We start from the raw sequence: 55,782 nt of genomic DNA on the forward strand, positions 1-55,782 counted from the left end.
GTTTATCTGGGCTTCCGCGAGGCCTGCCAGGGCCTGGCGATGAATCTGCTGCGCCGGGCGATGCCGGAGGAGCGCATCCGTCCGGATTGGGTGGCCAAGGGCATCATGGTGTTCACCGTTTTGCTGTCCTGGGGCGCCATCGTGCTGAACGCGCCGGTGCTGAGTTTCACCTCGATCTGTAGCCCGGTCTTCGGCCTGGTGGGCTGCTTGATCCCGGCCTACCTGGTCTACCAAGTGCCCTTCCTGCACAAATACAAGGGCGGCGCGCTCAAGATCATCATCGCCACCGGCCTGCTGTTGTGCGTGTCGCCCTTCCTGGCCTTCTCCTGAATTTCCGCCGCCGTTCCATTTTGCGGGCGGCGGCAAGATTTTGATTTAATTTGATTGGAAAGCGTAATCACCATGTGTACATCGACTCTCAACACCGATCTGTGGCCGAAGTTCGTCAAGGCGGCGCGCGCGGAAGTGGCGCCGGCGCTGGGTTGCACCGAGCCGATTTCATTGGCCCTGGCCTGTGCCATCGCCGCCAAGACGCTGGGCCGCGCGCCTGAGCGCATCGAGGCGCGGGTATCGCCCAATCTGATGAAGAACGGCATGGGCGTGACCGTGCCGGGCACCGGCGCCGTGGGCCTGCAGATCGCCGCCGCGGTGGGCGCGCTGGGCGGCGACCCGGACGGCAAGCTGGAGGTGCTCAAGGGTTTGAGCGGCGAAACGGTGGACGCGGCCAAGCGCATGCTCGCCGAGCATCGCGTGACGCTGAGCATCGCGGACGTGCCCAACATCCTCTATTCGGAAGCCCGGGTTTTCGCCGGCGAGGAGACGGCCCGCGTCTGCATCGCCGATTCGCACACCCATGTGGTGCTGATCGAACGCAATGGCGCGGCGTTGTTCCGCGCTGAACTCGAGACCTCCGGCCAGGCCGGCGCCGCGTACGACTTTTCCGACGCGACGGCGCGGGATGTCTACGACTTCGCCACCCAGGCGCCGTTGGAGACCATGGACTTCATCCACGAGGCGGCCACCTTGAACGAGGCGCTGTCGCGGGCGGGCATGGGAGGGCAGTTCGGCCTGCATATCGGCGCGACCTTGCACAAGCAGGTGAGCGCCGGCTTGCTGTCGGATAATCTGCTGACCCGCATTCTCACCCGCACCACGGCGGCGTCCGACGCCCGCATGGGCGGCGCCACCCTGCCGGCGATGAGCAATTCCGGTTCCGGCAACCAGGGCATCGCCGCCACCATGCCGGTGGTGGTGGTGGCCGAGCACGTCGGCGCCGACCGGGAAACCCTGACGCGGGCGCTGATGCTGTCTCACTTGATGGCGATTTACATCCACGCCCGCTTGCCCAAGCTGTCCGCGCTGTGCGCGGTCACCACCGCGTCCATGGGCGCGGCGGCGGGCATGGCCCATCTGTTGGGCGGCGGCTACGCGGTGGCCGGCATGGCCATTTCGAGCATGATAGGCGACCTGGCCGGCATGATCTGCGACGGCGCGTCCAATAGCTGCGCGATGAAGGTGTCCACCTCGGCCGGCTCTGCTTACAAGGCTGTGTTGATGGCCTTGGACGGCGTGTGCGTGGCCGGCAGCGACGGCATCGTCGAGTGCGAACTGGACGCCTCCATCGCCAACCTGGGCAAGCTGGCCAGCCAGGGCATGGTGCAGACCGATGTGCAGATTCTGAAAATCATGATGGACAAGCAGGCGGCCGCCGCGAACTGATGCGGCGGCGGGTTTGCGCGCGGCCGGCGTCCGGCTTGACGCCCTCGAAGCGGAACGGTTTCGGGGGCGTTTCTCATGGCGTGGCGTGTTTGTGTTTGCAGCGTCCAGCACGCGAATCGGGCAGGCGATGGCGCAAAACGACAGTGTCTTGCGGCGCGCGTGTGGTGATTCCGGACGCGGGAAATCGCCGCTGTGCGGGTTTTTAAGGGGAGGGCCGCGGCGCTGCGCCGCTAGGAGCTAAAACCAGGAGATGGTGCGAAAGGAGAGACTCGAACTCTCACGCCTTGCGGCGCTGGAACCTAAATCCAGTGCGTCTACCAATTCCGCCACTTTCGCTTTGATGCCGCTTGCAAATCCGGCCAGAAGCCCTAATTTGCAAGGGAGTGCAAGAATACCCGAAGCGCTTTCCCGGCGCAAGCCGGCCCGCCTGGAAACTTATTGCCACGGCGGCGGTCACTGTCGGTACAATTTGATAAAAATCCCTTTGGAGAAAGGCTTAATTATGCACCCGAACCTTGAGACGGCCTATCAGACGACCGGTATGGCCGAGGTACGCCATAAGGTTCTTCGCAATACTTATGGTTTGCTGGGCTTGTCGATGATCCCCACGGTGATGGGGGCCATCGTCGGCACCAATATGAATTTCGGCTTCCTGGCCGGCAGCCCCATCATCGGCATGCTGGCGATCCTGGCCGTGTTTTACGGCCTGGTGTTCGCCATCGAGAAAAACCGCTACAGCTCGGCCGGCGTGTTCCTGATGCTGGGCTTTACCTTCCTGATGGGCTTGCTGTTGGGGCCCTTGCTGCAACTTGCGTTCAAGTTTTCCAACGGCGGCCAGCTGATCATGACCGCGGGCGCGGCCACCGCGCTGGTGTTCTTCGTGATGGCGGGCATCGCCACCACCACCAAGCGCGATCTGAGCGGCCTGGGCAACTTCCTGACCGTGGGCGCCATCGTGCTGATGGTGGCGGTGGTGGCCAACATCTTCCTGCGCATGCCGGCCTTCCATCTGATGATCTCGGCGGCCTTCGCGCTGTTCAGCTCGCTGATGATTCTGTGGCAGGTCAAGGTGGTGGTGGACGGCGGCGAGGACAGCTATATTTCCGCCGCGCTGTCCATCTACATCAGCATCTACAATCTGTTCACCAGCTTGCTGCAACTGCTGCTGGCCTTCGCCGGCGAGCGCGACTAAAACCCGCGCCGGCATCGCCTTCCAATCAAAACGCCCCGTCTGGGGCGTTTTTTTGTTCCTTTTTTTTCCCTTCCCTAGCGCTTCTGTCTGACAAATCCTGACGCCCGCCCACTGGTCCGGCGGCGCTTTCGGCTGGCCGCTCGCGGCGTGGCTGGCGGTGGCTTGTCTAGTCCTTTCCCTGCTAAGCGGTTGATTTTGACAATGTTTTTCGGGCTTTGTTGCTTCGTATTGTCATATTTGCGAATGGGAATTATTGCATTTTGTATTATGAAGTTTTTATATACGATAAAAATAAATAGGACTTTGGCATTTTTGGTTTTGATGATTCACTGCTTAGGCAGGCGCCGCTTGGGCCGGCTGAACGCGGCGACGGACGCCGCCTCGGCGGCCCGGCGCGAGCGCCGACGCAGGTTCGCCGCATGGCGCCCGGAGCAGGGCGGCTAGTGTTCCGGGTTTGGGCGCCGGCGAAGAACCGAGGATTTCACCGCCGCTGGCAGGCGGCGGCGAATGGCCGGGAGCGATGGGGTGGCAGCCCCGGACTCGCGGCGGTTGTTCCCTATCGACAGCAGTTTCGACACTTAGGAGATGCAATGCGTATCCATATCACGGTGGGCGCGGTTTCGCTGGCCCTGGCGTCCCTGGCCGGTCAGGCCGCAACGCCCTTGCAAGCGGGAGATCCGCTGGTGTCCCAGCAATGGTTCCTGCAAAACACGGGGCAGAACGCGTTTTCGCAACGCGGCGGCGTGGCCGGCATCGATCTGAACCTGGCGCTCAGCCATTCGCGCAGCATCCAGGGCCGCGGCGTGACGGTGACCGTCATCGACGACGGCTTGGAAATCCGCCATCCGGACCTGGCGGGCAATGTGGTGCCCGGTTCCAAGAACCTGGCCAACAATAGCGACGATCCGACCCCCAGCTCGGCCACCGACAGCCATGGCACGGCCGTGGCCGGCATCGCCGCCGCGGTGGGTTTCAACAATCTGGGCGGCCGCGGCGTGGCGCCGGCGGCCAGCCTGAACGGCTTCAACTGGCTGAAGGCGCAAACCACCGCCGGTTGGATGTTGTCTCACGGCAAGTCGCCGAGCGACGGCGCCGGCCAGTCGTCCACCCTCTCCCGCGTGTTCAACCAGAGCTACGGCAGCTCGGCGATCCGCTCGATCCCGGGCAATCCGGACACCGATATGACGCTGCGGGTGCGCGACGAAGCGCACGAGGACGTCAGCCTGCGCAGCAACGGCGGCAAGGGCGCGGTCTTCGTCAAGTCGGCGGGCAACGCCTACGTCAGCTTCCAGTCCGGCTCTGACGACGACGGCAAGCCCACTTATGTCTTGGCCAAGGCCGGCAACGACGGCCTGCCGATCCAGGACTCCAACCTGACCACCGACAACAGCAATTACTGGAACGTGGTGGTGTCGGCCTTGAACGCCGACGGCGTGCGCTCGTCCTACTCCTCGGTGGGCGCCAACGTGCTCTTGACCTCGCCGGGCGGCGAGTACGGCACCGCCAGCCCGGCGATGGTGACCACCGATCTGGTGGGTTGCGACCGCGGCTCCAACTCCACGCTGCGTCCGTCCACCAATCAATTGCACGGCGGCACTGCGCTGGACCCGAATTGCGATTACCGCGGCACCATGAACGGCACCTCCGCCGCGGCGCCGGCCGCCTCCGGTTCGTTTGCGGTGCTGATGTCGGCGTATCCCAATCTGAGCGCGCGCGATGTGCGCGATCTGCTGATCAAATCGGCGCGCAAAGTGGACGCCAACCATGCCGGCGTGACCCTGGCGTTCAAGGACGCCAAGGGCGGCGCGCACAGCTACCAGGCTTTGCCGGGATGGCAGAACAACGCCGCCGGCCTCGCTTTCCACCCGTTCTACGGCTTCGGCCTGATCGATGTGGACAAGGCGGTGGAACTGGGCCGCAATCACAAGCCGCTGACGGCGCTGGAGAAGACGCGCTGGCAGACGGTGTCGGTGATGAAGGCGATTCCGGACGCCAGCGAAGCCGGCCTGGACAGCGCGTACACCCATGCCGAGGATTTGACGGTGGAAGCGGTGCAGGTGCTGGTGGACGCGAAACACGGCCGCGCCAACGACCTGGCGGTGGAGCTGATCTCGCCGGCCGGCACCCGCTCGGTATTGCTGTCGCCGCGCACCGGCCTGGTGAATGAGAGCTACGGCCTGAACCAGCAGCGCCTGTTGTCCAACCACTTCTACGGCGAATCGGCGCGCGGCCAATGGCGGCTGCGCGTGATCGACACCAACGGCGCCGAGTACTATTACGACTACCGCGACGCTCAGGGTCAGCGCACGCTGAGCCTGCCCAACGCCGCCGGCACCCTGCGGTCTTGGTCCATCCGCTTCATCGGCCACAAAGGAGCATAACGATGAAACATTCCCTGATTCTGGCCGGCCTGCTGGCCCTGGCCGCCGGCGCCCAAGCCGCCGACGTTCCGTCCTTCAAGCAGAAGCCGGGCGGTCAGCCGCTGGTGATCAACGGCAAGACTTATTACAAACAAGCGGCGCCGGCCGGCAAGCTGCCGCTGGGCGTCAGCGCCCGCTCGGCGGCGAGCGAAGGCGGCGCGACGCTGAAGCGCGGCGACGTGCTGCGTTCCGAAGGCGAACTGGCGCCGTCCAAGGTCAGCGGCGTGGTGATGGTGAAGCTGGCTTCGCCGCGCGACGAGGCCGCGCTGGCGCGCGATCACAGCCTGAGCGTGCGCTACCGCACCCAGAGCGTGGTGGTGTTCGACGCGCCGGCCCAGGCCGAGCTGCTGTCCTTGCAGCAGCGTCTGGCCGCGGACAAGCGGGTCAAGCAGGTGCAGTTGGAGGTGTTCAGCAATAGCGAGTTGCCGCAGTAAGGGCGTTCGCCAGTCCAAAGGACGACGCCGGCCCGGGGCCGGCGTTTTTCATGCCTCGGCGGTGTGCGGCTGCAGGTGGCGGGTGTTTTGGCCCAGTTCCACCAGCAAGCGATCCAGCCGCGCGATGGCGTCGGCGATGGCCTGGGTTTCGCCGGACAGGCTGCGCGTGGATTCGCCCACCGCGGTGATGTCGTGGGCGAACTGGGCGAAACCCTGGTTCTGATTGGCTTCCGCTTGAGACATCTGGCTGAGCAGGCTGGCCAGCTCGCCGGTTTCGCGGATGATGCCGGAGAGTTTTTGCTGGGCGTCCACCGAGTGGTCGCGGCCGGTCCGCATCTGCTGATTGCCGTCCCGCATCGCCACCAGCGCCTGATTGGTGCCGTCGACGATCAGCCGGATCTTCTGCTCAATGTCCAGGGTGGCGTTCTGGGTGCGCTCGGCCAGCTTGCGCACCTCGTCGGCCACCACGGCGAAGCCGCGGCCCAGCTCGCCGGCGCGCGCCGCCTCGATGGCGGCGTTGAGCGCCAGCAGATTGGTCTGGTCGGCGATGTCGCGGATCAGCTGCACGATGCCGCTGACCTCGGCGCTGCGTTCGCCCAATTGTTCCAGCCGGCCGGAGGCCAGCGCAATCACCTCGCCGGCCTTGCTCAACTGGCGCACCGCCTGGTCCATCGCCTCGCCGCCGCCCAAGGCCGCCTGGCCCGCGGTGTGCGCCAGCTGGGTGGCGGTCACCGATTGCTCGGCGTTCTGGCTGGTGACCACCGCCATCTGCTGGGCGATCACCACCATGTCCTCGGAGCGTTCGCGCTGGCTGGCCATGGTGTCGGCCATATTGCCGGTGCTGCCGGCGATGTCGCGGCTGGCGCTGGAAGCGGCCTGGATGGACTGGGTCAGCTGGGCCATCAGCTGCCGCATCGCCTGTTGCGCCTGTTCGGCCTCGCGCCGCGCGCTTTCCAGTTTCTCGAAGCTTTTGACCTTGGCCTTGTCGAAAGCCAGCGCCAGGGCCAGCACCACCAGGGACAGGCCGGCCAGAGACTTGGCTTGCAGCTTGGGGATTTCCGCGTGGGGAATCGGGTTGGCCGGCAGCAGGCCCCGGGCGCTCAGCCACAGGAAGAGGCCGATGGCGGCCGCGGTCAGCGCCAGCCAGACCATGCCGGAGACGCGGGTGGCGACGAAGACGGCGGTGAAGGGAATGGCGGCGAACCAGACAATGCTGGTGGATTGGATGCCGCCGTTGACGTAGACCATCCAGCACACCATCGCGTACATGCAGCTGGTGATGAATTCCGCGCTGAAGCGCACCGCGCCGCTGAGCTTGAGCAGCAGCGGCCCCAGCAGCAGGCCCAGGCCGCCCAGAGCGATGCCGGCGGCCATCGCGCGGTGGCCCAGTTGCAGGTATTCGACGGCGAACAGCGGCGCCACCAGGCCGGCCAGCAGGCCGACGCCGACGACGGTGCGGCCGCGGATCGCCTGTTCCGGGGATAGGCGGACGCGGTCCGGGATGAACCATTCGGTGATGGTTTGAATCGACATGGAGTGCCCCTCTGATGCGTTGTAGACGCGGCTGCGGACGCAGCTTGTTGTTGTGCGGCTCTTATGGCGCTCCAATGTAAAACAATTGTTTGAATTAACGCAATGGCATGACCGGACAGGGCGGCGAAGGGGAGGGGCGCTGTTGCGCGGAACGGCGAAACCGCCTGCCGGGCGGCAGGCGGTTGGGGGAGGGCGGCTTCAGTTCAAGCGGACTCGCCTTGCTCCGCCTGCAGCGCGGTCAGCGCGATGGTGTAGACGATGTCGTCCACCAGCGCGCCGCGCGACAGATCGTTGACCGGCTTGCGCAGGCCTTGCAGCATCGGGCCCACCGACACCACGTTGGCCGAGCGCTGCACCGCCTTATAGGTGGTGTTGCCGGTGTTGAGGTCCGGGAACACGAAGACGGTGGCGCGGCCGGCCACCGCGCTGTCCGGAGCCTTCTGGCGGCCTACCGATTCCACGCTGGCGGCGTCGTACTGCATCGGGCCGTCTATCAGCAGGTCCGGCCGCTTTTCCTTGGCGATGCGGGTGGCTTCGCGCACTTTTTCCACGTCCGAGCCGCTGCCGGAGGAACCGGTGGAGTAGGAGATCATCGCCACTCGCGGCGGAATGCCGAAGGCGGCGGCGGAGTCCGCCGACTGGATGGCGATGTCGGCCAATTGCTCGGCGTCCGGGTCCGGGTTCACCGCGCAGTCGCCGTAAACCAGCACCTGCTCCGGCATCAGCATGAAGAACACGCTGGAGACGATGCGGGCCCCCGGCGCGGTCTTGATCAGCTGCAAGGCCGGGCGGATGGTGTTGGCGGTGGTGTGCACCGCGCCGGACACCAGGCCGTCCACTTCGTCCAGCGCCAGCATCATGGTGCCCATCACCACATTGTCTTCCAGTTGCTGCTCGGCCATCGGCGCGTTCAGGCCCTTGCTCTTGCGCAGTTCCACCATCGGCGGCACGTAACGGCCGCGCACCTCGTTGGGATCGATGATTTCCACCGATTCCGGCAGGGTCACGCCCTGGGCTTCCGCCACTTGCAGGATTTCGGCGCGTTGGCCGATCAGCACGCAGCGGGCGATGCCCTTCTCGTGGCAGATGGCGGCGGCCTGGATGGTGCGCGGCTCGTTGCCTTCCGGCAGCACGATGCGCTTATTGGCCTTGCGCGCCTTTTCCATCAGCTGATAGCGGAAGGCCGGCGGCGGCAGGCGCAGTTCCTGCGGCGCGCCGATGTATTGCTTCAGCGGCGCCACGTTCAGGTGTTCGGCGACGAATTCGATCACGCGCTCCATGCGCTCGCGGTCGTCGGACGGCACTTGCAAGCTCATATTGTTGAGCGCGCTGCTGGTGTCGAAGGTATTGGATTCGCTGGCCATCACCGGCATGCCGCCGGTGAAGGCTTGCTGGCACAGCAGCATGATGCGCGGGTCCGGCATCGAGTCGCAGGTCAGCAGCAGGCCGGCCAGCGGCACCCCGTTCATCGCCGCCATCGCGGTGGCCAGCACGATGTCCTCGCGGTCGCCCGGGGTGATGATCAGCGCGCCGGGCTTGAGCAGGTGCACGATATTGGGCACGGTGCGGGCGGTCACCACCATGGTGCGCACGCGCCGGCTGGTCAGTTGGCCGGCGTGCAGCAGCCGCGCCTTCAGATGATTGGCCACGTCCAGCGTGCGCGGCGCCAGCAACTCGGGTTCGTGCGGGATGGCGCCCAGCAGCGGCAGTCTGACCTTCTTCATCAGGCTGCCGCTTTCCAGCACCTCGGTGGCGATGTCCTGGGCGTTCTGATCCTTGGGCACCCGGTTGAGGATGTAGCCGGCGACTTGTCCGCCCTGACCACCGCCAAAGGCCTGGATGCTCATTTCCAGTTGCTCGGCGATCTCATGGCTGGCCAGGTTGTCGGCGGCGCTGACCAGGATGGTCTGCGCCTGCAGATTGCGGGCGATCTTGGTGTTGAGGAAGGTGGAGAACACCTGCTTCTGGTCCGGCACCAGGCCTTCCACCAGCACCACGTCCACCTGATGGGCCGCCTGCTGATACAGGCTGACCACTTCCTCCATCAACTGATCCACCTGGCCCTTGGACAGCAGGTGTTCCACCCGCTCCATCGGAATCGGCTCCGGCGGATTGAGCCGGCAGATGGCGCGCGCGAAGTGGGTGGAGCGCTCCGGCTCCTTGGGGTCCGCGCCCTGGGCGATGGGCTTGACGAAGCCGACGCGCAGGCCGGCCTGTTCCAGGCTGTGGATGGCGCCCAGCGCCACCGAGGTCAGGCCGGCGTTGAAGCCGATGGGTGCGAGGAAAAAGGTTTGCATGGTTTCAGAGACTTTCCTGTGACGCGCGGCGGGAATGGGCGCGAATGGCGGTCCGGCACCGACCGAACGGTGTCGCAGGCTGCAGGCGCTTGGCGCGATGAGTCGTTAAATTCAGCATTTCGGCAAAAATCAGCGGTTTTGTCGCCATTGGACCCGAGCTCGCGGCCGCGGCGGCGGGCATGGATTCCCGCTGCGTCGGACGCGGCTTTCAATCGGTATAGCATTGCCGGAAGCCGGCGTCAGCGCCGCGGGGTCTCCGGCGAAAAGCATGGCTGCGCCTGCTTTTACGCGGCAGGCATTGTAACTGGCGGCATATCGGCTACAGTCCAGATGGGGTCAGGCTCCAGGGCCGGACGGCGGCGATGACGGCGATTATAACATCATGAATTAAGCGACTCTAATATTGCATTGCAGCGTGAATGCTAAAGCTTTGATTCCTATCAAAAATATTATTCTAAGTATGATTTGGGTATGGCAAGCTGATGTTTTTACGCCAAGAACCCGCTTCCAGCAGAGAGGAAAGGCTTGCCCCGGTGGGGGGGCGGGGGCATAATCCGCCCCTCGGCCGCAAGGTTCGGCCTTGTTTTTGTTGATTGTTTTTGATAGTCCCGCAAACTCGTTTTAAGCGAGATTCGGCTGGTCTTATATCTTCTACCACGGAGGTGTGGGAATAATGTCTGATCTGGCTTCCGCTCAGTTGCTTCAAGCTTCTGCTGCCCAGCTACCCGTCTATACCTATTTCGATCCTGCCTATTACGCTCAGGAACAGCGGCTGCTGTTTGGAGACGCGCCCCTCTACTATGGCCATGAGCTGATGACGCCGAACGCCGGCGATTATCAGACTCTGGAATGGATGGGCCACGGCAAGATGCTCAAGAACGTGGATGGACGGGTCAAGCTGATCTCCAATGTCTGCCGCCATCGCCAGGCGGTCATCTATAAAGGCCGCGGCAACGGCAATCATATCGTCTGCAATCTGCATGGCTGGACTTACGACGCCGAAGGCGCTTTGCTGGGCGCGCCGCATTTTCCGGAAACGCCGTGCCTGAAGTTGAACCAGACCGAGCTGACGCGTTGGAACGGCCTCTTGTTCGACGCGCGCCGCAATGTGGCGCGCGATCTGGAAAACCTGGGCGTTGCCAAGCACATGAGTTTTGACGGCTACGCCTACCATTCCAGCCATCTGAGCGAGTACGGCTTCAACTGGAAGACCTTCATCGAAGTGTATTCCGAGGATTACCACGTCGATCCCTTCCACCCCGGCCTGGGCAATTTCGTCGATTGCGGCGACCTGAAATGGGAGTGGGGCGCGCAATACCATGTGCAGACCGTGGGCGTGAAGAACCAGCTGGCCACTTCCGGTTCCCGCGCCTACGGCAAATGGCATGAGGAAGTCCGCCGGCGCTACGCCGATCAGCAGCCGGAGTTCGGCGCCATCTGGCTGACTTACTACCCCAACATCATGGTGGAGTGGTACCCGCACGTGCTGGTGGTCAGCGTGGTGATGCCGCGCGGGCCGGAGCAGTGCACGGTGTTGACCGAGTTCTACTACCCGGAGGACGTGGTGTGGTTCGAGCCGGAGTTCATCGAGGCGGAGCAGGCGGCCTACTTCGAAACCGCCAAGGAAGACGACGAAATCTGCTACCGCATGCACGAAGGCCGCCGCGCCTTGTGGCTGCGCGGCGAGAACGAGGTGGGGCCTTATCAATCTCCCACCGAGGAGGGCATGTTGCACTTCCACGAGTTCTACCGGCGCAAAATGGGCGCGGCGCTGGCTGGTTAAGCGGCAGCTTGCAGTGTCATAATGGAAAGGCGCGGACCACGTCCGCGCCTTTCTTATTCTGGTTTGCCCGATTCCATGCTCAAAACGCTTTTCCGCTGTTTGCCCTTGTCGCTGGCCTTGCTGGCTCCGCTGGCCCAGGCCGCCGTCTATACCGACGCCGCCAGCCGGGTGCGTTTCAATGTGCCGCCGGGCTGGAAGGTCCGCCCCAGCGTGGTGGACGGTCAGCGCGTGCTGCGCGTGGTGCCGCCCAAGGCGGACCAGCGCGAGCGCGCCGCCATCGATGTGCAGGTGTTCGCGCGCAAGCCGGGGCGCGGCGACACCCTGGCCCGGCTGGCGCAGAAATACCGCCGCGAGGGCGATAACCGCGAAGCCGCCAATTTCGCCCGCGGCAACAGCCGCAGCGGCCGGCTGGTCACCGAATACCGCGACGGCCGTTTCGTCTCTAACCGCTTGTGGATCGTCCGGCATAATCTGCACGTGTTCCAGCTGGGGGACAAAAAGCGCATGGCGGAGGCGCGCTGCGCCGCCAACGCGTCGGAGTTCAAGACCTACCGCCGGCAGATGGAGGCCATCTGTCTGTCGCTGGAATTGTTGAAGCGATGACGCCGGCGCTGAGCGAGGGCGCGAGAACCCTGGGGCTGCGCTTGCGCCAGGGACGTTTGGGCTCCGGCTGGATGGTGGTGGCGGCCCTGTGCTTCGCCTTGATGAGCATGTTCGTCAAGCTGGGCGCCGACGCCTTCGGCTCCACCGAGCTGCTGTTCTGGCGCACCGCCATCGGCGCGCTGACCTTGGGCGCGGCGATGGCCTGGAAGCGCCAGTCGCCGCGGACGCCGCATTGGCGCGGCCACATCAAGCGCAGCTTCGTTGGCTATATGTCCATGGTGGCGCTGTTCTACGCGCTGACCCGGCTGCCCTTGTCCACCGCGGTGACGCTGAACTACACCTCCTCGCTGTTCTTCGCCTTATTGTGCGTGGTCAAACTGAAGGAGCGCCTGACGCCGCGCACCGGCCTGGCCTTGTTGCTGGGCTTCGTCGGCATCGTCATCCTGCTGCGGCCCACTTTCAGTTCGGCGCAGTGGCTGGCCGGCCTGATCGGACTCTTGTCCGGCGTCAGCGCCGGCTACGCGGTGTTTCAGGTGAGGGAGCTGGGCCGGATGGGCGAACCGTCCTGGAAGGTGGTGTTCTGGTTCTTCTCCGTTTCCAGCCTGTTCGGCGGCGTCTGGCTGATCCTGGGGCCGGGCTTCAGCGCGGTGACGGCGGACAATGTCTTGCCGCTGCTGGGCGTCGGCGTTTGCGGCATGCTGGGCCAACTGGCGATGACTCGCGCCTACAAGGACGGGCGCAAATACCTGGTGGCCAGCTTTGCTTATCTGACCGTGCTGTTTTCCGTGCTGCTGGGCGTGGTGTTGTGGGGCGACCCGCTGAGCGGATGGTCGCTGGCGGCGATGGCCTTGATTGTGGGGTCCGGCCTGATGGCGGCCCTGCGTTGAAACAGAACTTGGATATTCAACAACAATGCATAAGGATAACGTGGTTTGACTAGCGGAAAGTGGCGCCTGGGTTCGGGCTGGATGGTGGTGGCGGCGGTGTTTTTCGGCCTGATGGGGGTGTTCGTCAAGCTGGGCGCCGAGTATTTCTCCTCCACCGAGCTGGTGTTCTGGCGCACGCTGATGGGCGTGGTCACCCTGGGCGCGGCGGCCTTGTGGCGGCGCGATCGCTTCGCCACCCCCTTGCTGCGCTATCACGTGCAGCGCGGCCTGATCGGCTACGTCTCGATGCTATTGTATTTCTACGCCATCGCCCATTTGCCGCTGTCCACGGCGGTCACGCTCAACTACACCTCGCCGATGTTCCTGGCGCTGTTGTCGGTGGTCCTGCTGCGCGAGCGCCTGCCCAAGCAGGCGCTGGCCGGCCTGGCGCTGGGCTTTGTCGGCGTGGTGCTGTTGCTGCGGCCCACCTTGTCCAGCGAGGCCTGGGTGGCCGGCCTGCTCGGCGTCGGCTCCGGCCTGCTGGCCGGCTGGTCTTATCTGCACGTGCGGGAACTGGGCCGCCAGGGCGAGCCGGAATGGAAGGTGGTGTTCTATTTCGCGCTGATCTCCACGCTGGGCGGCCTGCTGCTGATGTTGTTCGAAACCTGGCACCCGGTGACGCTGGAAAACGTCTGGCTGCTGCTGGGCCTGGGCGCCACCGCCACCATCGCCCAATTGGCGATGACCCGCGCGTATAAAGTGGGGCGCAAGCTCTTGGCCGCCAATCTGTCCTATCTGACCGTGGTGTTTTCCACCCTGTTGGGCGTGGGGCTGTGGGGCGACCCGCTCAGCGCCGCCGGCTTGGCGGCGATGGGTTTGATCATCGTCAGCGGCATGTTGGCCAGCCGGCGTTAAGCTGGAAGCGAAACCCGGCGCTGCGCCGGACCCGGCCTGGAGGGTGGGAGGATGGCGGTACCGGCGGACAAGGCGGCTTTGCTGGCGGCGATGAGAGACGAATACCGGCGCTTGCGCACGGTGTTGGCGCGGGTGCCGCCGGAGCGCGCCTTCGACCAGGAACTGGACGGCCACGCCAAGAACAGCCGGATGAGCGCGGCGGATCTGCTGGCCTATCTGCTGGGCTGGCAGGCGCTGGTGCTGAAGTGGCACCGGCTGGAGCGGGAAGGCCTGCCGATAGACTTTCCCGACGCCGGCTACCGCTGGAACCAACTGGGCCTGCTGGCGCAGAAGTTCTACCGCGATTACCAGGGGATAGGCGATTGGACGCGGCTATGCGCGATGCTGGACGACAGCCAGCGCCAGGTGGAGGCGCTGGTGGAAGGTTACTCCGACGAGGCGCTGTACGGCCGCGCCTGGTACGACAAATGGACGCGCGGGCGGATGATACAGTTCAACACCGCCTCGCCCTGCCGCAACGCCCGCGGGCGGCTCGTCGCCTGGCTCAAGACGCTGCCGGCCGCCTGAAAAAGCTTGCCGCGCCAGTGCGGCCAAGCCTTAAAATGAAAGCGACACCGCAAAGGAGAAGCACATGATCTCGATACGCGAACAACACTACGGCCTGGACGTGGCGCTGTACAACGAATTCACGCTGGCGGACTTCAAGCTGCTGGAAGAGGCCTTGCTCAAGCGCCAGTCCGAGTGCGCCAAGCCCGACCTGCTACTGGACCTGACCGAGTTGAAGGACTTCACGCTGGACATGGCGGTGGAAGAGGTCAAATTCATGCGCGCCCATGAAAACCACGTCGGCCGCGTGGCGCTGGTGGTCAGCGATGTCTGGATCAAGCTGGCCGCCCACATCGCCGGCCTGCTGTCCAATACCCGCACTCAGTATTTCGATACCGCGGAAGAGGCCCAGGCCTGGTTGGAAAGCCCGGTGGCGGCGGGCACCTGATTTGTCCGGTTGCGCTGATTTCGGGACGCCCTATGCGGCGTCCCTGTTGATTTTGTCGGCAATGGCGGTAGAGTAGCGGTTTTTGTTCAACTCGAAAGAATAAAAACCGATGTTGAAAAGCATTTCCCATCGTCTGGCGGCGGAACTCTCCGTCCGCGAGGCGCAAGTGGCCGCCACCATCGAACTGATAGACGGCGGCGCCACCGTTCCCTTCATCGCCCGTTACCGCAAGGAAGTCACCGGCGGTCTGGACGACACCCAGCTTCGCACCCTGGCCGAGCGCCTGGTGTATCTGCGCGAACTGGACGAGCGCCGCGTCAGCATCCTCGGCAGCATTTCCGAGCAAGGCAAGCTGAGCCCCGAACTGGAGGCCGCGCTCTACGCCGCCGACAACAAGACCACGCTGGAAGACCTTTACCTCCCTTACAAGCCCAAGCGCCGCACCAAGGCGCAGATCGCGCGCGAAGCCGGGCTGGAGCCCTTGGCCGACGGCCTGCTGTCCGACCCTAGCCAGGACCCCAACGCCGCCGCGGCCGCCTATGTCAACGCCGAAGCCGGCGTGGCCGACGCCAAGACGGCGCTGGACGGCGCGCGCGCCATCCTGATCGAGCGCTTCGCCGAGGACGCCGAACTCTTGGGGCGGTTGCGCGAAAAACTGTGGAGCGAGGGCGAGCTGGCCGGCCAGGTGGTAGCCGGCAAGGAGCACGAGGGCGCCAAGTTCTCTGATTATTTCCAGCACCGCGAAGCCATCCGCGCCACCCCCTCGCACCGCGCGCTGGCGCTATTGCGCGGCCGCAACGAGGGCGTGCTCAGCCTGACGCTGAAGTATCAGCCGGACGAGACGCCGATCACCGAGCGCTCCGCCTACGAGCAGTTGATCGCCGCGCGCTTCGGCGTGAGCGACGCCGGCCGCCCGGCCGACAAATGGCTGCTGGACGGCGTGCGCCTGTGCTGGCGCGCCAAGATCTTCCTGTCGCTGGAACTGGAGCTGGTGTCGCGGCTCAAGGACGCCGCCGACGCCGAGGCGATCAAGGTGTTCGCCGACAATCTGCACGACCTCTTGCTGGCGGCGCCGGCCCGCCCGCGCGCCACCCAGGGCCTGGACCCCGGCCAGCGCACCGGCTGCAAGGTAGCGGTGGTGGACGACACCGGCAAGCTCTTGGACACCGCCACCATCTATCCGCACGAGCCGCGCCGCGACTGGGACCGCTCGCTGGCGGTGCTGGGCGCCTTGTGCGCGCGTCACCGCGTGGATCTGATCGCCATCGGCAACGGCACCGCCAGCCGCGAAACCGACAAGCTGGCGCAGGAGCTGATCCGCGCCTATCCGCAGCTGGGCATGACCAAGATCGTGGTGTCCGAAGCCGGCGCCTCGGTGTACTCGGCCTCGGAACTGGCGGCGCGGGAATTCCCGGATCTGGACGTGTCGCTGCGCGGCGCGGTGTCCATCGCCCGCCGCTTGCAGGACCCGCTGGCGGAGCTGGTGAAGATCGATCCCAAGTCCATCGGCGTCGGCCAGTACCAGCACGACGTCAACCAGAGCCAGCTGGCGCGCGCGCTGGACGCGGTGGTGGAAGATTGCGTCAACGCCGTCGGCGTCGACGTCAACACCGCCTCGGCGCCGCTGTTGACCCGCATCTCCGGCCTCAACGCCACGCTGGCGGCCAATATCGTGTCCTACCGCGATCAGAACGGCGCTTTCCGCAACCGCAGGCAATTGCTGAAAGTGCCGCGGCTGGGCGACAAAACCTTCGAACAGGCGGCCGGCTTCCTGCGCATCCGCGACGGCGACAACCCGCTGGACGGCTCCGCCGTGCATCCGGAAGCCTATCCGGTGGTGGAGCGGATCGTGCTCAAAACCGGCCGCGAGATGAAGTCGCTGCTCGGCGATTCCGGTTTCCTGAAAACGGTGAAGGCGGTGGATTACACCGACGAACGCTTCGGCCTGCCCACGGTGATGGACATTCTGCGCGAATTGGACAAGCCGGGCCGCGACCCGCGTCCGGAGTTCAAGACCGCCACCTTCCAGGACGGCGTCGAGGACATCAAGGACTTGCAGCCGGGCATGGTCTTGGAGGGGGTGGTCACCAATGTCGCCAACTTCGGCGCTTTCGTCGACATCGGCGTGCACCAGGACGGCCTGGTTCACATCTCGGCCTTGTCCAACAAGTTCGTCGACGACCCGCGCAAAGTGGTCAAGGCCGGCGACGTGGTCAAGGTCAAGGTGATGGAAGTGGACGCGGCGCGCAAGCGCATCGCGCTGACCATGCGGCTGGACGACGCGCCGGGCGCCGGCAACAGCCGCGGCCCGCGCAACGACGGCCCGCGCGCTCAGGACCGGCGCGGCGGCGATCGTCAGCGCGGCCAGCAGCCGGCCGGCGACACCGCGATGGCGGCGGCGTTCGCCAAGCTCAAGCGCTGAGGGGGCTGAAGTCAAAAACGGCGGGGATATTCCCGCCGTTTTTCATTCCGGCACCGAGGACAGCGGCAGCTTCATCGTCTGTTTGATCGCGTTCAAGGCGATGGTGGATTTGACGCTGCGCACCAGCGACAGCCGCATCAGCCGGTTCATCACGAAGGTGGACAGCGAGGGCAGGTCCGGCACCACGATGCGCAGCAGATAGTCCGCCTCGCCGGCGGCGGCGTAGCATTCCAGCACTTCCGGCAGCTCGTTGATGGCCTGGGCGAATTCCTGCAAGGCGCTTTCGCTGTGGCGCTCCAGGCTGACGTGGGCGAAAGCCATCACCGACAAGCCCACCTGTTCCGGCTTCAGCGCCACCTGATAGCCCTGGATCACGCCGCTTTCCTCCATGCGCTGGATGCGGCGGCCGATCTGGGACGCGGACAAAGCCACTTGCTGCGCCAGTTTCTGATGGGTGACGCGGGCGTCGTGCTGCAACGCGTCCAGGATCTGGTAATCGAAGCGGTCCAATTCAATTTTGCGCATAGTGAGCATTTCATGGCGGTTATATGCGGCAAGTGTGCAAAAAAAATCGCATACAGGCAAATTTTGCGGTCTTCCCGCATCGCTCCGGGCCTAAACTAGAGTTATCCACCTAAATATCCGGACCCACCGCCATGAACGACCGAGCCGATTTCGTCGTGCCCGACATCACCACGCGCAAGAACGTCGGACTCAGCCACGACAGCGCGGACTTCACCCTGCCGCAACCGCTGGAGCGCTACACCGCCGCCGACCACGCCACCTGGGCCACGCTGTACCGCCGCCAGAGCGAGATGCTGCCGGGCCGCGCCTGCGACGAATTCCTGGAAGGCCTGGAGCGCCTGGGCGTGGACGCGGACCGGGTGCCGGACTTCGCCAAGCTGAATGAACAACTGATGGCCGCCACCGGCTGGCGGATCGTCGCGGTGCCGGGCCTGATTCCGGACGACGTGTTCTTCGAGCATCTGGCCAACCGCCGCTTCCCGGTCACCTGGTGGCTGCGCGAGCCGCATCAGCTGGATTATCTGCAAGAACCCGATGTGTTCCATGATTTGTTCGGCCATGTGCCGCTGTTGATCAATCCGGTGTTCGCCGACTACCTGGAGGCTTACGGCAAGGGCGGGATGAAGGCCAAGGCCTTGGGCGTCTTGCCGATGCTGGCGCGCTTGTACTGGTACACGGTGGAGTTCGGCCTGATCAACACGCCCAAGGGCATGCGCATCTACGGCGCGGGCATCGTGTCCAGCAAGGGCGAATCGGTGTACTGCCTGGACAGCGCCAGTCCCAACCGCGTCGGCTTCGATCTGGAACGCATCATGCGCACCCGCTACCGCATCGACACTTTCCAGAAAACCTATTTCGTCATCGACAGCTTCCAGCAGTTGTTCGACGCCACCGCGCCGGACTTCGCGCCCATCTACGCGCGGCTGGCGGCGGAACCGACGCTGGGCGCCGGCGACGTGGCCCCGGCCGACAAGGTGTTCAATATTGGCGACCGCAGCGGCTGGGGCGATTCCGAGGATGTGTGAAGCCTGGCCGTGATGGCTGGCAAGCTTGGGATAGACCCGCCGCGGCGGGTCTTTTTATTTGTTTCGATTAAAACGAAATCAGGGGTGTTTACTAGATTGATAAGCATTCTCATTTTTGTTAGAGTCCGTTTACGATCTTGCGAGCTAGAGCGAGACAAGGCGAAAACGGCTGAGAAAGCGGAATGTACACACGGTACATGAGCATTTCGAAGCCGTTTTCAACGCCGTATCGCCGCAGCGCAGCAGATCGTAAACAGGCTCTTAGATTGAGGCTCTGATTCCTATCGCTCAACCCAACAGGGGACACACCTTGAAAACGCACCTGATGCTTGCCGCCGTCCTGGCGGGTTTCGCCGGCCACGCCATGGCGGAAGACGTAGTGGTTTACAGCGCTCGCGCCGAGCAACTGCTCAAGCCCATCATCGAGGTTTACAAGAAGGAAACCGGCGTCAACATCAAGCTGGTGTCGGACAAGGAAGGTCCGCTGATGGAGCGCCTGCGCGCCGAGGGCAGCAACAGCCCGGCCGATCTGCTGCTGACCGTGGACGCCGGCAATCTGTGGCAGGCCGCCAAGATGGGTTTGTTCAAGCCGGTGAAGTCGCCCTTGCTGGACGCCAACATTCCGTCCTATCTGCGCGATCCGAGCCATGAGTGGTACGGCCTGTCCATCCGCGCGCGCACCATTTTCTACAACACCCAGAAAGTGAAGCCGGGCCAGCTGTCCAGCTACGCCGACCTGGCCGACCCCAAGTGGAAGGGCAAGTTGTGCCTGCGCACGTCCAAGAAGGTCTACAACCAGTCGCTGGTGGCGATGATGTTGTCCGATCTGGGCCCGGTGAAGACCGAGAAAGTGGTCAAGGGCTGGGTGGATAATCTGGCCACCCGCGAATTCCCGGACGACACCAAGATGCTGGAGGCCATCGCCGCCGGCCAGTGCGAAGTGGGCATCGCCAACACCTATTACTACGGCCGCCTGATGGAAAAGTCGCCCAATCTGCCGGTAGGCATCTTCTGGGCCGACCAGGCGGGCAAAGGCACCCATGTGAACGTTTCGGGCGCCGGCGTGGTCAAGTACGCCAAGAACGAAAAGGGCGCGCTGAAGTTCCTGGAGTGGCTGTCCAGCGCCAAGGCGCAGAATATGTTCGCCGACGTGAACATGGAGTTCCCGGTCAATCCCAAGGTCAAGCCTGACGCGCGCGTGGCCGCCTGGGGCGACTTCAAGCACAGCTACATCAATGTCGCCAACGCCGGTTCGCGCCAGGCGGAAGCGGTGAAGCTGATGGACCGCGTCGGCTACAAATAAGCCGCGGCGGGCAGCCAGTCCGCATTTATTTACAGCCTGTCGGGCACCAAAGCCCCGGCAGGCTGTCTTTGCTTGTTTCCCTGCGTTTTTGACATGGTTTCTCCGCCGATGATCCGTTCTCTGTCGCCTTGGCGCGGCCTGGCCTTTGGCGTCAGCCTGCTGACCGTCGCGCCCTTGCTGGTGATTTTATGGTCGCTGCTGGCGCCGGATTGGGAGGTGTGGCGGCATTTGTACGATTACACGCTGCCGGAGCTGCTGCTCAACACCGTGTATCTGATAGGCGGCGTCGGCGCCGGCGTGCTGCTGCTGGGCGTGCCGCTGGCCTGGCTGACCGCGGTGCACGATTTCCCCGGCCGCCGTTTCTTCCACTGGGCGCTGATGCTGCCGCTGGCGATGCCGGCCTATGTGCTGGCGTTTTCGCAATTGGGCCTGTTCGATTTCACCGGGCCTTTGCAGACCTGGCTGCGCGAGCGTTTCGGCGATTCGTCCTGGGTGCCCAATATCCGTTCCACGCCGGGCGTGATCCTGGTGATGTCGCTGGCCTTCTACCCCTATGTCTATCTGTTGGCGCGCAACGCTTTCGCCACCATGGGCCGGCGCGCGCTGGAGGTGGGGCAGTCGCTGGGCTTGTCGCGCTGGCAGGGTTTCCGCCGCGTGGCGCTGCCGATGGCGCGGCCGTGGATCGCCGGCGGCCTGATGCTGGCGCTGATGGAAACGCTGGCGGACTTCGGCACCGTGGCCATTTTCAATTTCGACGCCTTCACCTCGGCCATCTACAAGGCCTGGTTCAGCCTGTTCTCCTTGCCGGCGGCCAAGCAACTGGCGTCCTTGCTGGTGTTGATGGTGCTGCTGCTGCTGTGGCTGGAGCAGCGTTCGCGCGGCCGCCGCGCCTATACCCAGGCCGGCAAGGCGGCGCCGCAGCCGCGCTTGCGGCTGGAGGGCGCGGCCGGCTGGCTGGCCGCCGCCGCCTGCTCGCTGGTGCTGGCGCTGGCCTTCGTCTTGCCCTTCGGCCAGCTGCTGGTCTGGGCCGGCGCCCACCTGGCCGAGGACCTGGACGCGGATTTCCTCGGCCACGTGGCCAACTCGCTGCTGCTGGCCTCGCTGGCCGCGGTTCTGGTGGCCATGATCGCCTTATTGCTCAGTTACGCGGCGCGGCGCGATCCGACGCGCTGGACCCGTTTGTGGAGCCGGCTGGCGACCCTGGGCTACGCGGTGCCGGGCACGGTGCTGGCGGTGGGGGTGTTCGTGCCGGTGGCCTGGTTCGACAATCTGCTGCTGGCCTGGCTGCGCCCCTGGCTGGCGGCGGACGCCAGCGCGGTGATCAAGGGCACTTTGCTGGTGCTGATGCTGGCCTATGTGGCGCGCTTCCTAGCCGTGGGGCATTCCGCGGTGGACGCGGCCATGCACCGCATCAGCCGCAGCCAGGAGGAGGCGGCGCGCAATATGGGCTACAGCGGCTTGCGCCTGCTGGCGCGCCTGCATCTGCCGCTGCTGCGCGGCGGCCTGTTCACCGCGGCGCTGATGGTGTTCGTCGACGTGATGAAGGAGATGCCGATCACGCTGATGACCCGGCCTTACGGCTGGGACACGCTGGCGGTGAGAATTTTCAATTTGACCACCGAGGGCGAATGGGAGCGCGCGGCCTTGCCGGCGGTGGCCATCGTGCTGGCCGGCCTGTTGCCGGTATGGGTGCTGTCGCGGCAGAAGGATGCGGCCTGAGATGAAGCGTATGGATATGCAAGCTTTGCTGGAGTTCGACCTGGTCAGCCAGAAGTACGGCGAGACCCGCGTGGTCGACAATATGAGTTTCGAATTGCGGGCGGGCGAAATCGCCTGCCTGTTGGGCAGTTCCGGCTGCGGCAAAACCACGGTGCTGCGTTGCATTGCCGGTTTCGAGGGCCTGCTGGGCGGCGAGATCCGCCTCAACGGCCAGGTGATCAGCTCCATCCGCGAGCAGGTGCCGGCACATCAACGCCGCATCGGCATGGTGTTTCAGGACTACGCCTTGTTCCCGCATCTGACCGTGGCCGGCAACGTCGGCTTCGGCCTGGACGCCTTGCCCAAGGCCCAGCGCGCGGCGCGGGTGCTGGAGGTGCTGGAGGTGGTGGGCCTGGCGGAGTGGGCGCGGCGTTACCCGCACGAGCTGTCCGGCGGCCAGCAGCAGCGGGTGGCGCTGGCGCGGGCTCTGGCGCCGAGGCCCAGCCTGCTGCTGCTGGACGAGCCCTTTTCCAATCTGGACGTGGACCTGCGCGAGCGCTTGTCGCGCGAGGTGCGCGACATCCTGAAAAGCCAGGGCGCCACCGCCATCATGGTGACCCATGATCAGCACGAGGCCTTCGCCATCGCCGACCGCGTCGGGGTGATGCAGCAGGGCCGGCTATTGCAGTGGGACACGCCGTACCGGCTGTACCACGAGCCGGCCACCCGCTACGTCGCCGACTTCATCGGCCAGGGCGTGTTCCTGGCCGGCAAGGTGACCGGGCCGCGTTGCGTGGCGTTGGAGATAGGCGAGTTCTGCGGCATCGTGCCCTTGCAGTTCGAGACCGGGGACGAGGTGGACGTGCTGGTGCGGCCCGACGATGTGCAGCACGACGACGCCAGTCCGACGCGGGCCTTGGTCTGCGCCAAGGTGTTCCGCGGCGCGGAGTTCCATTACACGCTGGCGCTGCCTTCCGGCCAGCGGGTGCTGGCCCAGGTGCCCAGCCATCACGACCACGCGGTGGGGGAGGCGATAGGCATCCGGCTGGAACTGGATCATTTGATCGCCTTTCCGCGCGAGGGCTAAGAACCTGTTTACGATCAGCTGCGCGTCGGTAGAGACATTGTGCGATGAGTGCCCGCTTCGAAATGCTCATGTACCGTGTGTACATTCCGCTTTCTCAGCCGTTTTCGCCTTGTCTCGCCTTGTCTCGCGAGATCGTGAACACGCTCTTAGCGTTCCAGTATCGCCTTGCGATGGCGGCGGAACACCCATTTCTCCCACAGCAGGCGAGTGGTTTCGTCGAAGGCGCCGGCGATGTCGGCGCGGATCAGGTAATTGCCGTTTTCACCCGGCGTCACCGTGTTGATGCGGGCGGCGAGGAAGAGCAGCAGCGCGGAATCGGGATTGGGGCATAGCGCCACCAGCACCGGCTCGCTGCCGTGGTTGGCGTGCTCGGAGATCCAGGCGATGCTGTCCAGGCCCAGCCGGCACGGCGTCAGCGGCGGGCGCTCCGGATGGCGGGACAGCAGCGACACTTCCAGCGCCAGGTCCAGCTTGGCCTCCAGCCTGACCAGCATCGGATCGGCCTCGGGCAGGGTTTCGGTGGGCGCGGCCAGCACCCGCAGCGCCAGCCGGGTTTCGCGTTCCTGGCGCGCCGGGCAGATCCCGCCCGGCAAGGGCTGGACCGAGAACGGCAGTTCGGCGTCGAAACTGGCGCTGCCCAGTTCGGGAAATAAGCTCATCGGTCGGCTCCCGCGGCGTGGCCGTTCAGTGATACAGGTTCAGGATGCGGTCCAGGCCGCCGTGGTTGACGGCGATGTCGGCCTGGGCGCGCACCACCGGCTTGGCGTGCACGGCGATGCCGACGCCGGCTTCGGCCAGCATCTGCAAGTCGTTGGCGCCGTCGCCCATCGCCAGCACCTGCTCTGGCTTCAGGCCCAGCGCCTCGCGCTGCTGGATCAGCAAGCGCTTCTTGGCGGCGGCGTCGACGATGGGGCCGCGCACCCGGCCGGTCAAGGCGCCGTTTTCCACTTCCAACTGATTGGCGAAGGCGAAGTCCAGGCCCAGCTCGGCTTTCAGTCTGTCGGTGAAGAAGGTGAAGCCGCCGGACACCAGCATGAATTTGACGCCGTGGCGTTTGCAGGCGGCCAGCAAGGCCTCGGCGCCCGGCATCAGCCTGACTCTTTCACGATAGACCTGTTCCAGCGCGCTTTCCGGCAGCCCGCGCAGCAGCGCCACCCGCTCCGTCAGCGAGGCGGCGAAGTCCAGTTCGCCATGCATCGAGCGCTCGGTGATGGCCGCCACCTGAGGCTTGAGGCCGTTCATGTCCGCGATTTCGTCTATGCATTCGATGGTGATCAGCGTGGAGTCCATATCCGACACCAGCAGGCCGAAATCGGCGAAGCTGCGGCCGGCTTCGACATAGGCGCCGTCGTAGCCCCATTGCTCGCACAAGGCCAGCGCCGCGGTCCGTTGCGCCGGCGCTGCGCCGCGCAGGCGCGCCACGTTTGGACTGGGATGGTCCATATGGGTGGCCTCGGCGAGGTGGGCCAGTTCATGCAGATGATGCGGGTCCAGCGCGTCGGCTTGGATCACCAGGGTGTAGGCGAGGCTCATGGCGTGGCGGGTCAATGCGTGTCGGAACGGGCATTATGCCACGCCGCGCCGGCCGCCGGTTCAGTCCCGCGCCGCATGGCACCGGCTCCAGCGCCGCAGCGGCGCGTCCAGGGACAGCAGGCCGGGGCCGAAGGCGAACACGGCGGCGATCAGCATGCCCCAGTAGTAATGGAATTCGCGGGTGGCCTCGGTCAGCCCCGGATAACTGATCACCGCCACCGCGTTGAGGATGAACAGGCCGGCGGCGGCGAAGCGCGCGCCCAGGCCCAGCGCCAGCAGCGCGGACAGGCCCAGTTCGCCGGCCGTGGCCAAGGCCGCGGCGACGGCGGGCGGCAGCAGCGGCACGTGGTATTCCTCGGTGAACAGCAGGAGGGTGGTGTCCCAGTCGTCTATCTTGGTCAGGCCGGATTTGAAGAACGCATTGGCGATCCACAGCCGGAACAGCAGCAAGAGCAGCGGTTGCAGCAGATCGCCACCGCGGATCAGCCAGCGGTAGGGCGCGTTGAGGCGGGAGCAGGTCAAGGGGTTCATGGCGGGTGTCTCCTGTGTGTTGAGTATGGTTCAGCGGCGGCGGATGGCAAACCGCGGGCGTGCGTTCCCCGTCCATGCCCGCAAGCTTGGATGAGATTCGGCGAACCTGTTTACGATCTGCTGCGCTGCGGCGATACGGCGTTGAAAACACCTTCGAAATGCTCATGTACCACTCGTACATTCCGCTTTCTCAGCCGTTTTCGCCTTGTCTCGCTCTTGCTCGCGAGATCGTGAACAGGCTCTTAGGGTTTAAGTGTGTTTACAGCGTAACGTCTTGGATCAGACGCTGCTGGAACAGCCGCAGCAGGCCGGCTTGCAGGTCGAAGTCCGCTTCGGCGGCCAGCGCCTGTTCCACCGCGGTTTCCAGCGTCGTGCCGTCGAGGAAGGCTTGCAGCAGCGCGGCCAGGCCGGGGCCGACGATGTCGACCTGAACCCGGCCCTGGAGGCGGTAGACCAGCGTCGCCTCCGGCTGCCGGTGCAGATCCACGTCCAGCGCCACCGGTTGGCGTTGATGGGCCAGCCAGATCGACGCGGCCGGCCAGGGGCTGAGCAGGGCGGCGACGTCGGGCAGCGGCCGCAGCCTGAGTTCGCCCCAGCGTTGCTGCGGGAAGGCGGCCAGCGCGGCGCTGTCGGCCGGCGCGGCGTCGGCGGCGTAGTAGGCGCGGTGGACCCGCCATTCCAGCCGCGCGACGTCCGCCAGATAGGGAAGCGCGCGGGCGTGTTCGAAGCCGGCGATGAAGTCGCCGAAACCGGCGCCGTACAGATGCAGATTGCCGCTATGCGAGGGATGGCCGCCGATGAAGACGCGGGCCAGGCCGGTGAAGAAGTCCTCGCCCACCAGCTGGCGGCAGACCGGGTAGATGAAGGCCAGGGTGTCGATCAGCCCCACCCGGTAATTGTTGCGGTAGACCGCGAGGCCGGCCGGGTTCAGCGCCAGCGCCGCTTCCGCCGCGCGGGCCGGATCGGCGATCTGTTCCAGCAGTTCCGCCTGCCAATCAAACCCGTTCATACGCGGCCTCCAGGATGGCCTGGGCCTTGGCGGCCTCGCCGCGCAAGGTGGCCAGCGGCGGAATCTCCAGATCCCATTCGATCAAGGTGGGCCGCGGGCCCAGCCGGGCGATGGCTTCGCGGTACAGCTGCCAGACGCCGTCGTGCACCGGCTGGCTGTGGGTGTCCACCAGCATGCCCTCGCGTTCGCTGTAGCCGGCCAGGTGGATCTCGCCTATCGCCTCCGGCGGCAGCGCGTCCAGCACCGCGTCGGTGTCCACGCCCAGATTGACGCGGTTGACGTAGAGATTATTGATGTCCAGCAGGATGCCGCAGCCGGTGCGGCGCACCAGTTCGGCCAGGAACTCGCCCTCGTGCATCTCGTTGCCGGGGAACTCCAGATAGCTGGACAGGTTTTCCAGCAGGATGACTCGGCCCAGCGCGTCCTGGGTTTCCGCGACGTGGCCGGCGATCACCGCCAGCGATTCGCGGGTATAGGGAATGGGCAGCAGATCGTTGACGAAACGACGTTCGGAATGGTTGAAGGACAGGTGTTCCGACACCGCGGCCGGCTGTACGGCGTCCACCAGCCGCTTGAGCGAGGCCAGATGGGCCGGGTCCGGGCGCGCGGCCGAGCCCAGGCCCAGGCCGACGCCGTGCAGCGACAGCGGCCAACAGGCGGCCACTTCGCGCAGCATGCTCCAGGGCATGCCGCCGTCGAAGAAGTTCTCGCTGTGCACTTCCACCCAGCCCAGGTCCGGGCGGCTGTCCAGCGCTTCGCGGTAATGCGGGGCGCGCAGGCCGACGCCGCACACCGCGGGAAGCTTGGTTTCCATCATCATTCACCTCGGGTCGCCCGTCCGGGCGGGCCCGGCGGCGCGATTAGGATTGCTTCGGCGGCGGCGTGGTGCGGCCGCCCAGGCCCTCGCATGTGCCCTTGGGCACGTTGTGCCACTCGTTGGGATCGTTGTCCACCTTGGCTTCGCCGGCGCAGTAGTGGGCGCCGTCGGCGGACGCGCAGTCGTTCTTGCCGGCCGGGGTGACGCCGTAGCATTTTTCCTTGGGCTGAGGCGCGTCTTCGGCCTGAGCCGAGGCGGCGACGCCCAGCGCGATGACGGCGCCGACGGCGGAAGCGAGCAGTTTGCGAGCGGTGTTCATGTCAGTCTCCTGTGAGGTGGGTGCGGGCCGGTTTGTGAGCGGACTCCAAGACCGGCGTTTGGCAAACCTCGCTGAGACTACATGGATTTGAAATTCGTTCTTTCAGATTTCGTTCAGATTCCGGCCGGCGCGCGACAAGGGCCGCGCTCCGGCCGGGTCCGGCTTACTTCTTGGGAGCGGTGCTGCCGCCCATTTTCTCGCAGCTGCCCTTGGCCACGTATTTCCAGTCGCCCGGGTCTTTGTCCGTCTTGGCCTGGCCGGCGCAGGAGTGGGCGCCGGTGGCGGACGCGCAGTCGTTCTTGCCTGCCTGGGCGATGCCGTAGCACTTTTCCTTGTCGGCGGCGGCCGCCGGAGCGGATGCCAGCGCGCCGATGGCGACGACGGCGCCGAGAGCGGATGCGATCAGGGTTTTGCTGGTACTCATGGTGGTTCTCCTGTTTAACGGCCTGTGGCCGAAACTTGATGGTGCGGATTATAAACGAGCCCGCGTTTCCCGCCCTTGCTTTCACCGGGTCGGACATGGATTGAGTCGGGGGCCTTGCCGGCTTCTTACACTGTAGATGCGATTTTTTGATTCACCGCGCCGCCTGGCCGCCCTTCTTGCCGGTAAGTCGGCGTCAAGGCGGTTCCATTACGGCGGAACGCGATTTTTTTTGCGGGGGGAGCGAGGGGGCGAGGGAGGCGGATAAGGATTGGGCCCCGAAGGGCCCGGCAAGTTCAGCGGATATTGGTAACTTTATGTGTCTGCACCGACAGCCGCCAGCGCGGATGGGCCATGCAGTAGGCGATGGCGGCGCGGGTGTTGGCGGCGAGGTTCGGGCCGTCCATCGGTTGCAGATAGAAGGTGTCGAAGTCCAGCTGTTCGACGCTTTCCGGCGTCTGCGTCGCCTGCGGATAGACCAGCTTCAGTTCGTCGCCGCTTTGCAGCAGCAGTTCCGCGCCGGCCTTGGGGCTGACGCAGATCCAGTCCAGCCCCGGCGGCGCGGCCACGGTGCCGTTGGTTTCCACCGCCACCTCGAAGCCGAGCCGGTGCAGTTCGGCGATCAGCTCGGCGTCCAGTTGCAGCAAGGGCTCGCCGCCGGTGCACACCACATAGGGCGCGCCGCCGGCGCCGGCCGGCCATTCCGCGGCGATGCGCTCGGCCAGCGCCGCCGCGCTCTTGAATTTGCCGCCGTCCGGGCCGACGCCGACGAAGTCGGTGTCGCAGAATTGGCAGACCGCCTTGGCGCGGTCCTCCTCGCGGCCGGACCATAGATTGCAGCCGGAGAAGCGGCAGAACACCGCGGCGCGGCCGGCCTGCCGGCCTTCGCCTTGCAGCGTGTAGAAGATTTCCTTGACCGTGTAAGTCGTCACAGCGCGTTCTCTAAATGTAATGAAGGGACAGGCTTAGAACGTGTTTACGATCTTGCGAGCTAAGGCGAGCTAAGGCGAAAACGAGCGAAAAAGCGGAATGTACATGTGGTACATGAGCACTGAGCTTGGTTTCAACGCCCATTTCTATCCATCCCGCCGACGCGCAGCAGATCGTAAACAGGTTCTTACAGCAGCGGCCAGCGCATATCGTCGCGGAACATCAGCGACACGCCGCGCAGCTCCTGCTCCATCAGATCGATGCGCGCCAGTTCCGGCACCAGCGGCGACAGATGGGCGTGCACCCACTCCGCCACCGAGGCGCTGTCGCCGCCGCGCACGCCGCTGAGCCGGTCCAGCGGATTGTGGTCCAGCTGGCGGTAGATGGGCTTGAAGCGGTCCTTGACGTCGCCGAAGTCCAGCAGCCAGCCCATGGCCTGGTCCAGCTCGCCGCTGAGCATCAGCCGGACCAGATAGCTGTGGCCGGTGTAGGCGCCCTGATCGTTGAAGGGCCGGGCGCTTTCAAAGCGCTGTTCCTTCCAGATGCGGAAGCGCCGGCCGTCGAACTGGCTGCCGGCGCTATGGGTTTCGCGCACCTCCACCCAGGCCAGGCCCGGCAGCGTGTCGGCCAGCCGCTGATGCAGCCATTGCGCCAGCACTTCGCTGGTGGGGTTGTCCAGGCCGGCGATGTCGTTGAGGTAGCGGTGATTGAGTTCCAGGAACAAGGGCCGCCAGGCGGCCTCCAGCCGCGGATGGCCGCTGAGCCTGGCGTCGGCGGCGAGACGCACGCCGAAACCGTGGCCGTGCAGACGGCCGCATTTATGGCCAGCCGGCACATGGGGCAGTTGATGGGCGGCCTCGAACTGAACCTGTATCCAGTTGAGCGCGAGGTCGCCGTCCAGCGTCACGCCGCGCTGCGGCGAGCTTTGCAGGCTCAGCGCCGCCGGGCAGGGCAGGGCGGCGGCGAGGTGGGCGGCCAGCGCCAGATCGTCGCATTGGCTCAGTTGGCGGTTCAGATCGGCGTAGTCCAGCGGCGCGACGGCGGCGTCCAGCGCCGCCTGCAGCCGCTCGTGGGCCGGGTATTGGGCGTCGGCGCGGGCGATGACGCGAAAGCTGTGGCCATGCGGGCGCGCGGTGAGGTCGGACGCGCCGCTCACCTGCCGGGCGGCTTCGAAGCGGGCGCCGGCGATCAGGCTGGAGGTGTGCATCTCAGTCCTCCTGGCGGGTTTGGCAGCGGACGATCAACGGGTCGGGCACGCCGGCTTCGGCGAAACCCTTGGCGCGCAACTCGCAAGACGCGCAATGGCCGCAGGGCGGCACCTGTCCGTTATAACAGGTGTGGCTCCAGGATAATGCGTCCATCGCGCCGACTTGTTGCGCCAAAGCCACGGTTTCCGCCTTGGACAGATACATCAGCGGCGCGTGCAGCTCCACTCGGCTGTCCATGCCCAGCCGCAGCGCCACTTCCAGCGCCTTGAGGGTGTTTTCGCGGCAATCGGGATAGCCGGAATAGTCGGTCTGGGCGACGCCGGCGACCAGGTGGCGCGCGCCGCGGGTATAGGCCAGCGCGGCGGCGAAGGTCAGGAAGATCAGGTTGCGGCCGGGCACGAAGGTGTTGGGCAGCGCGTCGTCGTCGCGGGCGCCGTCTTCCGGCGCGATGTCGGCGTCGGTCAGCGCGTTGCCGCCGATGGCGGCGAAGGTGTCGATGGGCAGCACGGTCTGGCGCACGCCGGCGAGCGCGGCGATCTTGCGCGCGCAGTCCAGCTCCACGCGGTGGCGCTGGCCGTAGTCGAAGGTGACGGCTTCGACATTGTCGCGGCCGAAGGTCTGTAAGGCCCAATACAGGCAGGTGGTGGAGTCCTGGCCGCCGGAAAGGACGACCAGAGCCTTTTCAGGTGTCTGATTCATTGTGTTCGCCATTCGATAAACAGTCGAAGGTTGAGATGCGGAGCCGGGCGCGGCGCGGGCCTGCCGGCATGTCGCCTGCCTGGATCGGTCTCACCAAGCAGGGCAACCCGCTACTTTAACCTAGAACAGGCTGTTTTATGAAGCGTGCCAAAAATCAGACAGCCGCCGATTTCGTGTCGGCAAGGCCGCTTTTCTTGATTGAAATCATGTCTTCGTCATGTAATTAATGACTTTCGCATTCGAAATATGTTTGCGATCCATTTTAATAAACACGTGATGACAAAGGGGTTGGAAGGGCTGGCAACGCGCTGTCGGGCCACAAGCGCGGCAGAGGGGCCGGTGTTTCCGCCAGGAGAAGATCAATGAAAAAAGTGTTGCCGATTGCCTTGTTCGTGATGGCTTTGGGGGGCGGCTTCGCCCAGGCGCATGATCTGCAAGTGAGCGTGGCCAAGCAGCAGGCCGCGGTGGCGGCGGATCAGGACGTCGAGGTGGTGTTGAATTACCGCAATACCGGCAAGGAAACCTTGCATATCTACAAATGGTACGTGCCGGGGCAGGATTTGCAGGAACAGATTTTCGAGGTCAGCCGCGACGGCAAGCCGGTCAGCTATCTGGGGCCGCGCTACAAGCGGGCGGTGCCCACCATCAAGGATACCGTGGCGCTGGCGCCGGGCGCTTCGCTGAGCGTCAAGGTCAAGGTGTCCGACTACTACGATATGTCGAAAAGCGGCCGTTTCGACGTGCGCTTCCAGGCGGCCAGCTCCCGCGTGCTGAACCGCGCCGCGCCGCAGCTGAACGCCAAGATCGCCTCCGGCGCGGACGCCGCCGTCGCCGCCGACGAGGTGCTGAGCTCCAATACCGCCAGCGTGTCGGTGGCCGGCCGCAGCAGCAAGCTGTTGAAGCAGTCGCTGGACGCGCAACGCGAATGGTCCATCCTCAGCCGCAAGGCGGCCGCGTCCAGCGTCACTTACGCGGCCAATTGCTCGGTGACCCAGCAAAGCCAGACCAACGGCGGCGTCAGCGCGGCCATCAATATGGCCAACGATTCGGTCAGCTATCTGTCCGGTTCTCCGTCCGGCACCCCGCGCTACACCACGTGGTTCGGCAAGTACGCGCTGGCCAACTGGAACACCGCCAAGTCCCATTACGTCAGCATCAAGGACGCGCTGGACACCAAGCCGATCAGCATCGATTGCGGTTGCACCCAGGCCGGCACTTACGCCTACGTCTATCCTGCGCAGCCGTACAAGATCTATCTGTGCGGCGCCTTCTGGAACGCGCCGACCAGCGGCACCGACTCCAAGGGCGGCACCCTGGTGCATGAGTTGTCCCACTTCACCGTGGTGGCGGGCACCGACGACCACGTTTATGGCCAGGCGGGCGCCAAGAACCTGGCGAAGACCAATCCGACCCAGGCCTTGAACAACGCCGACAACCACGAATACTTCGCCGAGAACACCCCGGCCCAGCAATAAGCTTTCCCTTGCGCCATGAGAAACGGCCGCCTGAGGGCGGCCGTTTTCTCTTCGGCGGGAACCGGGTTTGGCGGCGCTTCAAACGCCTTATTGCTGAAGCGCTGCAGATCGGAAACGGGTTCTCAGAGCCTGTTCAAAGTCTCGCGAGCTAGGGCGAGACAAGGCGTTGCGGCTAAGGGAGCGGAATGCACATACGGTACATGAGCATTTCGGAGCTGTTTTCAATGCGCTTCTTACATCCATCCTGCCGACGCGCAGCAGACATTGAACGGGCTCTCAGGCCGGCACCAGCGCCAGCGTGCCCAACACCACAATCACCAGGCCGACGATCACCGGCACCGAGGTGCGCTTGACGATCTCGAACGGCGACACCTGGCCCATGCCGGCGCAGGCCACCACCACGCCGGACACTGGCGACACGGTGCGGCCCAGATTGGACGCCTGCAGCATGGGGATGGCGAGGAAGGCCGGGTTGATGCCGGCTTCGGCCGCCAGTTTGGGGATCAGTTCCACGAAGGCGTAGAAGGGCGCGTTGCCGGAGCCGGTGGTCAGCGCCGCCAGCGTGGTGATCGCCACCAGCACCAGCATCAAGACCATGGCGCCGGAGCCGAAGGACTGCGCCAGGCCGATCAACTGATTGATGAAGCCCAGCGCGGACAGGCCGTGGGCGAACACGCCGGCGGCCACGATCAGCATCACCACGCTGCTGAAGGCGTCGCCCATGCCCTTGTAAGCCACTTCCAGGCCGGCGAACACCGGCGCGGCGCGGCGATGGCGCAGGAATTCCACCAGCGCGGCCAGCGCGATGCACAGGATCAGCACGGTGACGATGTGCAGCTCCGGCGCCAGCTTGCCGTTGAACACCAGCACGCCGGCGATGGGCGTGAACGGCAGCAGGCAGTACAGCGCCGGCGCGTCGGTGACGATCTCGTGCACGTCCTGGCGCGTCAGCGGCAGGTTTTCCTTGCGGTCCAGATAGCGTTGCCAGAAGAAGTGGGCGCAGCCTATGCCGGCGATGGCCAGCAGCGAGATGGGCAGCGTGGTCTTGAAGGCGAAATCGATCAGCGGCATACCCGAGGCCTGGGCGGCGATCACCACGTCGCCGGAGGTGGGCGACAAGATCAGCGCCGCCGGCGACGCGCAGATGGCCGCCGCCGCGCCGCGGCTGATGCCCATGTTCACCATCAGCGGGAACAAGGTGGCCATCAGCAGCACGCCCAGGCCGGTGGCGGACGACACCGCCAGCGACAGCAGGCAGGCGACGAAGTAGGCCGCCACCATCAGCACGTACGGCGACTTGATGCGGCTGAGCGGCTTGGAGGCCAGCTTGACCACCATGTCGTTGGCGCCGATATGGGTCATATAGCCGGCGAAGCCGCACAGCGCCATCACCATCAGGCCCAGGTCCGCGGCGCGGCTGCTGAGCAGGGATTTGACGAACTCGGCGATGTCCGTGGCGGCGTGGCCGGTGGCGGCCACGTTTTTGGGCAGCACCGGCATGCCTTGCAAGGCGGTGGCGATCAACAGCGCCAGACCGCCCAGCATCAGCACGCCGGTGGCGGAGTAGCCTTTGAAGATAGCCCGGCCCACCAGCAGCGTGACTATCGTGCCTATCAGTAATTCCATATCCAGCTCAATGTAAATAACAAAATTATAATTTACTAAAAAATACGAATGAGCATATTTCTAGATGAATCAAAATTGATATGGGGCAAGAACGCGGCGCTCGGCCGCGCTTAGGGGAGGGCAGGGAGAGAGGGACAGGCGCCTGAGGCGCGTTCCGCGCTAGAGCCGGAATCGTTGCCTAGACCGGCGGCTGGCCGAAGTTGATCAGCGCCACCGTCACTTGCTCCTTGGCCGAGACCAGATCGTGGTAGGCGAGGTGCAGCATATTCATGTTTTCCAGCACCTGATGGGTTTCATTGAAGCCGCAGTCCAGGCTCTGCCGCGCGACGGCCAGGAAGATGAACAGCTGCTGCATCGGCGATTGCTTGGGGTGTTGCTGCCGGTAGAGGGCGTACAGCTGGTAGAAGTCGCGGACGATCCGTTCCGCCGCGTAGCCGGGATTGTGTTCCAGGCCCAGGCCGCTCAGCAGGTCCTTGCCCATCAGCGGCAGATCCAGCGCGCAGCTGAGCGGGTCCATCACCGCGTGGTGAAATAAATCCAGGAATTGCTTGTCGGCGGAAAAGCGGCTGTCGGCGCCGGGCTTGGCCGCGGCGGCGGCGGGCTCGCGCTGGCGGCCGTGTTTGCCGCCATGCTCTTGTTGCGAGAGCTGGTGTCCGGCGGCGCGGCCGGCATGGGTCAGGGTAATGGGCAGGATGGGCATGACGGTCTCCTTGCGAGCATGCCGCCGGTCTGGCTGGCGGCGTTCGGTCGGAAACGCGGTGCGGATCTGTTTCGCTTCCCCGGCCATGACCTATTTTCGGCATGGTCGGGGAAAACTTTATTTTTAATTTAACGCTGCATTCAGTTTTAACCGTCAGCTTGTTGCCGCGGCGGTGTCGCTCTGGGTCTTGGGCTTCATGCTGGCGACGAAGTCGTCAAAGCCCTTGTTGACCAGATCGCGGGTTTTCTTGATCTCGTCGGCGATATTGCCGTTGAACACCTTGAGGCCGTTGAGGACGTCCACGGCCTCGGCATAGCCTTTCTCGAAGCCGCCGCGCACGATGTCGACGAAGTTCTTGGCCTGCTCTTCCTGGCTCAGTTCCGGATGTTGCTTGGCGTAGGTGCTGAAGAAGCTGAGCGCGCCGGACAGGATGCGCTGGGACGTGCCTTCCGGCGAATTGTCCTCGCTCATCTTCTGTTGCAGGATGTTGGGCGTTTGCTGCGCGCCCTGGGCGCTTTGGCCGTCGGACGCGGCCTGGGCGTCGCCGCCGCCGTTCAGCTGATCGGCCAGGATCTGGTTGATGCTGTCGATGGCGGTGCGGTAGAGCAGGGACAGCGATTTGCCGTCGGCGTTGGTGGAAACGTCCAGATTGGCCACCAGCCGCGCGTTCAATTGATTGCGCGCGGTGACGGTGCTGCTGACGTTCTGGCCGCTGCTGCTGGTCTGGCTCTGCTGGACGCTGGCGCTGAGCTGACTGCCGACGGACGGGTTGTTCACGGAATTGACGGACATAGTGCGCTCCTAAGCGGAAAGGGCGGTTGTGATCGACGGCCGGAAGCGGCGCGACGCCTTCATGCCCAAGGCGCTGTTGGTGTTGGTCGACCTGGTCTGAATCTGCTGTGTTGTTGGGGGCTTGCGCAGCGGGCGCAAGGACACCGAGGGCTGCCTTACCTCAGTATGGCCATATTTTCGGCCGGGCCCGCGGAAACTTGAGGCTTAATTTCGGTGGGCGCGTGCATGCGGCAGGCAGAGCCCAGGCTGGCTTTGGGCCGGCCCGGCTCTGGCGTTGACAGCCGGCGGCTGCCGGCTTCGGAACGCGCGCTTAGGGCCGCTAACAAAAGCTCGCAGAGAACCTGAGCCAAGGCGCGCCGACGCAGGCAGTACGAGTAGTACGACAAGGAGGCGCAACGCAGGATCAGGGGTTTTGTTAGCGGCTCTTAGCGGTGCTGTTTCTGGCGGCGCAGGAAATCCACCGCCAGGTCCGGGAAGTCGCTGAAGGCGCCGTCCACCTGGGCGCGGTTGTACACCGCGTCCAGCAGCTGGTCCATATTCTTGGCGTAAGCCGGCAGCGCGTCCTTGCGCAGGGTGTAGGGATGGATCACCAGGCCGTTGGCGTGCGCGGCGCGGCCCATGCCGGTGAGCTTGATCTTGCCCGGGGCGGAGGCCTTGTCTATCAGCATCGGGTATTGCGGGCCGATGCCGTCGGCGTACTTGGCGATTTCCTTCATGCCTTCCGGACGGAACATCCAGTCGTAGTTGTAGTTCACCCACTGACCGGCGGCGTTCTGTTCGAAGGTTTCCTGCCAGTCGGTGTAAGCGATCAGCTGCACCAGCTTGAGGTCCATGCCGGCCTTGGGCATCAGCTCGGTCTTGATGCGCTTCAGCTCGTTGAAGTCGAAGCACTGCAGGTAGACCTTGTCGTTCTTGCCGGTGTAGCCGTAGCGCTTGAGCACCTCCAGCGCCTTCACCGTGATGTCCTTGCCTTCCTGGCGATGGAACCACGGCGCCTTGATCTCCGGATAGATGCCGATATTGCGGCCGGTGGAGTGGTTCAGGCCCTGGATGAACTCGATTTCCTCTTCAAAAGTGTGGATGCGGAAATCGGACTTGCCCATGGGGAAGCGGCCGGGATAGCTCTGACGCTTGACGCCCTTGTCGATGTCGAAGCCTTCGGTGAAGCGCAGCGATTTGATTTCGGCCAGGGTGAAGTCGATCGCGTAATAGCGTCCGTCCTTGCGCGCGCGCTCGGGAAAGCGTTCGGCCACGTCGGTGACGCGGTCCAGGTAATGGTCATGCAGCACGACCAGCCTGTCGTCCTTGGTCATCACCAGGTCCTGCTCCAGATAGTCGGCGCCCTGGGCGTAGGCCAGCGCCTTGGACGGCAGCGTGTGTTCCGGCAGGTAGCCGCTGGCGCCGCGGTGGGCGATGACGATTTTGTCCGCGGCCTGGGCGGACGCGGCCAGACCGATGGCCAGCGCGACGGCGGCGAGCAGGGGTTTGCAAGCGAATGACATGGCTTCTCCTTATATAGGGTGGTTCGCAATGGGCGTTGGCGCGACGCCATGATCGGATGCGCGGATGTCGGCGTGATGAAACCCGGCCAGTCCATCGGCATCGTCATGGTTTTGTTTTGGCTGAAAGGAGTAGGACGATAGGGTATCGCCGCGCCGGCGGCAAGCCCCCCGGCGCGGTAGTTTTGAAGGTGCTTACGCCTTTGCGGCGACCGCGAGGCAAGCCGTTTTCACGTCTTTCTTCCTTGCTCCCGCCGGCGCGCGGCAGAGCGTAAACAGGTTCTACAACTCCACCGCCTGCCGGGTCCTCAAGGCCTCTGCGATGGCCAGGCCGATGCGGGTGGCTTCGCGGGCATCGGCCAGGCTCAAGGCCAGCGGCAGGTCCAGGCGCGCGGCGTCGACGAAGTGCTGCAGTTCCAGCGTGAAGGCTTCGGCGAAGCGCTGATAGAAATCCGTCACGCATTCATTGCGCACGCCGTGGCGGTCGCTGATCTCCACGCGGTTGGCGCGCGGGTTGGCGCCCACGCTCAGCCGGCCCTGGGTGGCGAAGATCTCGGTCAGCGTTTCATGGCCGTGGGCCTGAGTGCGCGAGGCGTAGAAGCAGGCCAGCTTGCCGTCCTCGAACTCGCACATCGCCACGCCGTTGTCCACGTCGCCGTATTGCGCCAGCGCGCCGTGCACCGCGTTGACGCCGCTGGCCCATACCCGCAACGGACGCGGCGCGCCCAGCAGCCAGCGCGCCAGGTCGATGTCGTGGATGCTGCAATCCATGAAGATGCCGCCGCTGGCGGGGGCGAATTGCACGAAGAAGCCGCTGTCGTCGTTGAGATCGCAGGTTTGCGAGCGCACCAGATAGGGCCGGCCCACCAGGCCCTGCGCCAGCTTGGCGGCGGCGTCCTGGTAGCTGGGGTCGAAGCGGCGCACGAAACCCACCATGGCCTTGAGTTCCGGGCGGCGGGCGGCGGCGCGCTCCACTCGCAGGCAGTCCTCCAGATTCAGCGCCAGCGGCTTTTCGCAGAACACGTGTTTGCCCGCGTCCAGGCAGGCGATGATCTGCTCGGCGTGCAGCGCGGTGGGGGTGGCCAGCAAGACCGCGTCCAGCCCCGGTTCGGCCAGCAGGCCCTCCAGCGCGGCGTGGCCGGCGGCGTCGGGCAGTTCCCGGCTCGCCCAGTCCAGTTCTTCCGGCAGCGGCGAGCAGACGGCGATCACGCGCGCGCCGACGATGCGCTCGCGCAGATTGAGCGCGTGGCGGCGGCCCAGCCGGCCCAGGCCGGCGACGCCGAGGTTTAATGTAGACATGACAAGCCTCCCTGTTGAGTTGGAACCTGTTCACGATCTGCTGCGCTGCGGCGATACCGCGTTGAAAACCGCTTCGAAATGCTCATGTACCATTTGTACATTCCGCTTTCTCAGCCGCAACGCCTTGTCTCGCTCTTGCTCGCGAGATTGTGAACAGGCTCTTAGACCTGATCCAATTCGACGACCTGACCCGAGCGCCAGGAGCGGGTGGCGGCGTCGGCCAGTTCCAGCGCGCGCACGCCGTCCTCCACCGTGGTGCGCGGCGCGGCGCCGTCGCGGATCACCTCCAGAAAGTGCGCCATCTCGGCGGCGTAGGCCTGGCGGTAGCGCTCCAGGAAGAAGGGCTCCGGCAGGTCGGCGGCCACGGCGCGCTCGCCGTAGGCGATCACCTCGGTGGGCCGGTGGTTGCCGGCCTGCAGCATGCCGCGGCTGCCCAGCACTTCGAAGCGCTGATCGTAGCCGTAGGCGGCGCGGCGGCTGGTGTTGATCTGGCACAGCCGGCCCTGGCGGGTGCGCAGCGTCACCGCCGCGCTGTCGGCGTCGCCGGCGGCGGCGATGGCCGGGTCGCTCAGCGCGCTGGCGTTGGCGTGCACGCTGAGGACTTCGTCGTCCAGAATCCAGCGGCAGATGTCGAAGTCGTGGATCAACATGTCCTTGAAGATGCCGCCGGAGCGGCGGATATAGTCCAGCGGCGGCGCGCCGGGGTCGCGGCTGGTGACGATCAGCATTTCCGGCGAGCCGATCTCGCCGGCGGCCAGCCTGGCCTTGAGCGCGGCGAAGGTGGGGTCGTAGCGGCGCTGGAAGCCGATCAGGCAGGGCACGCCGGCCGCGGCCACCGCCTGGGCGCACTGGCGCGCGCGCTCCAGCTCCAGGTCCACCGGTTTTTCGCAGAAGATGGCTTTGCCGCGTGCGGCGGCGGCCAGGATCAGCTCGGCGTGGGTGTCGGTGCTGGCGGCGATGATGACGGCGCGCACCGCGGGATCGTCCAACGCTTGTTCCGCGGCGCAGGCCTCGGCGCCGTGGGCGGCGGCCAGCTCCCGCGCCGCCGGCGCGTGGCTGTCCACCACGTATTTGAGCCGCATGCCCGGCAGGCGGGCAAGGTTGGCGGCGTGGATCTTGCCGATGCGGCCGGCTCCGAACAGCGCTGCGTCAATCATCATATCCTCCAGTCTCCTTGGTTTCTTCTATGTTCAGCTCCAGCCGGCAGGCCAGCGCGATGAACAGCGCCTGGCACAGGCAGATGGTGCTGGTCAGCGAACGGAAGGAGAAGGCCGAGCCTTCCCTGACCGTCAATACCGCGTCGGCCCCGCGCGCCAGCGGGCTGAGCTGGCTGTCGGTGATCACCAATTGCCGGGCCTTGTGCTGCGCCGCCACCCGCGCGCAATAGCGGCTTTCCTTGCCGTAGGGCTGGAAGCTGATGGCGATCAGCACGTCTTGTTCGCCAATGCTGCGGATTTGCTGCGGAAACATGCCGCCCAGGCCGGACAGCAGATGCACTTTCTTGGCGGTGTGCTGCAAGGCGTAGGCGATGTAGGAGGCGATGGGAAACATGCGCCGCACCCCGGTCACGTAGATGTTGTCGGCGTTCAGCAGCAGTTCCACCGCCGCCTCCAGCTGCGCCTCGTCCAGCGCGGCGTCCAGTTCCTGCAGTCCTTGCTGGCAGGCGGCGATGAAGTCCCGGGTCATGCCGGCGGCGGAGCGCTGCTCGTCGCGGCTGGCGATCAGGCTCTGGATGCGCTGGCGGTAATTGGGCTGCGGCGCGCCCTGTGGCGTAAATGCGTCACGGAACACGGCCTGCATATCGGAAAAGCCGGCAAAGCCGAAGCGCTGGGCGAAGCGGACGATGGCCGAAGGCTGCACCTCGCAAGCCTGGGCGATGTCGGTAATGCGTTGCAGCATCAGCGTGCCCCGGTGCTGCTCCACGTAGCCGGCAATCACTTTCAGCTGCTTGCTCAGCGTGTCGTATTCGGCGGCGATGCGCTGCATCAATTCCTCGGCGGGGACGGTGTTGGCCATGGGCGGGTTTTCCTAAGGTTTTGACCAGTATACGTTTTGTCCTTGTGTTCGAAAATAATTTTCTATTGAAAAACATATTTGGAAAATTATTTGCAGAATAGAGCGAAAGCTCTTAAGGTGATTTCACGCCCGACGCCAGACAGCGGCCGCGGCCGACACCATAGCGGGCCCCACGATGGGCCGGCGGAGAAGAAGGAGGAGAGAGATGCAGCAGCGATCCTGGAAGTGTAAGTGGAGGCGGGCACTGCCCGCGGCGGCGCTGGCGCTCTGCGCGCTGGCTCAGCCGGCCTTGGCGGCCGACGCCCGTTTCGTGCTGGTCAGCCACGCGCCGGATTCCGACGCCTGGTGGAACACCATCAAGAACGCGATCAAGCAGGCCGGCGAGGATTTCAACGTGCAGGTGGATTACCGCAATCCGCCCAACGGCGACCTGGCCGACATGGCGCGCTTGATCGAACAGGCGGCGGCGCGCAATTACGACGGCGTGATCGCCAGCATCGCCGATTACGATGTGCTGAAGCGGCCGCTGGGCCAGGTGGTGGCCAAGAAGATTCCGCTGGTCACCATCAATTCCGGCACCGTCAAGCAAAGCGAAAACCTGGGCGCCTTGCTGCACGTGGGCCAGCCGGAATACGACGCCGGCTTCGATTCCGGCAAGCAGGCCAAGGCCGCCGGGATCAAGAGCTTTCTCTGCGTCAACCACTACGCCACCAATCCGGCCTCCTTCGAGCGCTGCAAGGGCTTCGCCGACGCCATCGGCGCCGATGTGCGCAAATCCACGCTGGACGCCGGCGACGACCCCACCGGCATCGAAAGCAAGGTCAGCGCCTATCTGCGCAACAATCCCGGCACCCAGGCGCTGCTGACGCTGGGGCCGACCTCGGCCAGCCCGGCGATCAAGGCGGTGAAGAAGATGGGCCTGGCCGGCAAGCTCTACTTCGCCACCTTCGACCTGTCCGAGGACATTTCCAAGGCGATCAAGGACGGCACCGTCAAGTTCGCCATCGACCAGCAACCCTATCTGCAGGGCTATATCCCGGTGGCGGCGCTGGCCATCATGAAACGCGACAAGACCGCGGACCCGGTCAAGGTGGAAGCGGCGCTCAAGGCCAGTCCCAAATTCCAGGCCCGGCTGAGGGAGTACGGGCTGGCCCCCCTCTACAAGGGCCGCCACATCAACTCCGGCCCCGGCTTCGTCACCAAGGACAATATCGCCAAGGTGGAGAAGTACGCCGGGCAGTTCCGCTGACCGCCGTTTCCCGATGGATCTGACGCCCGGCGCCGCGACGGCTGCGGGGCGAGGAGCATAGCTATGAGCATGAGCAAGGCCAGCCCGGGCAAGGCCGCGGGCATCCGCATGGCGCCGCCCGGCGATGATGAAAGAGTGCGGCGGCTGTCGCTGTTCGACCGGCTGATGGGGCGGCCGGAATTCGCCGCCGTCGCCGGCGCGGTGCTGGTGTTCGCGGTGTTCGGCGTCGGCGCCGGCGGTTCCGGCATGTTCGCCGTGGACGGCATCGTCAACTGGTCGCAGGTGGCGGCCTATCTCGGCATCATCGCCATCGGCGCCTGCCTGCTGATGATAGCCGGCGAGTTCGATCTGAGCCTGGGCTCGATGATAGGCTTCGCCGGCATGATGGTGGCGATCCCGCCGCTGTACTTCGGCTGGCCGTTCTGGCTGGCCGTCCTGTTCGCCTTCGCCGGTTCGCTGGCGGTGGGCTGGCTCAACGGCTATCTGGTGCTCAAGACCCGGCTGCCGTCCTTCATCGTCACCCTGGCTTTTCTGTTCATCCTGCGCGGCCTGACGCTGGCGCTGTCCATTCTGTTCGCCAACCGCACCATCGTCAGCGGCGTCGGCGACCTGGCGGCGGCGGACCCGCTGGCGCAATGGCTGTTCGTCGGCCATGTCGGCGCCGGCCTGTTCCACTGGCTGGCCGGCATCGGCGCCATCGCTTCCTTGCCGGACGGCGGCGCGGCGGCGGCCGGTGTGCCCAAGGTGCTGCTGTGGTGGCTGGCGCTGGCGGCGATCGCGGCCTTCGTGCTGGCGCGCACCCGGATCGGCAACTGGATCTTCGCCGCCGGCGGCGACGCCAACGCCGCCAAGAACGTGGGGGTGCCGGTCAAGCAGGTGAAGATAGGCCTGTTCATGTTCACCGCCTTCTGCGCCTGCCTGTTCGCGGTGCTGCAAGTGTGCGACGTCGGTTCCGCCGCCGCGGACCGCGGCCTGCAAAAGGAGTTCGAGGCCATCATCGCCGCGGTGATAGGCGGCTGTCTGCTCACCGGCGGCTACGGCTCGGTGGTGGGCGCCTGCTTCGGCGCGCTGATCTTCGGCGTGGTGCAGATCGGCATCACCTACACCAATATCAATTCCGACTGGTTCCGCGTTTTCCTCGGCCTGATGCTGCTGATGGCGGTGTTGTTCAATCACTATGTCCGACGCCGCGTGACGGAGGCCAAATGATGGTCACGACCGGCAAAATCCCTGCGGCCGCGTTGCGCCTCCTTGCCGTACTCAATGTACTGTCCGCGTCGGCGCGCCTTGCCGCAGCCGCTGCGCTGAATTTTTCCGATCGTGACGGACCGAGGTCGAGCCGGCAAAACGATGTGGCGGCCTTGCGCTTCCTTGCCGTACTCAATGCACTGCCCGCGTCGGCGCGCCTTGCCGCAGCCGCTGCGCCGAACAATCCTGGCCGCGGGCCGCAAGGAGTCGAAGATGAAACCGTGTGACGACTACATCCTGGAGCTGGACCAGGTCAGCAAGACCTTCGGTTCGGTGATCGCCTTGCAGCAGGTGGATCTGCAGCTGCGCCGCGGCGAGGTGCATTGCCTGTTGGGCGACAACGGCGCCGGCAAGTCCACGCTGATCAAGACCCTGGCCGGGGTGCACCGGCCCAGCGGCGGCGAATACCGGGTGGACGGACAGCCGGTGCGCTTCGACTCGCCGCGCCAGGCGCTGGACCAGGGCATCGCCACCGTTTACCAGGACCTGGCCCTGGTGCCGCTGATGTCGGTGGCGCGCAATTTCTTCCTGGGCCGCGAGCCGATGAAGAAATGGCTGGGTCTGCTGCCGGTGCTGGATCTGGAACTGGCCGGCGAGGTGGCGCGCGACAAGCTGGCGGAAATGGGCATCCATATCCGCGACCCGCATCAGGCGATAGGCACCCTGTCCGGCGGCGAAAAGCAATGTCTGGCCATCGCCCGCGCCATTTACTTCGGCGCGCGGGTGCTGATCCTGGACGAGCCCACCGCCGCGCTGGGCGTCAAGCAGAGCGTCAATGTGCTCAAGCTGATTTCCAAGGCGCGAGACAAGGGCATCTCGGTGATCTTCATCACCCACAACGTCAACCACGCTTACCCGATAGGCGACCGCTTCACCCTGCTCAACCGCGGCCGCTCGCTCGGCACTTACGCCAAGGACGCGGTCAGCAAGGAGGAGGTGCTGGACATGATGGCCGGCGGCGCGGAAATGCAGAAACTGATGGCCGAGCTGGACGGCGTCCATATCTAACAACGGTATCGCCACGAAATCCACGAAACCATTTTTAGCCACGGAAACACACGGAAGGACACGGAAAAAGACAGCGTGGATACAAACGTGGCTTGCGTGCTGTCTCGTGGGTTTCGTGGTTGGCGTTTTGGATTTTGAGCCACGGAAATACACGGAAGCACACGGAAAAAAGCGGAAAACGAATAGCGCCAACTACGACCCCCAAGTTAAAGAACCCCCAAGGTTTTGTTGGGTTTGTCAGTGTATTTCCGTGTGTTTCCGTGGCTAAAAATGCCTGCTGATGTCTCTTTATGTATTCCGTGGCCAATCAAGCTTTCGAAGGAGGATGAATGCAAAACACCACCCGTTTCGCCAGCGGCCGCGACCGCGACCTGGTCTGCCTGGGCCGGCTGGCGGTGGACCTGTACGCGCAGCAGCTGGGCGCGCCGCTGGAAGACGCGGCCAGCTTCGCCAAATACCTGGGCGGCTCCTCCGCCAACATCGCCTTCGGCGCGGCCCGGCTGGGTTTGAAATCGGCAATGTTGTCCCGCGTCGGCGACGAGCAGATGGGGCGCTTCCTGCTCAAGACCCTGAGCGCCGAAGGCTGCGACGTCAGCCAGGTGAGGGTGGACCCGGAGCGGCTGACCGCCCTGACCCTGCTGGGCATCAAGGACCGCGACACCTTTCCTCTGCTGTTCTACCGCGAAAACTGCGCCGACATGGCGCTCGGCGTCGAGGACATCGACGAGGACTTCATCGCCGGCAGCCAGGCCTTGCTGATCACCGGCACCCATCTGTCGCGGCCCGGGGTGGAGGCGGCCAGCCGCCGCGCGCTGCAATACGCGCGCCGCCACGACGCGCGCACGGTACTGGACATCGATTACCGGCCGGTGCTGTGGGGCCTGGCCGGCCGCGGCGACGGCGAAACCCGCTACATCGCCAGCGAGGAGGTCAGCGCTCATTTGCAGAAGCTACTCCCCGAGTTCGACCTCATCGTCGGCACCGAGGAGGAGTTCCTGATCGCCGGCGGCGTGGCCGAGCTGATGCCGGCCTTGGCCCGGGTGCGCGCGCTGAGCCGGGCGGTGCTGGTGGTCAAGCTGGGGCCCTTGGGCTGCGCGGTGATTCCCGACGCGGTGCCGGCGCGCATCGAGGACGCCTTCAGCGTGGCCGGCGCGCCAGTGGAGGTGATGAATGTGCTGGGCGCCGGCGACGCCTTCCTGGCCGGCTTCCTGTCCGCCTGGCTGCGCGGCGGCGACTACGCCGAATGCTGCCGCCGCGCCAACGCCTGCGGCGCGCTGGTGGTGTCGCGCCACGGCTGCGCGCCGGCGATGCCGACCCCGGCCGAGCTGGAGCGCTTTCTCGCCGCGCCGATGCGGCGGCCGGGCGAGGACGCGGCCTTGAGCCGGCTGCATCGGGTCAGCGCGGCGCGGCCGCGCTGGGACGAATTGTGCGTGTTCGCCTTCGACCACCGCAGCCAGTTCTTCGAACTGGCGCGCGCGGCGGGCGCGGACGAGGCGCGGCTGCCGCGTTTGAAGCAACTGCTGGTGCAAGCGGTGGCCGACGTCGAGCAGCGGCTGAATCTGCACGGGCGGGTGGGGGTGTTGATCGACGAGCGCTACGGCGCCGACGCGCTGTCCGCCGCCACCGGCCGCGGCTGGTGGGTGGGCCGGCCGGTGGAGCTGCCCGGCTCCAATCCGCTGGTGTTCGAGCAAGGCCGCGCGATGGCCGGCGCCTTGAACGCCTGGCCGCGCGAGCAGGTGATCAAATGCCTGGTCCAGTACCACCCGGACGATGAGCTGGACAACCGGCTGGAGCAGGAGGCGCAGGTCCGCGCGCTCTACGACGCCGCCCAGGCCAGCGGCCACGAATTGCTGCTGGAAATCATCCCGTCCAAGGATTTGCCGCGCGCCGACGACACCGTCTACCGCGCGCTCAAGCGCCTGTACAACCTGGGCGTTTATCCAGACTGGTGGAAACTGGAGCCGCCCGCCGCCGCGCAATGGCCGGTGCTGGACGCACTGATCGCCGAGCGCGATCCCTATTGCCGCGGCGTGGTGCTGCTGGGGCTGAACGCGCCCTTGGACGCGCTGCGCCAGGGCTTCGCCGCCGCGCGCGCCAGCCGCAGCTGCCGCGGCTTCATGGTGGGGCGCAGCTTGTTTCAGCGGCCGGCCGAACGCTGGCTGGCCGGCGAGATCGACGATGCCGGCCTGGTGGCCGAGGCCGGCGCGCGTTTCGCCGAGCTGGTGGCGGTGTGGCGCGAGGAGCGCGGCGAAGCCGGCCGCGCGCTCAGCCAGGAGGGTGCGCGATGAGCACGATGCGTTTGACCATGGCCCAGGCGCTGGTGCGCTATCTGGCCGCGCAGCGGGTGGAACTGGACGGCGAGGAGCTGCCGCTGTTCGCCGGTGTGTGGGCCATCTTCGGCCACGGCAATGTCGCCGGTCTGGGGGAGGCGCTGCAGCAGGCCGGCGACAGCCTACCCACTTGGCGCGCCCACAATGAGCAGGGCATGGCCCACGCCGCCATCGCCTACGCCAAAGCCCATTTCCGCCGCCGGATGATGGCGGTGAGCAGCTCCATCGGCCCCGGCGCCACCAATCTGGTCACCGCCGCGGCGCTGGCCCACGTCAACCGGCTGCCCTTGCTGCTCTTGCCCGGCGACGTGTTCGTGTCGCGCGCGCCGGACCCGGTGCTGCAGCAACTGGAAGCGCCGCAGGACGGCACGCTGTCGGTCAACGACTGCCTGCGGCCGGTGTCGCGCTATTTCGACCGCATCGTCCACCCGGCGCAGCTGCTCAGCGCCTTGCCACGCGCGCTGGCGGTGCTGACTGATCCGGCGCAATGCGGGCCGGCCACGCTGGCGTTGCCGCAGGACGTGCAGACCATGGCCTGGGACTATCCGGCCGACTGGTTCCGGCCGCGGCTATGGCGCATCGCCGCGCCGCCGCCGGAACCGGACGCGCTGGAGCGGGCGGCGCGGGCGCTGGCCGCCGCGCGGCGGCCACTGATCGTGGCCGGCGGCGGCGTGCTCTACAGCGCCGGCGGCGCGGCGGCCTTGCGCGCCTTCGCCGAGCGCCACGGCGCGCCGGTGGCCGAGACCCAGGCCGGCAAGAGCGCCTTGTCCTGGGACCACCCGCTGCAATTGGGCGCGATCGGCGTCACCGGCTCGCCGGCCGCCAACCGGCTGGCGGAACGGGCCGACCTGGTGCTGGCGCTGGGCAGCCGTTTGCAGGACTTCAGCACCGGCTCCGGGCAGCTGTTCCACCAGGCGCGGCTGCTCAGCGTCAACGTCAACGCGCTGGACGGGATCAAGGCCGACGCCGTGGCCCTGAGCGGCGACGCCGCGCTATGCCTGGACGCGCTGTCGGCGCGGCTGGACGGCTGGAGCGCCGACGCCGGCTGGAGCGCAGAGGCGCGCGCGCTGGCCGAGGACTGGCGCGCGGAGACGGCGCGCGTCACCGGCCAGCGCCAGCCGCACGGCCTGCCTTACGATGGGGAGGTGATCGGCGCGGTGCAGCGCCACCCCGGCTCCGAGCGCGACGACATCGTGGTCTGCGCCGCCGGCACCCTGCCGGCCGAGCTGCACAAGCTGTGGCGCGCGGCGACGCCGGGCGGCTACCACCTGGAATACGGCTATTCCTGCATGGGCTATGAAATCGCCGGCGGCCTGGGCGTGAAGATGGCGCGGCCGGAGCGCGAAGTCATCGTGATGGTGGGCGACGGCAGCTATCTGATGATGAACAGCGAGTTGGCCACCTCGGTGATGCTGGACCAGAAACTGATCGTGGTGCTGTTGGACAACCGTGGCTACGGCTGCATCAACCGCTTGCAGCAGGCCTGCGGCGGCGCGCCGTTCAACAATCTGCTGGACGACTGCCGCCAGGGCCGCCACGGCGCGCCGCGGGTGGATTTCGCCGCCCATGCCCGCGCGCTGGGCGCCGAGGCCGAGCACGTGGCCGACATCGCCGGCCTGGAGGCGGCGCTGGTCCGCGCCCGCGCCGCGGAACGCAGTTATCTGATCGTGATCGACACCGACCCGGCGCGCACCACCGAGGCCGGCGGCTGCTGGTGGGAAGTGGCGGTGCCGGAGGTATCGGAACGGGCCGAGGTGCGCGCCGCGCGCCAGGCGTACGAAGACCGGCTGCGCCGGCGTCAATACGAATAGCGGGGAACAGCGCAATGCATGCATTCGACGTGAAAATCGGCATCAATCCGATTTCCTGGAGCAATGACGACCTGCCGTCGCTGGGCGGCGAAATCTCGCTGGAACAGGCGCTGGCCGAAGGCGCGGCCATCGGCTACCGCGGTTTTGAGCTGGGCAATAAATTCCCGCGCCAGCCGGAAGCGCTGGCGGCGGCGCTGGCGCCGCACGGCCTGCAATGCGTGTCCGGCTGGCATTCCGGCCGTCTGGCCGAGCGCGGCGTGGATGAGGAAATCGCCGCCGTGGAACCGCATCTGCGGCTGTTGGCCGCCAGCGGCTGCCGGGTGATGGTCTACGGCGAAGTGGCCCAGGCGATACAGGGCCAGCCGCGGCCCTTGAGCCAGCGCCCGCGCTTTGGCTCGGAGCGGCAATGGCGCGACTACGGCGAGCGGCTGAACGCCTTCGGCCGTCATCTGCAAAGCCACGGCCTGACGCTGGCCTACCACCACCATATGGGCGCTTACGTCGAAACCCCGGACGATGTGGACGCGCTGATGGCGGTCACAGGCCCGGAAGTGGGCCTGCTGTTCGACAGCGGCCACATCGCTTTCGCCGGCGGCGAACCGTTAGCGGTGCTGCGCCGCCATATCGGCCGCGTGGTCCACGTCCATTGCAAGGACATCCGCCCGCAGGTGGCGCGGCTGGCGCGCAACCGCGGCTGGAGCTTCCTGGAAGCGGTGCTCAACGGCGTATTCACCGTGCCCGGCGACGGCGTCATCGATTTCGAAGCCCTGCTGCGCATGCTGGCCGAGCACGGCTATCGCGGCTGGCTGGTGGTGGAGGCGGAGCAGGACCCGGTGGTGGCGCCCAGCTACCGCTACGCCGATCTGGGCTTCCGCACCCTGGCCGGGCTGGTGGCCGCCATCCGCGCCGGCGCGCCGGAAAGGAGCTGCGCATGAATCAGCCTGATTTGCGCGTCAAGGCGACGGCCGGCCGCGTCGCCGCCGACATCACCCCGGCCTCCGCCGGCTGGCGCCATGTCGGTTTCCGCGCCTTGCGCCTGGCCGACGGCGAGGCCGAGGACTGGCTGCAAGCGGAACGGGAATGCTGTGTGGTGGTGCTGGCCGGCGTCGTCGACCTCATCGCCGGCGAACAGCGCTGGCCGGGCGTGGGCGGCCGCGCCGATGTGTTCGACGGGCAAGCGCCGTGGGCGGCTTATATTCCCGCCGGCTGTGCGTTGCGCATCGTCGCCCGCGGCGCGGCGGAAGTGGCTTTGTGCTCGGCGCCGGGCCGGTCGCTGATCCGGCCGCCGCGGCTGATCCGGCCGCAGGACATGGCGCAGAGCGTGCGCGGGCAGGGGAGCAACACCCGCTACGTCACCGACATCCTGCCGCAGCAGGCGGAGGCGGACGGCCTGCTGGTGGTGGAAGTACGCACCCCGTCCGGTCATTCGTCCAGCTATCCGCCGCACAAGCACGACCGCGACGCGCTGCCGGCGGAAAGCCAGCTGGAGGAAACCTATTACCACCGGGTGAGCCCGGCGCAGGGCTTCGTGTTCCAGCGCGTCTACACCGACGAGCGCGATCTGGACCAATCCCACGCGGTGGAGGACGGCGACGTGATGCTGGTGCCGCGCGGCTATCATCCGGTGTGCGTGCCGCACGGTTATGAATCCTACTACCTCAACGTGATGGCCGGGCCGCGCCGCGAATGGCGCTTCCACAACGACCCGGCGCATGAGTGGATGCTGTCCGCCGCGACCTGAGGCGCGGCGGCGGGGCTTGGGTTGGCGCGGGCGGCGGTGTAAACTGCCGCTTTTACGACCGCGTCGGTCCCTTGCCTGGATTCCGCCATGCCCACGCCTCATGCCGCACGCCGCGCCCGCCTGCTGTCCGCCCTGGGCGACGCCGTCGCGGTGCTGCCCACCGCGCCGGAAGCGGTGCGCAACGCCGATAATTTCTATCCCTATCGCCCGGACAGCCATTTCCTGTACCTGACCGGTTTCGCCGAGCCGGAAGCGGTGTTGGTGCTGGACGGGCGCAGCGGCAAGTCCATCCTGTTCTGCCGCGACAAGAATCCGGACATGGAAATCTGGGAAGGCTTCCGCCACGGGCCGCAGGCGGCGGCCGAGGCTTTCGGTTTCGACGAGGCTTATCCCGTCGCCGAGCTGGACGCGCGGATGCTGGAGCTGCTGTCCGGTTGCGGCCGGCTGTGCTGGAGCCTGGGACGCGACGCCAAATTCGACGTGCGCGTCAATGGCTGGCTGGATAGCTTGCGCCAGCGCGCCTACCACGGCGCGCCGGCGCCCAGCTGCTACGGCGACGTGCACGCGCTGCTGGACGAGATGCGCCTGATCAAGGACGACAGCGAGATCGCGCTGCTGCGCCGCGCCGGCGAGATTTCCGCCGCCGGCCATGTGCAGGCGATGCGCGCCACCCGGCCCGGCCTGCATGAATACCAGATCGAGGCGGAAATCCTGCACGCCTTCGTCAGCCGCGGCGCGCGCCAGCCTTCCTACGAAAGCATCGTCGCCGGCGGCGCCCATGCCTGCACCCTGCATTACTGCGCCAACAACGGCCTGCTGCGCGACGGCGAGATGCTGTTGATCGACGCCGGCTGCGAGCTGGAAGGCTACGCCGGCGACATCACCCGCAGCTTCCCGATCAACGGCCGTTTCAGCGGCCCGCAGCGCGATGTCTACGAAGTGGTGCTGGCGGCGCAGGCGGCGGCCATCGCCGCCTTGGGGCCGAATGTGCCCTGGAACGCGTCCGGCGACGCCGCGCTGGCGGTGCTGGTCCAGGGCATGCTGGACCTGGGGCTGCTGCAAGGCAGCGTGGACGGGGTGATCGAATCCGGCGCCTACCGCCAGTTTTACATGCACGGCATCGGCCATTTGATCGGCCTGGACGTGCACGACGTGGGCGCGCGCAAGCGCAACGGCCTGTGGCGCGCTTACCAGCCCGGCATGTGCGTGACGGTGGAGCCGGGCTTGTACATCCGCCCGGCGGACGGGGTGCCGGCCGCGCTGCACCATATCGGCGTGCGCATCGAGGACGATGTGTTGATCACCGAGCAGGGCTGCGAGGTCTATACCGGCGGCGTGCCCAAGCGCATCGACGAGATCGAGGCGCTGATGAATCAGGATTGAATTCCGGAGCCTGTGTCCCGAGGAAACAGGAGGAAACAGAATGCAGCAACAGATAAATGAACATGCGGATGTGGTGATCATAGGCGGCGGCCCGGTGGGGGCGCTGGCCGCCTTGCGGCTGGCGCGCGCCGGCCGCGAGGTGACCTTGGTGGAAGCCCGCGGCCGCGACGAGGCGGTGCGCGACGCGCGGGCGCTGGCGCTGTCCTGGCACAGCCGCGAACTGCTGCGCGAAGCCGGCGCCTGGCCGGAGGATTTGCCGGCGTCCGTGATCGACAGCGTGCACGTGTCGCAGCAAGGCGCTTGCGGCCGCACCCTGTTGCAGGGCGAGGACGTGGGCCTGCCGCACCTGGGCGCGGTGGTGGATTATCCGGCGCTGGTGGCGGCGCTGGGCGGCGCGCTGGAGCGCGCCGGCGTGCGCGTGTTGTGGCGGCACCGGGTGCGGGCGGTCAAAAGCCTCAGCCATTACGCGGTGGCGACGGTGGAGTCGGACGCCGGCGAGAGCGTGTTGACCTGCCGGCTGGCGGTGATGGCCGAGGGCGGCGCGTTGGCGGAAAGCCTGCCCGGCGTCAAGCGTCTGAGCCACGATTACCGTCAGTGCGCGGTGCTGGCCGAGGTGCGCACCGAATTGCCGCCCAAGGGCGTGGCCTATGAGCGCTTCGCCCATGACGGGCCGCTGGCCCTGTTGCCGCACGGCGACGCTTATATGTTGGTGTGGACCCGCAGCGCGGAGGACGCCGCCCGCTTGCAGGCGGCCGACGACGCCGAGGTGGCCGCCGCCTTGCAGCAGGCCTTCGGCGAGCGGCAAGGCCGCATTCTGAGCGTGGGGCCGCGCGCGGCGTTTCCGCTGGCGTTGAAGCAGCTCAACCGCGTGGTCAGCGGCCGGGTGGCGATGATAGGTAACGCCGCGCAAACCATGCATCCGGTGGCGGCGCAGGGCTTGAACCTGGGCCTGCGCGACGCCGCCGGTCTCAGCGCGGCGTTGGCCGGCGCGGCCGATCCCGGCGACGCCGCCGCGCTGGCGGCCTACGCGGCGTCGCGGCGGGTGGACAGCCACGCGGTGGTGGGCTTCACCCACGGTTTGATCAAATTGTTCGACGGCCACCATCCGGTGGTCAGCGCGATGCGCAGCGTCGGCCTCAGCGCGCTGGACGCGCTGCCGCCGCTGCGGCGCAAGTTCGCCAGCCATTTGGTGTTCGGCGTCTGATGGGAGCGGATGTGAAAGCATTGCAGTACGACGTGATCGTGGTCGGCGGCGGCCTGGTGGGCGCCAGCCTGGCGCTGGCGCTGGACCGCGCGGGCAAGCGGGTGGCCTTGCTCGAAGGACGGCCGCCCGAGCTTCAGGACCTGGACCAGGGCTGGGACGCGCGCATCTACGCGGTGAGCCCGGCCAATCGCCGTTTTCTGGAGAGCCTGGACGCCTGGCCCGGCGCCGAGCGCCTGGGCGCGATCGAGGCTATGGACGTGCGCGGCGACGCCGGCGGCCGCATCGAGTTCGCCGCCAGCGACGCCGGCGAGCCGGCGCTGGCCTGGATCGCAGAGAACCGCTGGCTGCTGGCCGCCTTGTGGCGGCGGCTGGCGGCGTCCGGCGTGGATTGCCTGGCGGGCATCAAGCCGCAGGCGCTGCGCGCCGACGCGCTGGGCGCGGAGCTGACGCTGGAAGACGGCCGCCGGCTGAGCGCCGCACTGCTGGCCGGCGCCGACGGTGCCAACTCCTGGGTGCGCGAGCAGGCCGGCTTGAACGCCAGCGTCAAACCCTACGGCCAGAGCGGGGTGGTGGCCAATTTCGACTGCGAACGCCCGCACGGCGGCGTGGCGCGGCAATGGTTCACCGGCGACAGCATCCTGGCCTGGCTGCCCATGGCCGGGAACCGAATTTCCATGGTGTGGTCAACTTCTGATCCCTCGCGCTTGCTGGAGCTGCCGCCGGAGCAACTGGCGGCGACGGTGGCGGCGGCCGGAGGACGGGAGCTGGGCGAGTTGACCTGTCTCACCCCCGCGGCGGCGTTTCCGCTGCGCTTGATCCAGCCGGAGCGGGTGGCGGCGGAACGCGTGGTCCTGGTGGGCGACGCGGCCCACACCGTGCATCCCCTGGCCGGCCAGGGGGTGAACCTGGGCTTCCAGGACGCGGCGCAATTGGCCGCGCTGTTGGCCGGCGAACGCGACGCCGGAGACTGGATGCTGCTGCGCCGTTACGAGCGCCGGCGGCGCGAAGCGGTGAAAACCATGCAATTGGGCTGCGACGGCTTGTTCCAGCTGTTTCACGCCCAAGGGCCGGGCCTGTCCTGGCTGCGCAACACCGGCTTGAACCTGACCAATTGCCTGAAGCCTTTGAAGCGGCAATTCGCTCGGCAGGCGATTGGTTACTGAACCTCCTTTCAAGGATAAAGATTGATGAAGAAGAACCTGAAGTCCCTGGCGCTGGGCGCCTCCCTGATGATGGCGCTGGCCGCTTGCTCGCAAGCCGCCGGCAGCGGCAACGCCGGCGACGTGAAGAAGGCGTTTGAAGGCCGTTTCCCCGGCAAGCCGGTCAAGGCGGTGAGCGCCACCCCGGTGAAAGGGATTTTCGAGGTGGTGGTGGACAATAAGCAGGTGGTGTACACCAACGCCGACGCCAGCTATCTGTTTGTCGGCGATCTGATCGACGCGGTGAAGAAGGAAAGCCTGACCGAGAAGAAAATGGCCGAGCTGAACAAGGTGGACTTCAAGTCGCTGCCGTTTGAATACGCGCTGAAGGAAGTGCGCGGCAAGGGCGAGCGCAAGCTGGCGGTGTTCTCCGATCCGGACTGCCCGTTCTGCAAGAAGCTGGAGCGCGAAGGCCTGAAGAACCTGGACAACGTGACCATCTACACCTTCCTCTACCCGCTGTCCCAGTTGCACCCGGACGCGATGCGCAAGTCCAAGCAGATCTGGTGCTCGCCCGACAAAGTGGCGGCCTGGTCCGGCTTCATGCGCGACGGCAAGCCGCTGACCGGTCCGGACAATTGCGACACTCCGCTGGAGAAGATTCAGCAGCTGGGCGAGAAGCTGGGCATCACCGGCACGCCGGGCCTGATCTTCGCCAACGGCCAGCTGGTGCCGGGCGCGATCGATGGCGACGATATCGAGAAGCTGCTCAACGCCAAGTGAGCGCATGAAGGCAGGCGCCGCTAAGCGGAATTCCACGGCCTGCCCCTGCGTCCGCGCGACGCCGGGGCAGGCCGTTGTCGCGCCTGGCGGGCGGCGATGACGGCGCGGCCGGGCCGGCGCTTGTCCGACGGCGACCGCCTGTTGCTGGGCCTGTCGCTGTCGCTGGCCTTGCACGGGTTGGCCTTGTTCGCGCCGTGGCCGGCCGGCGGCGCGCAGGGCGCGGTTTCCGGTCTGAGCGTGCGTCTGTCCGCCGCGCCGCCCGCTGCCAGCGCGGCGCGGGACGCGGTCCGGCCCGCGGCTTCCGGCCTTGCCGCGGAGCCGGCCGCTCTGCCGCCGGCTATGACCTGGCCCGGGGCGTCGCAAGTCTTGGCGGAGGCGTCGGCGCCGCGGCAGGAGACGCTGCCGGCGGCCACGTCCGCCCCCGCGCCGGAAGCCTCCGCGCCGGCGGCAAACGGCGAGCAAGCCGCCGCCGCCGATGAGGGGCTGCCGCAGCGGCTGGGCCTGGACCTTTATTATCCGGCCGGACAGCTGGAGCGCCTGGCGGAGCCGCTGGAGCCCATCGTGCCGCCGATACTGGCCGATATGCCTGGGGATCCGCCGGTGTTCGAGCTGCGCGTCTATATCAATGAGCAGGGCGGGGTGGACGCGGCGCAATGGGCGGGCGCGGCGCCGGCGGACGGCGACGCGCAGCTGGAGCCGTTCCGGCGCGCGCGCTTCTTGCCTGCGCGCAAAGACGGCATTGCGGTGAAGAGCTATAAACGAATTCTGCTGGAGACGGCGCCGTTGACGGAAACGGCGGCGCCGGGCCGGCCTTAGAACGTGTTTACGATCCGCCGCGCGTCGTGGGGCGTTGCACGGTGAGCGCCCCTTCGAAAGGCTCATGCGCCGCGCGCGCACTCCGCTTTCTCAGACGTTTTCGCCTTGTCTCGCCTTAGCTCGCGAGATCGCGAACACGTTCTTAAGCCTGTTCAAGGCTCTCCCGGGCCAGGGCGGCCTTGGAGCGGGCCGGTGGAACAAAATTGAGGCCGGACGCCGGGCCGGCGGCTGACCAAGGGCGCGGGTTCGTGGTAAATTCCGCTCTCCGGCGCTGCTTGCCGGAGGCTAACATCTCCAATCAGGGGCGTACGAACGTCCCGGTCTTCAACAAAGGAATTCCCATGTCTGATCTGCAGACTCTGTTCACCCAGGCTCAGGCCGATGTCAAGACCCTGTCCGAGCGTCCGGACAACCAGACCCTGTTGCAGCTGTACGCGCTGTTCAAGCAGGCGACCGAAGGCGACGCCGCCGGCGAGCGCCCGGGCATGATGGACTTCATCAACCGCGCCAAATTCGACGCCTGGGAAAAGCTGAAAGGCAAGGGCAGCGACGAGGCCAAGCAGGAATACGTGGACGTGGTGAAGCGTCTGCTGGAAGAGTAAGCCGGCCGCCAGAACGGGCCGCCCGCGGGCGGCGCCGTTTGCGGCGGCGAAGCGGCACCGGTCCCGCGTGCCGATTTTTTTTAGAAGTTGTTCGCCATCCCGCGGGGCAAGCCCGCGAAACGGGCGCCGCGGCCGAAGCGGCCCGCGGATCGCGAACGGGTTCTCAACTGCCGCCGGCTGTTGCCCAGCAGCGCGCGGCGGTACGGTTTTTCAATCAAGTGAAGCGTTGGCCAAGATGAAGAGAGTCTTTTGCTTGCTGGTTTTCGCCCTGCTGGCGCAAGCGTGCCGGGCCGGCGACGATCCGGTTTTGCTGGTGGTGTCGGGCAAGATCAGCCATTTCACCGATTCGGCGCGCGGCGTGTACGAGTTCCGCGAGAGCGCGCTGATGGCCTTGCCGCAAACTTCGCTGGTCACCGCCACCAGCTGGACGCCCAAGGCTACCTTCAGCGGGCCGCTGGTGCGGGACATTCTGAATAAAGTGGGCGCCTACGGCCACCAGGCCCAGTTCGTGGCGCTCAACGACTATACCTATTCCATTCCGGTCAGCGAGCTGGTCAAGTATCGCGCCATCCTGGCGCGCCGCTTCAATCAGCAGCCGATGAACGTGGCCCGCTACGGGCCCTTGTGGTTGATGTATCCGCTGGAGCAGATGCCGGATTCGGCCAAGGGGCCGGCGCTGGACGCCAAGCTGATCTGGCAGATAGACGGTTTGGTGGTGAACTGATGGACCAGGACAATCAAGCGTCGTCCGCCGCCGCGCCGGGCTGGCTCAGCCGCC

Annotated in this window: 53 protein-coding genes and 1 tRNA gene (2 of these 54 running past the window's edge); 33 read left to right on the top strand and 21 right to left on the bottom strand. The window is 66.0% G+C overall.

The annotated features are described in order from the left end of the window. Positions 1-330 carry the final stretch of an SLC5/6 family protein gene (locus ACODSD_RS11235; protein ID WP_488877414.1) on the top strand. It extends 987 nt beyond the left edge of the window, so only the last 330 of its 1,317 coding nucleotides appear in the window; the start codon falls outside the window, past its left edge; it ends in the stop codon at positions 328-330. A gap of 72 nt (positions 331-402) precedes the next feature. Beyond that, positions 403-1,719 (top strand): L-cysteine desulfidase family protein, encoded by a 1,317-nt coding sequence (locus ACODSD_RS11240; protein ID WP_488877415.1) that lies wholly within the window; start codon positions 403-405, stop codon positions 1,717-1,719. Between the two features lie 251 nt (positions 1,720-1,970). Here the strand turns inward: ACODSD_RS11240 and ACODSD_RS11245 are convergent. After that, a tRNA-Leu gene (locus ACODSD_RS11245) sits at positions 1,971-2,055 on the bottom strand. 166 nt (positions 2,056-2,221) lie between these two features. Between ACODSD_RS11245 and ACODSD_RS11250 the strand changes: the two genes are divergently transcribed. The 3 genes from ACODSD_RS11250 to ACODSD_RS11260 all read left to right on the top strand — a co-directional run bounded on the left by ACODSD_RS11250 (position 2,222) and on the right by ACODSD_RS11260 (position 5,765). Next, on the top strand, positions 2,222-2,911 hold the full coding sequence (locus ACODSD_RS11250; RefSeq protein ID WP_039753556.1) for a Bax inhibitor-1/YccA family protein: 690 nt from the start codon (positions 2,222-2,224) through the stop codon (positions 2,909-2,911). 590 nt (positions 2,912-3,501) lie between these two features. Further along, positions 3,502-5,292: a S8 family serine peptidase gene (locus ACODSD_RS11255; protein WP_488877416.1), complete on the top strand. Its 1,791-nt coding sequence runs from the start codon at positions 3,502-3,504 to the stop codon at positions 5,290-5,292. A gap of 2 nt (positions 5,293-5,294) precedes the next feature. Further along, on the top strand, positions 5,295-5,765 hold the full coding sequence (locus tag ACODSD_RS11260) for a hypothetical protein (protein ID WP_107800096.1): 471 nt from the start codon (positions 5,295-5,297) through the stop codon (positions 5,763-5,765). Between the two features lie 48 nt (positions 5,766-5,813). Here ACODSD_RS11260 and ACODSD_RS11265 read toward each other — a convergent pair whose 3' ends face one another. Continuing rightward, positions 5,814-7,298 (bottom strand): methyl-accepting chemotaxis protein, encoded by a 1,485-nt coding sequence (locus ACODSD_RS11265; RefSeq protein WP_107800095.1) that lies wholly within the window; start codon positions 7,296-7,298, stop codon positions 5,814-5,816. A 203-nt stretch (positions 7,299-7,501) separates the two neighbouring features. Further along, a complete protein-coding gene (gene pta / locus ACODSD_RS11270) occupies positions 7,502-9,595 on the bottom strand; it encodes a phosphate acetyltransferase (RefSeq protein ID WP_235087450.1) in 2,094 nt (697 codons plus the stop codon). A gap of 673 nt (positions 9,596-10,268) precedes the next feature. Here pta and ACODSD_RS11275 point away from each other — a divergent pair. The 7 genes from ACODSD_RS11275 (at position 10,269) to ACODSD_RS11305 (ending at position 17,178) form a co-directional block, all read left to right on the top strand. Then, entirely contained in the window at positions 10,269-11,378 is a 1,110-nt protein-coding gene (locus ACODSD_RS11275; protein WP_107800093.1) for an aromatic ring-hydroxylating oxygenase subunit alpha, read from the top strand. Between the two features lie 75 nt (positions 11,379-11,453). Then, positions 11,454-11,981: a hypothetical protein gene (locus ACODSD_RS11280; RefSeq protein ID WP_107801906.1), complete on the top strand. Its 528-nt coding sequence runs from the start codon at positions 11,454-11,456 to the stop codon at positions 11,979-11,981. Further along, a complete protein-coding gene (locus ACODSD_RS11285) occupies positions 11,978-12,868 on the top strand; it encodes a DMT family transporter (RefSeq protein WP_233246720.1) in 891 nt (296 codons plus the stop codon). Before ACODSD_RS11280 ends, ACODSD_RS11285 begins: the two co-directional genes overlap by 4 nt. Positions 12,869-12,949: 81 nt before the next feature. After that, on the top strand, positions 12,950-13,762 hold the full coding sequence (locus tag ACODSD_RS11290) for a DMT family transporter (protein WP_107800092.1): 813 nt from the start codon (positions 12,950-12,952) through the stop codon (positions 13,760-13,762). A gap of 51 nt (positions 13,763-13,813) precedes the next feature. Then, positions 13,814-14,329: a ClbS/DfsB family four-helix bundle protein gene (locus tag ACODSD_RS11295; protein WP_488877417.1), complete on the top strand. Its 516-nt coding sequence runs from the start codon at positions 13,814-13,816 to the stop codon at positions 14,327-14,329. Positions 14,330-14,393: 64 nt separating this feature from the next. Further along, the gene (locus tag ACODSD_RS11300; RefSeq protein WP_048415463.1) at positions 14,394-14,756 is read left to right on the top strand and encodes a SpoIIAA family protein; all 363 of its coding nucleotides are present in this window, start codon (positions 14,394-14,396) and stop codon (positions 14,754-14,756) included. A 109-nt stretch (positions 14,757-14,865) separates the two neighbouring features. Then, entirely contained in the window at positions 14,866-17,178 is a 2,313-nt protein-coding gene (locus ACODSD_RS11305) for a Tex family protein (RefSeq protein ID WP_488877418.1), read from the top strand. Positions 17,179-17,220: 42 nt separating this feature from the next. On the opposite strand, the gene ACODSD_RS11310 is transcribed toward ACODSD_RS11305, so the two are convergent. Next, positions 17,221-17,703, bottom strand: coding sequence for an Lrp/AsnC family transcriptional regulator (locus ACODSD_RS11310; RefSeq protein ID WP_227104270.1), 483 nt, complete (start codon positions 17,701-17,703; stop codon positions 17,221-17,223). Between the two features lie 131 nt (positions 17,704-17,834). On the opposite strand from ACODSD_RS11310, the gene phhA reads away from it, so the two are divergent. The 4 genes from phhA (at position 17,835) to ACODSD_RS11330 (ending at position 22,816) form a co-directional block, all read left to right on the top strand. Continuing rightward, entirely contained in the window at positions 17,835-18,728 is an 894-nt protein-coding gene (phhA, locus tag ACODSD_RS11315) for a phenylalanine 4-monooxygenase (RefSeq protein WP_107800089.1), read from the top strand. 310 nt (positions 18,729-19,038) lie between these two features. Next, the gene (locus ACODSD_RS11320) at positions 19,039-20,031 is read left to right on the top strand and encodes an extracellular solute-binding protein (RefSeq protein ID WP_488877419.1); all 993 of its coding nucleotides are present in this window, start codon (positions 19,039-19,041) and stop codon (positions 20,029-20,031) included. Between the two features lie 108 nt (positions 20,032-20,139). Continuing rightward, complete coding sequence (locus ACODSD_RS11325; protein ID WP_488877420.1) at positions 20,140-21,750, top strand: ABC transporter permease; 1,611 nt, start codon at positions 20,140-20,142, stop codon at positions 21,748-21,750. Between the two features lies 1 nt (position 21,751). After that, positions 21,752-22,816, top strand: coding sequence for an ABC transporter ATP-binding protein (locus tag ACODSD_RS11330; protein WP_227104266.1), 1,065 nt, complete (start codon positions 21,752-21,754; stop codon positions 22,814-22,816). A 146-nt stretch (positions 22,817-22,962) separates the two neighbouring features. Here ACODSD_RS11330 and ACODSD_RS11335 read toward each other — a convergent pair whose 3' ends face one another. From ACODSD_RS11335 to queC, 10 genes are all read right to left on the bottom strand, one after another. Next, positions 22,963-23,475, bottom strand: a complete 513-nt coding sequence (locus ACODSD_RS11335; RefSeq protein ID WP_107800086.1) for a hypothetical protein — start codon at positions 23,473-23,475, stop codon at positions 22,963-22,965. A 25-nt stretch (positions 23,476-23,500) separates the two neighbouring features. Further along, entirely contained in the window at positions 23,501-24,349 is an 849-nt protein-coding gene (gene serB, locus ACODSD_RS11340) for a phosphoserine phosphatase SerB (RefSeq protein ID WP_235087465.1), read from the bottom strand. A 60-nt stretch (positions 24,350-24,409) separates the two neighbouring features. Further along, the gene (locus tag ACODSD_RS11345; RefSeq protein WP_474454132.1) at positions 24,410-24,880 is read right to left on the bottom strand and encodes a DoxX family membrane protein; all 471 of its coding nucleotides are present in this window, start codon (positions 24,878-24,880) and stop codon (positions 24,410-24,412) included. Positions 24,881-25,139: 259 nt separating this feature from the next. Further along, on the bottom strand, positions 25,140-25,889 hold the full coding sequence (locus ACODSD_RS11350) for an HvfC/BufC family peptide modification chaperone (protein WP_488877421.1): 750 nt from the start codon (positions 25,887-25,889) through the stop codon (positions 25,140-25,142). Continuing rightward, a complete protein-coding gene (bufB, locus tag ACODSD_RS11355) occupies positions 25,876-26,703 on the bottom strand; it encodes an MNIO family bufferin maturase (protein WP_233246718.1) in 828 nt (275 codons plus the stop codon). Before bufB ends, ACODSD_RS11350 begins: the two co-directional genes overlap by 14 nt. 46 nt (positions 26,704-26,749) lie before the next feature. Further along, positions 26,750-27,025 (bottom strand): BufA1 family periplasmic bufferin-type metallophore, encoded by a 276-nt coding sequence (locus ACODSD_RS11360; RefSeq protein ID WP_166452120.1) that lies wholly within the window; start codon positions 27,023-27,025, stop codon positions 26,750-26,752. A gap of 163 nt (positions 27,026-27,188) precedes the next feature. Continuing rightward, positions 27,189-27,449 carry a BufA1 family periplasmic bufferin-type metallophore gene (locus ACODSD_RS11365; RefSeq protein WP_107800082.1) on the bottom strand — a complete coding sequence of 87 codons (261 nt, stop codon included), beginning with the start codon at positions 27,447-27,449 and terminating at the stop codon, positions 27,189-27,191. 293 nt (positions 27,450-27,742) lie between these two features. After that, the gene (gene queE / locus ACODSD_RS11370) at positions 27,743-28,378 is read right to left on the bottom strand and encodes a 7-carboxy-7-deazaguanine synthase (RefSeq protein ID WP_233246717.1); all 636 of its coding nucleotides are present in this window, start codon (positions 28,376-28,378) and stop codon (positions 27,743-27,745) included. Positions 28,379-28,563: 185 nt separating this feature from the next. Then, positions 28,564-29,583, bottom strand: coding sequence for a 6-pyruvoyl trahydropterin synthase family protein (locus tag ACODSD_RS11375; protein ID WP_488877422.1), 1,020 nt, complete (start codon positions 29,581-29,583; stop codon positions 28,564-28,566). Between the two features lies 1 nt (position 29,584). Next, complete coding sequence (queC, locus tag ACODSD_RS11380) at positions 29,585-30,283, bottom strand: 7-cyano-7-deazaguanine synthase QueC (RefSeq protein ID WP_107800079.1); 699 nt, start codon at positions 30,281-30,283, stop codon at positions 29,585-29,587. Between the two features lie 362 nt (positions 30,284-30,645). Here queC and ACODSD_RS11385 point away from each other — a divergent pair, with 362 nt between their 5' ends. After that, positions 30,646-31,758 (top strand): M35 family metalloendopeptidase, encoded by a 1,113-nt coding sequence (locus tag ACODSD_RS11385; RefSeq protein ID WP_253313955.1) that lies wholly within the window; start codon positions 30,646-30,648, stop codon positions 31,756-31,758. A 276-nt stretch (positions 31,759-32,034) separates the two neighbouring features. On the opposite strand, the gene dcuC is transcribed toward ACODSD_RS11385, so the two are convergent. The 7 genes from dcuC to ACODSD_RS11420 form a co-directional block, all read right to left on the bottom strand. Then, a complete protein-coding gene (gene dcuC, locus ACODSD_RS11390; protein ID WP_107800077.1) occupies positions 32,035-33,384 on the bottom strand; it encodes an anaerobic C4-dicarboxylate transporter DcuC in 1,350 nt (449 codons plus the stop codon). A 178-nt stretch (positions 33,385-33,562) separates the two neighbouring features. Next, complete coding sequence (locus ACODSD_RS11395; protein ID WP_107800076.1) at positions 33,563-34,084, bottom strand: DUF5610 domain-containing protein; 522 nt, start codon at positions 34,082-34,084, stop codon at positions 33,563-33,565. Between the two features lie 153 nt (positions 34,085-34,237). After that, on the bottom strand, positions 34,238-34,876 hold the full coding sequence (locus ACODSD_RS11400; RefSeq protein ID WP_488877423.1) for a DUF5610 domain-containing protein: 639 nt from the start codon (positions 34,874-34,876) through the stop codon (positions 34,238-34,240). A gap of 425 nt (positions 34,877-35,301) precedes the next feature. Continuing rightward, complete coding sequence (gene glpQ, locus ACODSD_RS11405; RefSeq protein ID WP_107800074.1) at positions 35,302-36,378, bottom strand: glycerophosphodiester phosphodiesterase; 1,077 nt, start codon at positions 36,376-36,378, stop codon at positions 35,302-35,304. A 279-nt stretch (positions 36,379-36,657) separates the two neighbouring features. Beyond that, positions 36,658-37,674 carry a Gfo/Idh/MocA family oxidoreductase gene (locus tag ACODSD_RS11410; RefSeq protein ID WP_488877424.1) on the bottom strand — a complete coding sequence of 339 codons (1,017 nt, stop codon included), beginning with the start codon at positions 37,672-37,674 and terminating at the stop codon, positions 36,658-36,660. A 161-nt stretch (positions 37,675-37,835) separates the two neighbouring features. Next, positions 37,836-38,834 carry an inositol 2-dehydrogenase gene (iolG, locus tag ACODSD_RS11415; RefSeq protein WP_488877425.1) on the bottom strand — a complete coding sequence of 333 codons (999 nt, stop codon included), beginning with the start codon at positions 38,832-38,834 and terminating at the stop codon, positions 37,836-37,838. Next, a complete protein-coding gene (locus ACODSD_RS11420) occupies positions 38,824-39,690 on the bottom strand; it encodes a MurR/RpiR family transcriptional regulator (protein ID WP_235087486.1) in 867 nt (288 codons plus the stop codon). Before ACODSD_RS11420 ends, iolG begins: the two co-directional genes overlap by 11 nt. Positions 39,691-39,895: 205 nt before the next feature. Between ACODSD_RS11420 and ACODSD_RS11425 the strand changes: the two genes are divergently transcribed. The 16 genes from ACODSD_RS11425 to ACODSD_RS11500 all read left to right on the top strand — a co-directional run. After that, the gene (locus ACODSD_RS11425) at positions 39,896-40,939 is read left to right on the top strand and encodes a sugar ABC transporter substrate-binding protein (RefSeq protein ID WP_488877426.1); all 1,044 of its coding nucleotides are present in this window, start codon (positions 39,896-39,898) and stop codon (positions 40,937-40,939) included. A 63-nt stretch (positions 40,940-41,002) separates the two neighbouring features. Beyond that, entirely contained in the window at positions 41,003-42,148 is a 1,146-nt protein-coding gene (locus tag ACODSD_RS11430) for an ABC transporter permease (RefSeq protein WP_235087491.1), read from the top strand. Next, positions 42,145-42,414: a hypothetical protein gene (locus ACODSD_RS11435; protein ID WP_488877427.1), complete on the top strand. Its 270-nt coding sequence runs from the start codon at positions 42,145-42,147 to the stop codon at positions 42,412-42,414. Before ACODSD_RS11430 ends, ACODSD_RS11435 begins: the two co-directional genes overlap by 4 nt. Beyond that, positions 42,401-43,195: an ATP-binding cassette domain-containing protein gene (locus tag ACODSD_RS11440; RefSeq protein ID WP_486635573.1), complete on the top strand. Its 795-nt coding sequence runs from the start codon at positions 42,401-42,403 to the stop codon at positions 43,193-43,195. The genes ACODSD_RS11435 and ACODSD_RS11440 overlap by 14 nt, the downstream gene beginning before the upstream one ends. 329 nt (positions 43,196-43,524) lie before the next feature. Next, positions 43,525-45,483 carry a bifunctional 5-dehydro-2-deoxygluconokinase/5-dehydro-2-deoxyphosphogluconate aldolase gene (locus tag ACODSD_RS11445; protein ID WP_488877428.1) on the top strand — a complete coding sequence of 653 codons (1,959 nt, stop codon included), beginning with the start codon at positions 43,525-43,527 and terminating at the stop codon, positions 45,481-45,483. Then, positions 45,480-47,336 (top strand): 3D-(3,5/4)-trihydroxycyclohexane-1,2-dione acylhydrolase (decyclizing), encoded by a 1,857-nt coding sequence (gene iolD / locus ACODSD_RS11450; RefSeq protein ID WP_488877429.1) that lies wholly within the window; start codon positions 45,480-45,482, stop codon positions 47,334-47,336. The genes ACODSD_RS11445 and iolD overlap by 4 nt, the downstream gene beginning before the upstream one ends. Positions 47,337-47,350: 14 nt before the next feature. Beyond that, positions 47,351-48,271, top strand: a complete 921-nt coding sequence (gene iolE / locus ACODSD_RS11455; RefSeq protein ID WP_235087503.1) for a myo-inosose-2 dehydratase — start codon at positions 47,351-47,353, stop codon at positions 48,269-48,271. Further along, a complete protein-coding gene (iolB, locus tag ACODSD_RS11460) occupies positions 48,268-49,077 on the top strand; it encodes a 5-deoxy-glucuronate isomerase (protein WP_235087506.1) in 810 nt (269 codons plus the stop codon). The genes iolE and iolB overlap by 4 nt, the downstream gene beginning before the upstream one ends. Positions 49,078-49,164: 87 nt before the next feature. Then, positions 49,165-50,460 (top strand): aminopeptidase P N-terminal domain-containing protein, encoded by a 1,296-nt coding sequence (locus ACODSD_RS11465; RefSeq protein ID WP_488877430.1) that lies wholly within the window; start codon positions 49,165-49,167, stop codon positions 50,458-50,460. A 40-nt stretch (positions 50,461-50,500) separates the two neighbouring features. After that, positions 50,501-51,664 carry an FAD-dependent oxidoreductase gene (locus ACODSD_RS11470; protein ID WP_488877431.1) on the top strand — a complete coding sequence of 388 codons (1,164 nt, stop codon included), beginning with the start codon at positions 50,501-50,503 and terminating at the stop codon, positions 51,662-51,664. Positions 51,665-51,675: 11 nt separating this feature from the next. Further along, the gene (locus tag ACODSD_RS11475; protein WP_227104223.1) at positions 51,676-52,827 is read left to right on the top strand and encodes a UbiH/UbiF family hydroxylase; all 1,152 of its coding nucleotides are present in this window, start codon (positions 51,676-51,678) and stop codon (positions 52,825-52,827) included. Between the two features lie 24 nt (positions 52,828-52,851). After that, on the top strand, positions 52,852-53,586 hold the full coding sequence (locus ACODSD_RS11480; RefSeq protein ID WP_107800060.1) for a thioredoxin fold domain-containing protein: 735 nt from the start codon (positions 52,852-52,854) through the stop codon (positions 53,584-53,586). A gap of 96 nt (positions 53,587-53,682) precedes the next feature. Continuing rightward, positions 53,683-54,402: an energy transducer TonB gene (locus tag ACODSD_RS11485; protein ID WP_488877432.1), complete on the top strand. Its 720-nt coding sequence runs from the start codon at positions 53,683-53,685 to the stop codon at positions 54,400-54,402. A gap of 341 nt (positions 54,403-54,743) precedes the next feature. Continuing rightward, positions 54,744-55,004, top strand: a complete 261-nt coding sequence (locus ACODSD_RS11490; RefSeq protein ID WP_019101840.1) for an acyl-CoA-binding protein — start codon at positions 54,744-54,746, stop codon at positions 55,002-55,004. Between the two features lie 253 nt (positions 55,005-55,257). Continuing rightward, a complete protein-coding gene (locus tag ACODSD_RS11495) occupies positions 55,258-55,728 on the top strand; it encodes a putative pterin-binding protein (RefSeq protein WP_158274250.1) in 471 nt (156 codons plus the stop codon). Beyond that, positions 55,728-55,782: the 5' end (the start) of an ATP-binding response regulator gene (locus tag ACODSD_RS11500; protein ID WP_488877433.1), read on the top strand. Its footprint extends 1,748 nt past the window's final position; 55 of the gene's 1,803 nt are visible here — the first part of the coding sequence; the start codon lies at positions 55,728-55,730; the stop codon falls past the right edge of the window. The genes ACODSD_RS11495 and ACODSD_RS11500 overlap by 1 nt, the downstream gene beginning before the upstream one ends.

Source organism: Chromobacterium sp. FG22, assembly GCF_057809415.1.

What these genes read in the sequence shown, in the direction of transcription:
- ACODSD_RS11375 (WP_488877422.1), bottom strand. Translation starts at nt 29,583, where the DNA reads ATGCACACCTCCAGCCTGATCGCCGGCGCCCGCTTCGAAGCCGCCCGG.
- ACODSD_RS11305 (WP_488877418.1), top strand. Translation starts at nt 14,866, where the DNA reads ATGTTGAAAAGCATTTCCCATCGTCTGGCGGCGGAACTCTCCGTCCGC.
- ACODSD_RS11255 (WP_488877416.1), top strand. Translation starts at nt 3,502, where the DNA reads ATGCGTATCCATATCACGGTGGGCGCGGTTTCGCTGGCCCTGGCGTCC.
- ACODSD_RS11420 (WP_235087486.1), bottom strand. Translation starts at nt 39,690, where the DNA reads ATGGCCAACACCGTCCCCGCCGAGGAATTGATGCAGCGCATCGCCGCC.
- ACODSD_RS11240 (WP_488877415.1), top strand. Translation starts at nt 403, where the DNA reads ATGTGTACATCGACTCTCAACACCGATCTGTGGCCGAAGTTCGTCAAG.
- ACODSD_RS11275 (WP_107800093.1), top strand. Translation starts at nt 10,269, where the DNA reads ATGTCTGATCTGGCTTCCGCTCAGTTGCTTCAAGCTTCTGCTGCCCAG.
- ACODSD_RS11330 (WP_227104266.1), top strand. Translation starts at nt 21,752, where the DNA reads ATGAAGCGTATGGATATGCAAGCTTTGCTGGAGTTCGACCTGGTCAGC.
- ACODSD_RS11485 (WP_488877432.1), top strand. Translation starts at nt 53,683, where the DNA reads ATGACGGCGCGGCCGGGCCGGCGCTTGTCCGACGGCGACCGCCTGTTG.
- queC (WP_107800079.1), bottom strand. Translation starts at nt 30,283, where the DNA reads ATGAATCAGACACCTGAAAAGGCTCTGGTCGTCCTTTCCGGCGGCCAG.
- ACODSD_RS11265 (WP_107800095.1), bottom strand. Translation starts at nt 7,298, where the DNA reads ATGTCGATTCAAACCATCACCGAATGGTTCATCCCGGACCGCGTCCGC.
- ACODSD_RS11310 (WP_227104270.1), bottom strand. Translation starts at nt 17,703, where the DNA reads ATGCGCAAAATTGAATTGGACCGCTTCGATTACCAGATCCTGGACGCG.
- serB (WP_235087465.1), bottom strand. Translation starts at nt 24,349, where the DNA reads ATGAGCCTCGCCTACACCCTGGTGATCCAAGCCGACGCGCTGGACCCG.
- ACODSD_RS11285 (WP_233246720.1), top strand. Translation starts at nt 11,978, where the DNA reads ATGACGCCGGCGCTGAGCGAGGGCGCGAGAACCCTGGGGCTGCGCTTG.
- ACODSD_RS11365 (WP_107800082.1), bottom strand. Translation starts at nt 27,449, where the DNA reads ATGAGTACCAGCAAAACCCTGATCGCATCCGCTCTCGGCGCCGTCGTC.
- ACODSD_RS11490 (WP_019101840.1), top strand. Translation starts at nt 54,744, where the DNA reads ATGTCTGATCTGCAGACTCTGTTCACCCAGGCTCAGGCCGATGTCAAG.
- iolB (WP_235087506.1), top strand. Translation starts at nt 48,268, where the DNA reads ATGAATCAGCCTGATTTGCGCGTCAAGGCGACGGCCGGCCGCGTCGCC.
- iolD (WP_488877429.1), top strand. Translation starts at nt 45,480, where the DNA reads ATGAGCACGATGCGTTTGACCATGGCCCAGGCGCTGGTGCGCTATCTG.
- ACODSD_RS11400 (WP_488877423.1), bottom strand. Translation starts at nt 34,876, where the DNA reads ATGTCCGTCAATTCCGTGAACAACCCGTCCGTCGGCAGTCAGCTCAGC.
- dcuC (WP_107800077.1), bottom strand. Translation starts at nt 33,384, where the DNA reads ATGGAATTACTGATAGGCACGATAGTCACGCTGCTGGTGGGCCGGGCT.
- ACODSD_RS11470 (WP_488877431.1), top strand. Translation starts at nt 50,501, where the DNA reads ATGCAGCAACAGATAAATGAACATGCGGATGTGGTGATCATAGGCGGC.
- ACODSD_RS11385 (WP_253313955.1), top strand. Translation starts at nt 30,646, where the DNA reads ATGAAAAAAGTGTTGCCGATTGCCTTGTTCGTGATGGCTTTGGGGGGC.
- ACODSD_RS11440 (WP_486635573.1), top strand. Translation starts at nt 42,401, where the DNA reads ATGAAACCGTGTGACGACTACATCCTGGAGCTGGACCAGGTCAGCAAG.
- ACODSD_RS11360 (WP_166452120.1), bottom strand. Translation starts at nt 27,025, where the DNA reads ATGAACACCGCTCGCAAACTGCTCGCTTCCGCCGTCGGCGCCGTCATC.
- ACODSD_RS11250 (WP_039753556.1), top strand. Translation starts at nt 2,222, where the DNA reads ATGCACCCGAACCTTGAGACGGCCTATCAGACGACCGGTATGGCCGAG.
- pta (WP_235087450.1), bottom strand. Translation starts at nt 9,595, where the DNA reads ATGCAAACCTTTTTCCTCGCACCCATCGGCTTCAACGCCGGCCTGACC.
- glpQ (WP_107800074.1), bottom strand. Translation starts at nt 36,378, where the DNA reads ATGTCATTCGCTTGCAAACCCCTGCTCGCCGCCGTCGCGCTGGCCATC.
- ACODSD_RS11260 (WP_107800096.1), top strand. Translation starts at nt 5,295, where the DNA reads ATGAAACATTCCCTGATTCTGGCCGGCCTGCTGGCCCTGGCCGCCGGC.
- ACODSD_RS11335 (WP_107800086.1), bottom strand. Translation starts at nt 23,475, where the DNA reads ATGAGCTTATTTCCCGAACTGGGCAGCGCCAGTTTCGACGCCGAACTG.
- ACODSD_RS11350 (WP_488877421.1), bottom strand. Translation starts at nt 25,889, where the DNA reads ATGAACGGGTTTGATTGGCAGGCGGAACTGCTGGAACAGATCGCCGAT.
- bufB (WP_233246718.1), bottom strand. Translation starts at nt 26,703, where the DNA reads ATGGAAACCAAGCTTCCCGCGGTGTGCGGCGTCGGCCTGCGCGCCCCG.
- ACODSD_RS11295 (WP_488877417.1), top strand. Translation starts at nt 13,814, where the DNA reads ATGGCGGTACCGGCGGACAAGGCGGCTTTGCTGGCGGCGATGAGAGAC.
- ACODSD_RS11445 (WP_488877428.1), top strand. Translation starts at nt 43,525, where the DNA reads ATGCAAAACACCACCCGTTTCGCCAGCGGCCGCGACCGCGACCTGGTC.
- ACODSD_RS11430 (WP_235087491.1), top strand. Translation starts at nt 41,003, where the DNA reads ATGAGCATGAGCAAGGCCAGCCCGGGCAAGGCCGCGGGCATCCGCATG.
- ACODSD_RS11410 (WP_488877424.1), bottom strand. Translation starts at nt 37,674, where the DNA reads ATGTCTACATTAAACCTCGGCGTCGCCGGCCTGGGCCGGCTGGGCCGC.
- ACODSD_RS11480 (WP_107800060.1), top strand. Translation starts at nt 52,852, where the DNA reads ATGAAGAAGAACCTGAAGTCCCTGGCGCTGGGCGCCTCCCTGATGATG.
- ACODSD_RS11290 (WP_107800092.1), top strand. Translation starts at nt 12,950, where the DNA reads ATGGTGGTGGCGGCGGTGTTTTTCGGCCTGATGGGGGTGTTCGTCAAG.
- ACODSD_RS11425 (WP_488877426.1), top strand. Translation starts at nt 39,896, where the DNA reads ATGCAGCAGCGATCCTGGAAGTGTAAGTGGAGGCGGGCACTGCCCGCG.
- phhA (WP_107800089.1), top strand. Translation starts at nt 17,835, where the DNA reads ATGAACGACCGAGCCGATTTCGTCGTGCCCGACATCACCACGCGCAAG.
- iolE (WP_235087503.1), top strand. Translation starts at nt 47,351, where the DNA reads ATGCATGCATTCGACGTGAAAATCGGCATCAATCCGATTTCCTGGAGC.
- ACODSD_RS11345 (WP_474454132.1), bottom strand. Translation starts at nt 24,880, where the DNA reads ATGAACCCCTTGACCTGCTCCCGCCTCAACGCGCCCTACCGCTGGCTG.
- ACODSD_RS11465 (WP_488877430.1), top strand. Translation starts at nt 49,165, where the DNA reads ATGCCCACGCCTCATGCCGCACGCCGCGCCCGCCTGCTGTCCGCCCTG.
- ACODSD_RS11300 (WP_048415463.1), top strand. Translation starts at nt 14,394, where the DNA reads ATGATCTCGATACGCGAACAACACTACGGCCTGGACGTGGCGCTGTAC.
- iolG (WP_488877425.1), bottom strand. Translation starts at nt 38,834, where the DNA reads ATGATGATTGACGCAGCGCTGTTCGGAGCCGGCCGCATCGGCAAGATC.
- ACODSD_RS11435 (WP_488877427.1), top strand. Translation starts at nt 42,145, where the DNA reads ATGATGGTCACGACCGGCAAAATCCCTGCGGCCGCGTTGCGCCTCCTT.
- ACODSD_RS11280 (WP_107801906.1), top strand. Translation starts at nt 11,454, where the DNA reads ATGCTCAAAACGCTTTTCCGCTGTTTGCCCTTGTCGCTGGCCTTGCTG.
- ACODSD_RS11325 (WP_488877420.1), top strand. Translation starts at nt 20,140, where the DNA reads ATGATCCGTTCTCTGTCGCCTTGGCGCGGCCTGGCCTTTGGCGTCAGC.
- ACODSD_RS11395 (WP_107800076.1), bottom strand. Translation starts at nt 34,084, where the DNA reads ATGCCCATCCTGCCCATTACCCTGACCCATGCCGGCCGCGCCGCCGGA.